Below are 56,481 nucleotides of genomic sequence, written 5' to 3'. Positions count from 1 at the left end.
GCTCTTCCTGCTTCGGCTGCGTCGTTGGAGTGCCTTTTTTCAATTTTTTGATCTGCTCGTACAGCGGTAGATAAACTGGCAGAAAGTTGTTGGCAGGTGTGGTCGTTAATCCTAGGGCACTCCCAGTCCCAGTCGACGCAAACATGAAGAGCGCGGCAAAGCAGCCAAGAACAAGGCGCTTTGTGTTACTTGATCGCATATCTGCCTCCTGCAATTTCCAAGTTGGCATCCTGTTGGGCTATTGAAACAGAACGGTTGCTCAATTGGAGCAACCGGCGCCGAAGTTTAATGTCGCTCTGTCGTCCGTAAGGTAAGCGATTGTTGGACACGCGTAAGGAGACAACGGGCGATCTGGACTGAAGAACCAGACCTCGTAGGCAGACCCGCAGTCTTTGCAAAAAAAGAAGGAATCGTACTGGGCGGCGGTTATGCCGGGCAGCCTCGTCGCCAGGAACAGGTTCTCATCGGCGAGTTCGTCACGATAAAACGAGGTAAAGCACTCCTCCGTTTTCTCCGGGGCGCAGAAGCGCAGCACGCGGTAGATGTGATTTTCCGAATTGAAGTCCTGGATCGCGAGCTCGTCCTGCTTCAGTTCGGACACGAAGACGGATCGCTCCAGGCGCTTGATTTTCTCAAAATCCGCGGCGCTGACCGCTTGGAAACCTTTTTTGGGCTCGATCCAGAAAACCACCTGCGCGCCGACAGCAGACGCTGACAGGAAAACACCGAGCGCCACGAATGCTGCGCACAACGCACCTGCAAACCGATTGACCCGCATGGCACTACTCCCGTGTTCGAACGCTTGCATCTAGGTGCTAACCATTGCTACCCACAATTGTGTTCTTATTTTGTTCCTATCAGAATACGATCGATCGTGGAAGTACCAATAACGATGTCGGCAGGCTTTTTGCCGACGCGGCTGCGCGATACTCCATGGGTTGCATGCAACAATAGGGAATTCGCGGACAGACGGCGATCCCGATAACCGGCTGCGGGCCGGCGATGCAGTACGGCCCTGCCCTATCCCGTTGATTTGTTTCGGCATCCACCGCGTGGCGCAGTTCTTTCTCCGTGTCGTCACGCGCCGGCCAGGGTAAGAAGTTCTTCCTGTACGGCAGCTCTTCCCGCTTCGGTCCTGGCGGGCAGGCTAGATCGCCGCCTGGATAACCCTGCGCAAGATCGTGTGTGATCTTGTGTGCATATAGGGCTTGCCATAGGCCGAGCTGGCGGTCCCGACAACCATGCCAAGGGAAGGCAGAACATAGATCTTGTTGCCGCCGTTGCCGCTCGCGAAGAAACAACCGATACCCTTGCCGTCCATGTCGATCGTCATGCGCCACCACTGGTAGCCGTAGCCCGCGTGGCCTTCATTCGGAATATCGACCCGGTGTTTCGTGGCGGCGCGGACCCATTGTTCCGAGACAATCCTTTTCCCGCCCCACACCCCGTTGTCGAGGTGGAGCTGTCCCAGTTTGAGCTGGTCCCGGCCGCGAAGCGACAGGAACCCCTGGCCGGCGACAATCCCCCGGGGCGATCTCTGCCAGTGGAACTTATCGATTCCCAACGGGCCAAAGAGCCATTCACTGGCGAAGTCGATCAGCGGCCCTTGGGTCGCGGCTTCAAGAAGGCCCGCCAGGAGCATGGTGTTCACCCCCGCATAGACCCACTGCTCGCCCGGTGCCCGGGCCATGGGCAGGTCAAGCCCGCAGCGGATCCAGTCGTCCGATTTCAGCATGTTGTCTTCGCAGCCGGGGGTTGCCGGGTCCGCATCATCGGCATCGAAACCTGACGTCATCATCAGGAGATGCCGGACCGTGATCGCCTCCTTTTGCGGGTCCACGCGGGCGTGGGGCCTGAAATTCGGGAAGTAAGGCAGCATGCGGACGTCCGCATTCGGGATAGCGCCCTGGTCGATCGCGATGCCGATAAGTGTTGCCGTGAAGCTCTTGCCCGCGGACCGGATGTCGTGCAGGCGCGCCGCGTCGTAGCCGTTGAAATAGGCCTCGAAGACCAGCCGGCCGCGCCTGGCGATGAGCAGCGCGTGAAAATCGCCGTGCTGATCATCGTCTATTTCGTCAGCGATGGCCGCGAGCGCTTCGGGGTCGAACCCGGCCTGTTGCGGTCCGGATATCTCCCATCCGTCCTCCCGGTTTGCTGGCGCCATGCCCACTTCGTTCAGGCTTCGATAATCCATGACAGATCGTTGTTCTCCTGCGATATGCGCAGCATAACGCGGTGTTCGGGAGAAACGCCACACGCCCGATAACGCTCAGATCCGCCCCGGTCGGACACTTTGCTGGCCAGCGGGGATAATAAATACTTAAAGTATTGGCTGTTTCATTTGGGATGACTGCCGGTTGCACGCGCCCCGGGCGCGTTGCGGCCGCGAACAGCCAAACGTTAGGTGGTATTGTTGAGGCGACTGATCCGATTTTTTGTATCCCTTCTCGGGTTGCTGGCTTTGGCTGTGCTCTTGTTTTTTGCGATCGGCCATGTCTACAGCCGGCATCTGGCCGACTACGAGTATCAGCTCGTCGCCTGGCCGCTCGAATCGACGTTTCACGAACCGGTGGCTGTTACCACGGAGGTGCCGCGCCGCGCCCGCATTCTCGCCATCGAGGGCGGCGGCCTCGACGGGCTGGCGGATCTCGAGGTGCTCAAGGCGATCGAGCAGCGCTCGGGAAAGCGCATCTACGAGTTGTTCGACTTCATCGCCGGCGCCTCGACCGGCGCGATCATTTCCACGCTCCTGCTGAACCCTGATGCGAGCAGCGGGCAGCCGATGACGGCGGACGAAGCGATAGACGCCTATGAGGAGTTCGCCGGCCAGGTCTTCAGCGGTCCGCGCTACCACACCGTTTTGACCGGTTTTGGCGTGTTCGGCCCGGCGCTCACCAATAGGGGCCGGATCGATACAGCGCAAAGGGTCTTCGGAACTGCGCGTTTCAAGGACCTGCTGCGGCCGGCCATGTTCCCCGCCTATTCGCAAAGGACGAGCGGCCTCAAGGTGTTCCGCAACTGGGATCGCACGGAAGCGAACATGTATCTTTGGCCGCTGATCACCGCCGTGACCAGCGTTCCGACCGTCTTCCCGGCGGTCGTGCTCGCGGGCGACAAGGACGGTGACTACTTTTACGGCGATCCCGGCCTCATTCTGAACGCACCCGGGGACCTTGCATATATCCATGCGCGAAAGCACCTGCCGAAGGTGGAGGAGTTCATCGTCGTCGCGCTCGGAACGACACGCGATTTCTCGATCACCGAGGATATCGGCATAAAGGGGGGAATGCTGCAGTGGTTCACCCCCGCCTACCGGCTTGTCTATCGCGGCGAGACGACGGTCAGTCGCGGTGCGTTGGAAGAACACGATGCCTTCGATTCCAGCATCGACATCAGGCTGACGGTGCTGTCGCCTAAGGTTCCGGCCGATACCAGCGCATTCAACCCTTCTTCCGACAATATCAGCCGCATCCGGCAGGCCGGCAAAGATTTCGTACGCGACAACAAAGATGAAATCGACGATCTCATAGGAAAACTCACCGGCGCCACTCGCAAGGGCGGCCGGATTTAGTCAATACCCCCAAATAATTACCGCAAACGGCATGGCGCCTGGCAATACGCGCAAGTACACGCTGTTGCATTATTGCCGATCTATCGATTATTCGCGCATTGCCCACAAATCATTATGTGCGTGAAAATTGACTCTATCCACGATAAATCGTAGTTGAATTTGTACGAGTTACGCGAATTTTGGGGGCATCTCGTGAAGAAAAGCTATGAAGCACCCGCGGTGGAAAAGCGCGGCAGCCTGGAACGTTTGACGGCAAAGCCGAGCAAACCGATTTTCTCGGGCGTTCCGCTTCCATCTAAGCTCTTCGATGTGGACACGTAATCGCTATGACGCGGATCTATGTAACGCCAAGGCTCGACAGTAAGCGGCAGACAGATGAGGTGCGAACATGAAGAAATCCTATGAGGCACCGAAGATCACAAGGCGCGGTTCCCTGGCCGAGTCCGGTCTCGTGGACAAGAAACCCGTTTTTTCAGGCGTGCCGCTGCCGCCGATCTTCGATCCCGCCGAATAAGTGCCTGAAATCCGCGGACGGCATGCGGGAAGCATAAGGGAATTGGGGCCGACGGCCCGATCGACAGAAGTATAGCGTGGGGGCGCTCCAATGAAGAAACAATACGTCAAGCCTTCGGTACAATCGCGCGGCTCGCTGGTTGAGACCACGGCATCCCGGTTGGACCGGCTGGATCTGCCGATCTCCGGCATCACGCTGACATTGCCCGACGAACCGGATTGATGATCCGGAAAGTACAGCGTGGGGGCACTCCAATGAAGAAACAATACGTCAAGCCTTCGGTTCAATCGCGCGGCTCGCTGGTTGAGACCACGGCATCCCGGTTGGACCGGCTGGACCTGCCGATCTCCGGCATCACGCTGACATTGCCGGAAGAGCCGGGTTAGGGATTGGTTGAGTCTCGCGGACAACATCCATCCAATAGTGGCGGCTCCGGCGCAGACAGCTATCTCGACAAATTCGGAATTTTACGCTCGGAGCCCACGGAGCTGACCGGATAGTCCAACCGCGGCAATTTCAGCCATTTCTTCAGATTCTCGGCATTGTTGAGGTGCTGCTGGCTGCCGTCGCCCCTCGGATTGTAGGCGAAACTCTCCGGCGACCGGTTGGAGGGATTGAGCCTCTTGTCGATGTTTCGCTTGATCCGCTCTTCGCCGATCTTGTAATAGGTGACCAGCAACGCATCCTTCTGGTCGGGCGACAGCCTTTCCCAGGCTTGAAGGGATTTGCGCTTGAGGAGCTTCTGACCCTTCGCAAGAAAAAGACCGGCGATCGCGTAACTTGCCCGCGAGTTCTCGAAGTTCAGCAAATCGTCGACCAGGCCGTTGTAATCGTTCCTGTATTTAAGCAGGCCGAGCGGGTCCATCTTGGTGCCCTCGTAACGCTTCACATAGTCCTGAACCATTGAAATGGCTGCATCCACGCGAATGTTCCCCGGACCGACGTCAATTTTCCGAGGGCTCATGATTTTATAGCCTATGCCGGGCGTTCCTCCGCTTGGCTTCATTTTGCGGCTTTGAAGGTGTTCAAAAGACCAGATATTAGCAAATCCATCTGCAATAGCCTGCTTCCCGACATTGAACTTTTTCCTGGTGTCATACTCATTGGCAACCGCACCGACGATCGCTGTGGGCGAAACGCCCAGTTCCTTGGCAACCGGCACTGCCAGCCCGCCGGTTTTTTCAACGAATTTTCTGGTTGTTTCCGTATATTGGCTGGTTGGTTGGGGCATGGTTCTTCCTTTGGTTTTCGAGTAACAACGGCCGGCAGCGCGCCAAGTTCTTTGACGAGCCAGCAGTTTTCTAAGGTGCGAATTTGCGCCTAGCAGCCGCGGGTCAGCGCCGTTGCATCCGCGCCAGAACGGGCGCTTGACGAACGGATTTCCAGCGGAACGTCATGGTGTCCAACGGCTGCCCTACATAGGGATGTCCAGCCAGATAAAGGAGAAAATCGTGGTGGCGACCGGAAGGAAGGAAAGCCACATGAGCGGGTGGTAATGTCGGACTGCCACAATCGAGAGAACCACCATCAGGCCAATCGGCGGAAAGACAAAGGCCGGCCCCAAAATCAAGGCGAGCGGTGTCCAACCCTCCGAGAGCAACACAAGAGAAGCCGGGGGCGAGGCCCACGTCAAACAAGAGAGGACAATGAAGGCCGGCTTGTGGAATGCCGCGATCGCTCGACTCCACCGTTGTACTCCAGAGATCGCGGTCATGAGTAAACAATGCCCGCATAGATGACCAACGGGGTATGGGTCACAAAAGGCGTAAACGCCAGCCACATCCTGCGGTCGTATTTGAAAATCGACAATACACAGAGAATAAAGAGCGGGATGATCATTGAATAGAGGTACAAAACGCCCGCTGCAAAGAGATTCATGGTCGGAGACACCAACGCGCAGAAAACCAGCGGAAAAAACCAGCCCGCCGTGGCCATGATCGTGTAGATGTTCTTTTCCCTTGAACGCGCCAGTGTGGGCGCGCCATCCATCTTGACTGTCATTGTAGTCCTTCGCCGCCGTTCAAGAAGTTTGACATGAATTCTACCCTGAATTGTGTTCTTATTTTGTTCCGATATCAACGTGACCTATCCACTCGGCGGCGATCACAACGTCCTGCCCTCTTCTCGTGTGGCAAGCGTCTCTGCGACGGCGGCGCGGTAGAGCGCCGAAAGGTCGCCCTCGGCGCCGAGACCGAGCCGGATGATGCGGGCCAGCACACGGCGCATGGCGTTCGCCTCCCGCAGCGCTTCGCCGCTTGCCTCCGCGTCCTGCGAAAAGAAGTAGCCGGTAAAGGCCGAAAGGTCGGCCAGCACGACGGACTGGTCCTGCGGCGTCGCGCCCTTGCCGAAGAAAAGCCGGTGATAGGCGCCCTGCAGTTCGCTCATCGCCGCCGCGTTCCGGCGCTGCCCGCCCGACTTGCCAGTGGACAGCGAATGCATGGTGTTCGTCATTACGGCAGCTCCGTTTCATCCGTCTGTTCGCCGGCAGCACCCTGCAGCATCGCCGCCACGGCCTGTGGATCGAGTGCGCCGTCCGGCCCGGTCGCGCCCAGCGCCTTGCCCCCCTCGGCCGCGGCCTTGGCCGCCTCGCCACCCGCCCTGATGACATCCATGGATCCGAGGATCTGCTGAAGCTGTTCGGCCTTGGCGGCGTCCTGCGCCACCTCCCCGGCCGGCCGGAAGATCGAGCGCGGCGCGCCGTGCACGTCCTGGGCAATGTCGAGCATTTCATCCATATCGAAACGCTGGAGCACTTCCGGCCGGCCCATCTGCGCCATCAGGCCGGCTAGCTCCAGGACTCGCTGCATGCCGACCACCTCGCCGGCCCGGCGCATCTTGTCGAGCGGTCCGGTAAAGGCAACGCCGATATCCTGGCCCTGCAGGCTGGTCGGCGCGGCAAGCGCGGCGCCCGGGCGGAACACGCCCTTGCTTTCCAGGACCGCGAACTCCCGGTCAACCATCCGCGCCAGCCCCTCCTGCAGCGAAAGGCCCGACGGCCCGAGGAGATCGCCTTTTTCCTGCGCGCGGATGGCCGCTTCCGTCGCCGTCATCTGTGGGTTCTGGATGAGGATCTGCCACAGATTAACGTAAAGGCTGTCGCGAAGCTGGTTCTGCTTGGCCTCGATCACGGCGCGGGCGAAATCCGGCCGCTGCTGGGTGATGATCGGGCGGATCAGGAGTTCGCCCGTCTCGCTCAAAAGGCCCGGATTGGGCGCGCCGGGATTAAGATTCGGCGGGTTGGCCGCATCGTCGCGCTGCGCCGTCGGCGGGTTCACCCATTGCTGCGTGGCGATGTATTCCTGTTTCGACAGCATGTTGACCGATTTGATCTCGGCCAGCGCCATCGACACCGGCCCCTCGCAATAGGGACCCTGGTGCTCGCGGTTCCAGTGAAAGACGACATAGGGAAAGCTGCGATAGCCGCCCTCGCCGATCAGGTGCTTCTCGTCCTTCTCGAAATAGGTTGAGGCAAAGCGCATCGGACTTTCATCGCCTCTTGGGTGCGGCATTACGGCGTGCACAAGCGTGACCGGTTTTTCCTGCCGCTTGGGATCCTCCGCCGCCTGGCGCACCTTCTCGGAACATTTGTCGCCCCAACGTTCCACGCACTGGCGCGCGGTGCGGCGGAAGACACGGAAATTGGTGTCCACCACGCCTTCGAAATTCGTCGCCAGGTGGTTTTCCAGCAGCGGCACATGGCGGTATGAGACCGGCGAGGACAGCCCGCGCCCGAAACTCTCTTCCACATACATGACGCTGGTGCCGAAGGCCGCCCTGCCCTTCACGGCCGCCTTGCTTGCCAGCGTGAACCCGGAAACCGGGTTGTAGCGCATGCGGAAGGCGTAGCGGGTCAGGTCGTCGAACCACCGTTTCTCGGTGTCGCCGGGGTCGCCGGCAAAGGGATCGTTGCTCTTCAGCGTGTGCCAGGTGGCGCTGGACGGCATGACCAGGGAAATCTCGCCCGCAGCCAGCCGGTCGATCGCCATCAGCGAGGTGTGGTCGTAGATGTTCGGCGCCTGTTGCGCGCCGTGCGGCCGCGATGCGCCGCCGCCCACCGCCTCCAGCATCTCGTGATAGGCCATATCAGGCGCCACGTAGCGGGCGATGTCGCGCCAATGGCTTTCCCAAGGCCTGCGGGCGTCCTCGAGCTGCGCCAGCCGGTCGAGCAGCTTGTCGATGATGCCGTTCATGTGTTCGACTGCCCGAGCCGCGTCGCACCGGAGACGACGCTGCCGCCAAAACCGCTGTCGCCCAGCGCCGAGGTGAAGATATTGGCGCGCGATCCGCGTGAGCGACGGCGCCGCAGCCGCGCTTCGACGCGCAGGCTCGCATCCTTGTCCCGGGTCACCGGCGGCGGCGCGACCGGCTCGGGGGTTTCAACCTTGGTGCTGAAGCACATGGGATCACCTTTCCTGATTGGTGCCGGATGAGTCGGCAGATGCCCATGCGCGGCCACGGGACACGGGCAGCGCTTGAAGGCAGGTTCGGATTCTGAATCACGGTTTGACCAAGATGGGGGCAGACGAGCGGCCGATCTTGGCTTAGCAGACGCACACTAGGTAATCGCCGCAGATGCGGCCATGCCAATTGGCGGCTGTACCACACCGATGCAGTCGAAGACCTTCCAATTGTCTGGATTTAAAACACGAATTCCGCAATAGGAATTCCGCCATATCTGTCGCCGCTTTGGACGGCAGCCGTCTGCCCCAGATTTTCAGGCCTGATTATTCTCGAACCTTAAGACAGCGGACGCATAGGCATGGGCAAATGCACTCTTGTGCTGGTCCTTCCGGTTGGGACCCTGCTCATTCCTTATTTTGAATCTGTCCGACAAATTGTTGATTTTATTGTTGAGTGCGTCGATATCTGGAACAATACGATCCATACTTTCTCTCCGGATTAGGGGTCAAATATCAAGTATCGGGGTGGGTCTTCTTCAGTGCCTAAAATGCCTATTTCAAACTGCTGATTGAGATCGCGGCACTCCCAGTCATATTCTTCCTTGACGCGTGCAGGAACGTTGTGGGCTGAGTACGCATAGCACTGTCCGTCGCGAAACAGGGCGATGGCCGATTCATCGAACAAGCCGCACCCATGGTCCGTAAATTCTGAACTGCGCGTGCCAAACAGACAGAGGCGCTCGTAGCCGGCAAAGAGAGGATCGTCGCTTCTGATCGCGCCCCTGTCACTGAGTATTTCGATGTGTTCCTCGGCAAAAATGGGGGGCGATAGTCGGCGGTATCCAAATAAATCCACACGGCCAGCGCGGTAAAGAACGTTCCAAAGAATCCCAAAAACAACCACAATTCCAGGTGCTTCATTTCGGTTCCCCTTTGGCGCGCGTCTCGCACAACATGGAACGGCACTTCAACCATAGATTATGTTCTTATTTTGTTCTCGTCGATGCCATCACCTGAGACGATGCATCAGTTCCCCGACATCATCTTTCGTCAAGGCGCCATTGCGTCGCTTGGTCTCTAAGCGCCGACGCGCGAGGCTCGTCGTTCCGCTGCCCGCATCCGGAAGCAGGATGCCCTTTCGCGAGAAGAGCCGGGTGAGCACGTCATGGACCGTATCGCGCGTGAACGTGCCGATCGGTTGAATTGATCAGCGCTGCGCAAGGGGCGCGTAGTTTTCCGGGCGCCTCTTTTGCTAAACATGCATGATTGGAAATTCGGCGGGCGCCATCCTTACCGGTGGCGCTTACTTCCATAGCATTCGACGGTGTAGACCGGCTTTGTCAGGCAGCCAACAACCGGGAAACAAAGCATCTCGCCCAAATTCGAACGCCGCGCGACATGCCGCCAACTCCCATTGAGATTCTCGGCGTAGTAGTCGGAATCGAACAGGAATGAATCGATGATCAGCTTGTCGGTTTCGTCCATGCCGCATTCCTCGGCGATAGGCTTCAGATTGGCCGCGACCAACCGGTCCGGATAACCGTACCCACGAAACTAGGCCAGCAAGATGAAAACAGCGAACACGACAATGACGTCTATGAATATCCTGAGGGCCCACTGTTTCATCTTCATACGCTCCAATGGAAAGCTGTTGAGATTTCCAGGCAATTCGTCATGCAATTTGACAGGTGGACCGCGCCCATACCAGGCTGTTGGAAATGCCTCGATAATTTCCCTGCTGGCGTCTCTCAATGCGGCCTTTACTCTCGTGGCGCATAGCAGTCGGCGGTAAATTGCGGAGGTGTAAGGCAGCCGATCCCCGGGAAGCAGAGCAGCGAGCCCAAGAGGTTCCGTTTCGCGACGAGGCGGAAATCGCCGGTTGTATATTCGACATAGTATTCTGAATCCCAGAGGAAATCTTCCGAAAATATCTTGTCTCCCGGCTTCAGATCGCATTGCTCGGTCATCTGATTCTTCTGGACGGCGATCAAACGCTCAGGCGGCATGAAAGTGCGGTTAAAAACGAACAGCTGCACAAACAGTGCCAACGACAAGGTCAGGCCGAGAAACACTCTAAGGATCCACATCCCCAGTTTTTTACCCATCAAAACGCAGCCTTGTCTGGTCCCCAAATGTTACCTTTGTAGTGCAACCATATAGTGTGTTCCTATTTTGTTCTTGTCAATGCTTATTTCGAAATCGGTGAAGTTGGAAGCCAACGCTGGAAAAATTGTTCCGGCACCTTTCGGCAGGTCCAGGCATAAAGATAGAAGCGCTCGCCGCCCCTGCCCCAATCCTCGAGCGAGCAGCAACGGACGGCGCCGGCGGCGGCCAGCCAGCGGTGCGCGCTTTCGTGGCTTTCGATCGTGCGCACCTCGATGCGTCGGACACCATCACGCTGCCAGCCCGGCACCAATTCGCGAAAGACGAATCGCGTTACCGCCGGGATACAGCGCCCGAACCCCGGCCGGCCAAAGGCCCAGCCGTTCAGCACGCCGTCGCTGATCTCGCTGAAACCGAACGCACCCGACGGCAGGCCGTTGCGGAAAGCCGTCCAGCTCTGCCCGCGCCCGATGCAGAACGCGGCGATGTCCGCGGACTTCGTTCCGGGCGCCACCTGGCAGAAGATCTCCGCGCGGTCGCATTCGCGCATATTGGCGGCGATGAACGACACATCGCGCAATGAGGCCGGTCTGATGTCCACCATCACCAGCCCTCCAGCGGATTATATGGCTTCCCCGCCGCGCGCTGGGCATTCGCTGCCGCATTCATGCGTTCGGGATGGACCGCCTCGGCAAAGGTCAGCGCCAATGCGTCCGCAAGATCGGGCGACAGAAGGCCGCGCTTTTTCATGTCCTCTTTCTTCTCGATCTGGATCCGGTTCAGCGCGTCGAAGGCGTAGTTCGGCGCTTGAAGATCGATCGCCAACTCGTCGTCATCCGGTATCGCGCCGACATCGCGCAGCCAGTCGCGCATCCTTGCCCACATCTCGGCACGCTTGTTGCGGTAGCGCACGGCGTTGCCGGCCCGCGCGCCGCCATTGACGTCGATCACCTTCAGGCCCAGTTGCCGTAGCCGGTCGACGACCCCGCCGCCGACGCCAACGCCGTCAACGAACAGTGCATGCGGTTTCTCGCGCGCCGCAATCTCGCTGACCCGTCCCGCCGTCTGCATCAGGTCAAGCGCCGACCAGCGCCAGATGCGGCTGACCCGGTGTCCCTCCCGCAGGAGAAGCACGGTCCGGTCGTCGCCGAAGCGCGCGACGTCGAGCCCCAAGATGCGCGGCCCCTGCCCTCGCCCGCTTTGCCGCTCTTGCGCGGCGCGCACCGTTTCGCGTGCGATGAACTGCATGTCGGAGACGTTCCGATAGCCGCCCAGCCAGACGTGATCGAACTTTGAATGATCCGTTGTCCGGTCGCGCTCCATGTCGGCGCGCAGGACCTCCGGGAAGAACGGATTGTCGTTGTAGTTGGCGCGCACGACAATCGCGCCGGCCGGTTTCCGCTTTCGCAGGAAACGATCGATCGGATCGGTCGGGCTCTCCGGGTTCCACGAGAACCACAATTCGCTGGCCGGCATGCGGATTGTCGGGATGAGCAGATCGAGGCTCTTTTGCGACACGGTCTGCGCCTCCTCCACCCAGGCGATGTCGAAGCCCTCCAGCGACTTGATGCTCGCCGCGTTGTGGTTCTTCAGCCCGCGGAAGACGAAAAGGCTGTCGTTCGGCCCGCGAATTTGCGTGTCGGTGATGTCGAAATAGCCGGAAAGGCCGAACGCGGAAATCTTGTCCTCGATGAGCTGCTTGACGGAATCCTTGATCGAATTCTGGACCTCGCGCAGGCACACCGCGCGGGTCTGCTGCTTCAGCGCGCGCAGGCAAAGGAGCCCGCCAAAGAAATGCGATTTTCCGCTGCCGCGGCCGCCCCAGGCGCCCTTGTAGCGCGCCGGCGCAACCAGCGGCCGGAACACGTCCGGAAATTTAATGTCCATTTATCCTCGAAAAGGTTGCGTCAGTCGCCGACCGCGCCGGGGTCGCTCGCTTCCTCGGCGGCGACGAACCGGACCGAGAACTCCAGATTGACCGGCTCGCCCTTTCCGCCGGTCAGCTGCATGGGCAGCACTTTTCCAAGCAGCGTCATGAATGCGCTCGGATGGGTTTCCGCCTGCTTCTTGAGATAAGCGATCATGTCGCCGCCACCGGCCTCGACCGCCGCCTGGATGATCGCGTCTCGAATAACAGGAGACCCAGATCCGGTCTGGCCAATCCGCCCCGCTCCATCAACGTACGCCTGCGCTGACTTCTGGTTGGTTGGCCGCCTCGCTCGGCAAACAGTTGCACTCATGGCTTGTTTTTCAACTCCGGAAACAGTTGCTTGTAGCCGACCAACTGACCATTGCCGTCAAAGCACGGTGAACCAAGAACCCTGAGTGGTTCCCATGTTTCCCTCAATACAAAAGGCGGGCCGTCCGCTTTAACGTACAAATCGCTGTTCGCGACGATCATGTCGCGTTTCAAGTTCGGGAATTTGTCGGGATTCAGCACCATTTCCGGATCGTGAGGGCGTGAATACCTGTCACGTTCCTTAATCTCCAGTCCTAGGCAGATTTCCTCAATTTGCCCTTTGTTCAGGGAAAACTCCACACGGTAGGGAAGCAACACCTGTATTGGGAACATGACTGTATGGGTTCCCATCCAGAACGTTATGCGGCAACGGCCGTTCGTGGCTCCGTTCGGTTCGCTCGATACGCTTTTCCCTGCAAGCAATTTTCGGGCAAGGGCTTGATCAATTGCAACGATCTGCTGCTCGGACACATCCCTGTAGCCATATTCAACGCTTCGGAACAGGGTTCCGTCATAGCGCCTGAGTTCCGGCAATGCGGCCTCGTAGACGATATTTTCATCAACGGAACCGCAGGAGGAACCGACAGCCTCAACCGGCCCGGAGGTGATAAAATGGTATTCGCTCGGCGACGCACAACCGTGCAAAATCAATTGGGAAACCAGTGCCCCGGCCATCAATATCACTCTGCTACAGACGACCAATTTAACCTCCATCACAATTACACCACGTTAGGGCAAAAAGATCAGCCGTTACGATTTCGCAGCCGTATCGCTCTGCTCTTGTCCGTCAAATGCGTTTGCCCCGTATTTTGTTGCCGCTATCGCGGGGCCCTAGAGCCGCGGCCGTTCTGAGGGTCTGCGCTGCGGAACCGGAATATCGATACCGCCAGGCTCGCCCAACCGCCTTTGCGATATGTTGAAATCCAATTGTTGAACAAGACCGGACGTCGACTGCGAACCAAAACTCCCAGATTCACCGATTGCGCCAAAGCCCAGCCTTCGGTTGGCCTCTTGCAAGTATCTTTTGGTAGCATCATCATCGAGTGCCCGGATGTGGGGCGAGATCTTTTTCAATCCGGATGCCACTCCATTGTATCGAACGGTGGGGCTATCCGACGTCAGTGATCGTTCAATCGCATCGAATCCCTTAATCAGCGATTGTGTCCGCTGCGCGTAGTCGGCCATCTTCTTGTTGTGGAGCAGGACACGTTCCGCTCCGGGCAGCGAACCTTTCGTCGGAAGACCTTCGCCATCTGCGTTGCGGGAGAAATCAGAACGGAAAAGGTCGCTGCGCTTGAACCCCCACGCTTCCATAAGCGTTGCGGCGACACTATTGCTGTTTTGCGAGAGCAGCCGGTAGTGCAGATCGCGTTTGTCGAGCTCATCTTCCAGCGAATAGACAGTCGCCATCAGAGCTTTCAGTTCCACCTCGGTCAGGTTGTCGTATATGACGCGTTCGTTTTTCTGCGGCCCAAGATCGCCCTTCTTGCCGAATATGTGGATTTTCAGCCGGTCGCTGCTGTCGAGCGGGGAGCCGATAGCCTTCTTTTTACCGTGTTTGTCCGTGGCAAAACCGTTGATTTCCCTAAAAAGATTGCCCTCGTTGTCGTAAATCAGGAAGAATGCATGATTGTATCCGGTCGACAGATTCACGGCGCGGGACTTTCCACGATTTCCGCCGGAAAGCGCGATCGGAAAATAGGCGAGCTTGAGCGTGTAGCGTTTCTCGGACATTCAGCATTCCTCTGTGGACCAGCGGCAAAATCTCTATGTTGCAAGACACAATCGGAGCTATTGTTCCCTTTTTGTTCTTCTACCTATAGGTTATTTCGAACAACATTGCAACTCTTCGATTTCTACTGGATGCACAGACAATTGGCCATGCCATTTGACGACTGCATGCCAAAGGTGCAGCACAGATTCGATGTAAACGATTGATTGCTTTCAGATTTACCTGCTCTCGGCATTCGGATTTCTTGTGCGTAACGGCTACCGCCTCCTGCTTTCCATCAGCCTCCTCGCTTCCGCATCCGGCAGCGCTTCCACCACGTAGGTGAACGTACCCCGCTCCCGCACTTCATTGGCGGCGCGGATGAAGCCGCCGAGCGCGGCCCTGGCGAACGAGCCGCCGACGCTGATGCGCTTCACGCCCGCCTCGGCCAGTTGCGCGACCGACCAGGTCGGCCCCGAGAGGCCCATGACGACATTGACCGGTTTCGTGACGGACCGACAGACAAGACGGATCGCCTCGAGATCCGGCAGGCCGGGCGCATAGAGAACATCGGCCCCCGCCTCCTCATAGGCCTGAAGGCGCCGGATCGTGTCGTCCAGATCTGGGCGGCCGTAAAGGAAGTTCTCCGCCCTTGCCGTCAGCAGGAACGGCAAACCCCTCGCCGCCTCGGCGGCGGCAGCGATGCGCTCGACCGCCTGGGAGAAATCGTATATCGGCACGCCGGGACTTCCGGTCGCGTCCTCGATGGAGCCGCCCATCAGCCCTGTCCCGCTCGCCAGCGCGATCGTCTCGGCGCAGTCCTCCGGACGGTCGCCGAAGCCGCCCTCGAGATCGGCGGACACCGGCAGATGCGTCGCCTCGACGATCTCGCGGGCATTTTCGAGCGCGCTGTCGCGGGTAATCTCAGCCGCCCCGTCGCATCGGCCTTTCGCGAAGGCAAGGCCGGCCGATGTCGTCGCCAGGGCGTCGAAACCAAGCGACTCCAAAATGACCGCCGAACCGGCATTCCACGGATTGGGAATGACGAAGGCACCGTCCCTCTCGTGAAGCCCCTTGAAGGTCTCGAACTTCCTGTGTGTTTCCATCGCACCGCTCCTGTCTCGGCCAATATAGGAACATTTCAAGAACATTTGCAATCGCGGATTCGGTGTTCAGCCTCGAATTGTTGCGGCACAGGTCCCGTCGCAAACGGACACTGGTCATGCCGACGCTGTGTCCCAAAATCACCAGCTTGCCGCAACAGGCCGCGCCGCGCGTCCCGCCGCATTGAGTTTTTGCCGGAAATGGGCAAGCCTCCAGACGACACCCGAAATCGAGCCGGACTGTCTCATGGATTGGTTTGACATCATCACGCAGCTTCGCGACATGATCGGCCGCGCCCTGTGGTTCGATCCGACGGTCTACGACACGGCGATCATGGACGACCGCACCCGGTTCATTTCGACCGGGGTCGTCTTTCTCGCCGGCGTTTCGCTGCTGCTGGGTCAATGCTTTGCGCTGTTTCTGGTTTCCGCGTCGCCGATCGGGTTTGTCCTGGGGCTGGTGTTCAGTGGCGTATCCCTGACCGTTCGCCTGGGGCTGTGGGTGAGCTGTTCGGTCCTCTTTGCCGCCATATTGTTCGGCGTGGTGACGGCGCCGTGGAACTTCATGTCCGTGATCTTCGTCGCGACGGCCCCGCTGGTCTTCGGTTTCCTCGCCGTGTTGCCGAGCATCGGTATCGTCATTTCCTATGTCCTTTACGGATGGACCTGCCTGACGATGATGTACGGCCTCTTCTACGGCGCGCAGGTTCCGTTCCTGCCCGGCGCGGTCTGCATGTTGTCGGGCTGGGTCGCGGTGTCCTTTCTCGAACGCATGTTCTTCACCAAAAGCAGCGCGGCGCAGAGCGGCGGGTTCCTTTTTGCAAGCCGTCAGCTCTCGCGCTTCACCTCCGATCAGGTGCTTGAATTCGTCAAGCAGAGGGTGCGCAGCCGATGACCGATATCCAGCAGCTCCTGTTCGGTGCCTTCCTCATCGCCAGCGTCATGCTGTTCGTGGCCCTCATCACGGCGCCCTTCGAGGCCATGACCTGGTGGTCGCGCTGGACCGCGGGGCCGGATGACGATGTCGGCGATGAAAGCCGCAGCGTCCGCAACGTCATCCCGGACGAAAACAAGCTGGCGCACACCAAGGCCGTGGTCTTTTATGTCACCGGCATCGGCACCATCACCGGCGAGCGGCATCCGAAGCTGGAGCAGCACTTTCTCGACGAGCTGCAACAACGGCTGCCCTACGTGACCGTCATTGCGGATTTCTTTCCCTATTCGCCCGCCGGCATTCCGCTGACCGGCCAGCGCATATTCGCCCGCTTCTGGCGCTATTCCGGGCGCCACCGGGCATTCGTGACACAGAACCTCATCCGCCTGCGCAACATGTTCCAGGTCCTGGTGGCTGCCGACGGGCGCTACGGCCCGATCTACAGCGCCGGCACGTTTCGTATCATACGCGAGAAGCTGCTGGAGAACGGCCACGCCCCGCAATCGCACCAGCCGGTGATCCTGCTAGGCTACAGCGGCGGCGCCGAGATCTCGCTGGGCGCCGCCCCGTTCCTGCACGGCGAGTTCCAGAGCCGCCTGACGCTGCTGTCGCTCGGCGGTGTGCTTTCCTCGCATGCCGGCATCGCGTCGCTCAATCGCATCGTCCACCTGGAAGGAACGGCGGACCGCGTCTCGCGCGTCAGCGGGCTGTTCTTCGTGCACAGGTGGCGGATCTTCGGTTCGTCCTACTGGAACCAGGCGCGCAAGCACGGGCAAATCTCCAAGATCCGGCTGCAGGGTATCGGCCACAACGGCCCGCGCGGCTATCTCGATCCCAAGACACGCGCCACGAAGGACGGCCCGTCCAATCTCGAGCGGACCTTGCGGGCCATCCAGTCCGTGGTGGATGAGGAGATCAGGGCGAGCGGGGCTGACGAAGACCCGCAAGGCGCCTAGCCCGTCGCGGCGGGCTGCGCACCTGTTCCTAGTGCTAATTTGGAGCTGATTGATCGCATAGATGGCTGGACAAGAGGTAATCGTACTTGGCGGAACCGGGTTCCTTGGCAGGCGGGTGGTCCGCAAGCTGCAGGAGCACGGGTATGCCGTCTGTGTCGCAACGCGTTCTCCGGAAAAGCTCTCTCAACTTTCCAGCCACTGGGATCGCCCGGTTCGCCCGGTTCAGATCGACCTGTCGGACCCGGACGTTTTGGACCGGGCTCTCCGCGGCGCACGGGCCGTAGTCAATTGCATCGGGCTTTATGTTGAAACGCGCACCGAGACCTTCCGGGACGTTCATGTGGATGCGGCGCGCAGGATTGCGGAGATCGTGAAGGCGGCCGGAGATTGTCAACTGATCCAGATATCCGGGATCGGCGTTTGCCGGGATTCCCCGTCGGCATATGTCCGCGCCCGGGCCGAGGGAGAAGAGGTGTTGCGCCGCATCTGTCCGGAAGCAACCATCTTGCGTCCGAGTGTCATGTTCAGCCGCGACGGGGCCTTTTTCGGCGATCTCGATGCGATCCTCCGACGGCTTCCTGTCGTGCCGCTGTTCGGCGACGGCAGCACGCGGCTTCAGCCCGTCTATGTCGGCGACGTCGCCGAAGCCATCTGTCGTGTTCTCGATCGGGACGGAGCCACCGGTAAAGTCTATGAACTGGGCGGACCCGAGATCTTTACATACCGCGAGATACTGATGAGGCTTGCCGCACGGGCCGGTCGGCGTCGGCTGTTTCTGTCGGTGCCGTTCATGGCCTGGCGGGCCCTCGCTATCCTGGCAGATCTACTGCCGAATCCACCGCTGACCCCGGGTCAGGTTGCCCTGATGCAGAAGGATAACCTTGTTGGCGATGCGGTAGCGACTTTCGCGGACCTCTCGATTGCGCCGCGCTCGGCCACCGCGATGAACCTGCTCTGATACGAAATGCGGTATGAACATCTTCCTGCGGCCTGCCGGATTGGGCTCGGACCAACCTGCCCAGTGCCGCAGCAATGATGACAGTGAACCGTCATTCGCTCTGTCGGTTCCCGGGATTGGCAAACCAGAAGAGAAAGTTCTGCGGTCGATTGCCGGTGTTTCTAGCGCAGTGAAAGCGGGACCGAGAAGCCGATCGTTGCGTAAAATCCGTCTTCGACACCAGGCTCCAGTTCATGCTGATATCCGGCGGAGACCACCATGTTCACCGAGTCGGTTACAGATATGTCACCGACGAAACCGCCGAAACGGAGTGTCTCCTGGCTGGTGCTCTCATCGAAAAAGGTGAACTCCGGACCGAACCTTAGGACCGGCGTCTTGTAGCCGACTTTGGCATGGACGTATTTCTGATCGAAAGCGGTCGAATAGGCGCCGTAGCTCTGGACGTAAAACGCATCGACCATTTTCGTCTCAAAACCGTACTGTGCGATTGCCCCCACCTCGCCACCATCGGTCACTCCACCCGGCGGCGTCTCATCGTTGTTGACGTAGTTCACACCGCCGGCCACGGTGATGTAATAGCCAGGCGCGTGCCATTGATACCCCACCAGGGCCGAGCTGTAGAACGAATTCGTATCGGAATTCACATCCTCTGTCCGAGAACCGCCGATGTTGCCGGTCAGAGTCCACCCCGTGGCTCCGATGTCCCCGTTCAGCGCGGTGACAAAACCGGCACCCGCACCGTATCCGTTGTTTCCATCGCTTTTGTGGGCGAAATCGGCGCCCCAATAGACAACCGTGTCATTGACCGGGCTCTCGTTGATTTCCACAAATGCCGTTGCATCGGCTGCCAGCGCTGCCGTCGGCAGCAAAAGCGCTATTGCACCCGCCTTAAGCATGATGGTGCGCATGTTGATTTCTGAAAATTCCCTCACGTTTCCCCTTTCCTCTCATCAACCCGTGTTATGCACGATTATGAATTGCTGGGAGTGTCCGGCAGGTCCAGGAGCTCGGGGCTTGGTGCCGGCAAATTTGGCTCGCCGGTTGGTTTTGCACCGTCAGGACTAGGTGTGTCTGTCAATGCGATCTCGTCAGAACCCGGAGCACCCGGTAACAAACCTGTTTCGATTGATCCATCGGTTTTTCCAAAATACAGCCTTAAGCCGCCGACTGCCTGATAGTGATTGCGTAGGCCGTAAGAGTTCTCGCCAAGTGTGGTGAGCCCGACAAGCGCGGCAACCCCCGGCGTTAGAGACCCATCGTCTTCGACAAGAGCAGGCACGCTGGCGCTAGCAGCGGAGATCGTTCCGAGACCAATAAGCGCTGCTATGCCGGAAATTCGAGCGAACATTCCGGTTAAGCCTGTAGATTTATCTTGAGCAGCGCGGTGACCTTCATCAACATGTGTATAGCGGCCCGCTGGCATCTCGGTGTTCACATGCACCGATCTGATTGCTTTCTTCAGATCGGCTGCCGCCCGATCCCTGATCAGTGAACTGACCTGATCGTGCAGGAAGTTCAGGCGGTCATCTTCAGCCGTGCCGGTTTCACCGACTTGGAACCCGGTAGCGAGAACAACAAGGGCCGAGGTCTCGGACCGCCACAGAATGCGGTCAACTGAAGAGCCCAGTTCGGCGCGAATATCCCGCACAAGCTCAAGCAGTTTGGCGACCCTGGTGAATGCTCCTGTCGGGTCAGATACGATGTGGTCGTGCCGGAAACTCCGTGCAAAACTCTCAAGGCTGTCGGGACAATGCAGTTCTTCGCTCGAGTGGAACCTGAACCGGACATCATAATCGCGGAACTGAGCAGCGAAAACGCTCTCGATGAAATCCTGATGTCCATTATTCAGAGCGCCTTCAGCGGCGTGAATTGTCACCACGCCGGTTCCGGCTGCCGCGGGGTTCAAATCCATCCCCGCCAGGAAATACAGCCCGCAACGCTCGTCACCCAGGGTTTCCGATAAGTGGCAAAAGTCCACGGCGCTCTCCCTTGAAGCCATGCCCGATCATGTCACTTCAGATAGGAGAACAATTTCTGCGGCGCCGCATTACCCAATTGGGTGAGTTGTCGGGATTTGTTGTCGGCTGAGGTAAATTTCTTGTTTATTTCAAGCGCCGCCGGCGTTTGAACGAAGGTAGACTTCCCGGCGGATCGCGTTTCGCGGCTCCATTGTGCGACGCATTACACCTTCCCAAAAGGGCCACCAGTCTCTTGTTTTGATCTCCCAAGACCAGTCAAGTGCTCGTTCTCTGTTTTGTCTGGAGATTTGGCGGCAAAGCTGTTTGTCACCGAGCAGCTCGGCGACGGCATCCGCAAAATTCTTTGCCGTTGGCGCCTCGATAATGAATCGCTTCTGCAGGTCTCCGAATACTTCAGGAACAATTCCTACGTTGGAAGACACGACCGGTATGCCACAGGCCATGGCTTCCAACACAGGGTTGGGTGTTCCTTCCATGGACGACGTGCATACGAAAACATCAAGCTGCCTGTAAAAATCAGGCATGTCCTCAAAACGAATGCGATTGATCTGCGGGTCTGCGATTTTTGCATCCGTTGCAATCTCACGCGCACTTAGTTCGTTCATCATCGGCTGAAAGAGCCGGTGGTACCCCTTTACGTCCAAACACTCGCTCTGCTTTCCCCATGCACTGTTGCCCACCCATCCGACAGCGGCACGGTCTTTTGTCCGATCGGGCTCGCGTGGATGAAAATGCTCAACATCGACACCGTCGGAGATGACACGGTCAGGAGCCGGTATGTCCGGTTCGGCCGAATAGATCGATTGCAGCCTGGCCGATGAAACCGTATAGCCGTCAATCATCGCGAAACTTGAGCGACGACTATTGATATCAGCGCTGCTACTGAACAGGTGATCGTAGATGGACGTCGTGAATGCGCAGCTGTTGATAGCCCTGACAGCCGTTTCATATTCAAGACCCATTTGTCTGGCCGCTTTGCCGATGGTTTGCGGATGCAGCAGATAGAATAGGTCTTCACGCCAGAAAACGTGGCAAAGATCGATGCGTTTGAGAAACAGGGCCTCGAAAATCCGGCTCTCATTGCCGATCAGGTCTCGCATATAGAGCTTTGAAATCCTGTTGGGTCCTGCGAACCGGGCGATATTGGTGGCGATATTGTCAAATGCCCAGGACGGTTGATCCGGGCAAAGAAGGACGTGTATCGGCGGATTTTCGTGGTCCTGATCCCCATTCAACGACATGCTGTTTCGCGCAACCCCTCGACTCAAAACACGCAAATCGGCATCATGCCTTCTTCAATCGTGACTAATCAAGTCCGGTTGAAATTTGCCGGTAAATTCGAGAAAAACGCGAAATGCAGCTTTGGCCTTTCCGCAAAACGCGCTCCTCCAGCGGCCCGGCACCCGCTTTGATAACCACATCCAGCCGCTCACAGGAACTGCTCATTATTTGCCATGGCGGTGACCCCTCACAGGCCATCCTGGAGAACATCTGCAGGGCTTTGGATTTCGCCAAGGTTCGGTTTTCGATATTGGACCTTGCGCGGCGGTCCGCCTGGCCTGCGCTTGATAATTTCAGCTCAATCGTCCTGTGCACCGAGAGGATTGGGGAATTGGGGCAAAAAAAAACGCTGGAACTTTCCGCCTTCGTTCGTTCCGGTGGCGGCATGGTCGTTGCGCACAGATGCTGGAATACGCAGTTATCGGAGTTGTTCGGACTGGGAGTGAACGCAACAGAACCGTCAATGCAAGTTTCAACGGGGCTCTCAATTGACGCCGAAGTTTTTGCCGGTTCGGCCGGTCTCAACGTAAGCGATGCGGACTGGTTGATCGAGCACAGTCGTCTGGTGATCGGGCGCGCCGATCTTTCGCCGGACTGTGTCATACTCATCTCGGATTGCGCGGGGAATCCCATACTCTGGCGTAGAGATATCGGTCGCGGCAGGCTTGCCTATTGGAACACCGGTGCCTTGTTCTGGAGGGTATTGCGTGGATTTATTGTTCAGACGGTTCTGGACACCATGGATGTCGGCGTAAGTGCAATAGCCGGCTTCGCAATGTTTCATATTGACGACTTTCCGACTTCGCTGTCGGACGCTCGGCTGGAACCGGTAACCAGTGAGTTTCAGGGTCTCGACTGGAACGGCTTCTTCTTTGGCGTATGGCACAAAGACATGATGGCTTTGCGGGAGAAGCATGATCTCAAATACTCGTGGTACGCCATCATGAACTACGACGATGTCGACAACGGTCGGGAAGCCGATCTTTCCGCGCCGGCATTGCTCGGCGGCCGGCAGATACTGCAGCAGCGATTCACTCGGATTCGGCAATTTGCAGAGGACGATGAGTTTGGTTTTCACGGTTATAATCATGAACCAATGACGGACGATTTCTGGCCGGACAAGGCAACACTCAAGTCCAAGCTGGCCGTCGCCCGATCGCTCTGGAGCGACTGTGTCCCCGTGCCTCTTCCGACATCATGGGTACCGGCAAACAATTGGTATCACGCAGACCACGTTCGCGCGCTCAAGGCGGTGTTTCCCGAAATTTCAGTGGTTTGCGGTCTGTTTTCCACCGGCGACACCGCAAATGGCGGATACAGGGAGTTTGGGCCCGAGCCCTGGATGAACGAGCTGCTGTGTCTGCCGCGCGACACATACGGCTATGTGCTCCGGCCGGATGTCAGAATGATGATGCTGTCTCAGATCGCCGGCATGGGTATTTGGACTCATTTCGTGCATCCGGACGACATTTACGACATCCCGGGCAAGTCGGGTGAATCTAAATATTGCAGAAACCCCGAGACACTTGGCTGGCGGACTTCAAACACCGCAGGTCAGCCCGGGCTCCTCACCCAACTGGACGCTTGGATTGCACAGGTAAGAGACACTTATCCGTGGCTGGAGTTTGTAACGACCTCTCGCGCGGAAGCAAAGTACCGCGCACATATCAACAATCGCGTAGAGGTTCGCATCGCCGAAAAACAGATCGAAATAATGAGCAGTTCAGCGGGTCTTTTTTACGTCAAAACCCGCAAGGAAAAGTCACTCGCAGCCGGCGCTGGTGGCGAAATTGTAAACCAACGGCAAGTCGAAGGCGGTTTGCTTTATGTTGTTCGATGTACTGCCGGTGGCGGTATCTTCCTCATTCATGAGGAGTGAACAGCCCCAGCCTACGCTGCCTATCTGGCCAACCCGCGGTCAAGGCGAACAAGTAACACAGAGAAGAACACACGTCATCTGATCTGTCTCCTGATGATCCCCCAAAGCTCCTCCGGGTGGGAGTTCGACAGGAAATGTCCGCCGTTTTTGATCAGTTCGATCGTTTTCCGCCGGCCAGAACCGGATAGTACGCTCTCGAAATCGGAAACTCGGGTAAGCGGATCATGGGTGCCTTGAATGAAGGTCACCGGGCAATTCAACCTCTCAAGCTCGCTTCGCCAGCTTTGCATGACGAAACTGAAATCCTCTGCTATGCCCGCAATGGAGGATTGATAGCTTTCGGAGAATATCTCGTACATGTTGCGCCCGGAATAACGTCCTTCCAGGGTGCTCAGGTCACCACTGCTTTCTTCAAAGAGCTTTCGAAGAATGTCCCGGCAAGTCTTGTGATTTCGATAGTAATCCCTGTACTCCCAGGTAACTTGCTGAAAAAGTTGCCGCCGCTGTGAAATCCGGTTCATTGCGCCATAGAATCGGCTGGCCCTGGGACTTGACGATTCCTTCGTCTGGGTAAGGTTGGTTGCAACAAGGAAGAGTTGCGGAACCAGATCCGGATGCCGGTTTGCGAACGATGCAGCCAGAACGGCACCCAACGAGTTGCCGATTACCGGAGGAGGCTCGTTGAAGTTCTGGCGTATGAAAGTGGCGATGCTATCGAGAAAATCCACCGCGAAGTCACCCTGACTGTACAGCGAGGGAACCGAGGCCGGTTCGAGATGTCCGCGGCGAATGGGCATTATTATCCGCAAGCCCGCCGCTTCAAGGTGGCGACCCAGATCAATGAGAAAGAGCGGCCACATCATGCCGTGGATGAGAAGGATGGGTCGCCCCGAGAGCGGGCCGCACTCGATGATACGGATCTGCCGGCCATCGGGAAGAAGCTGCACGGTAAGGCGAGCATCATTTGACAAATGACGGGCAACAAAATCCGAGGCGATGCGAACGCGGGCCGTGTCCGTGTCCGTGTCACCGATCGCAACCAGGGGAACCAACTGCCCGAGCACTTTTTTGATCAACTCGGTCTGTCCTGCGCATCCCAACTTGGCGCAGGCGTTCTTTGTATGCGCCCGTTTGGTTTCAACGCTGACCCCGTCCTTGATGGCGGATTGACGATTGGACAGCCCACCAACCAACTGGAAAATGGCTCGTTTCTCCGCTGGTGTCAGATTGGCGCGATGGTTGTAAATTTCCATGATTTGTTCGCAGAGCTCCCGGCCAACCGAGATGCCGCGCAAATTGGTTCGTGCGGGGCTCTTTGCGGCGCTGTCTGTGACCGGAACAAACCACAGGAACCTGTCTTCTTTTGGCAGCGGGATTATGTCGCCGGCCACGGCCCTTTCCCTTGCGGCAAGCGCCACAATCATGGAAATCACAGGGTCGTCTTGTGGTTGCGCTACAATATCCGCGGACCGGCTCAAGAGACCACAGCGACCGCCCCTGATAAAGCGGCCAGCTTGGTCAATATCGGCCCAATGAAGCGGGCAATCACGTTTGACGAACTCGGACTCCAACCCGCCTTCAAAATGCGCCAGCGTGGCCGAAACGGCCCGCTCAGCATCCTTGCGAGAAAGAAGCGAAAAGGCGGCTCGCATCTCCTGACCGATATGGTCGAGTGCGTTCAGCTGAGAACCTGTCACTACCCGACATTCCCCCAATTTGTCCCGCCCGCTGTACCTTCAGCCTTTGTGACCCAAAGGGCCCAGATTACTGGGCCTCAACCTCCTCCAAAACACAGCCGCCGAGCGATCTCGCCGCATCCAAACCACTGCGCTCTCGTTAAGGCGTCTTCACTGGCCCGGTGCAGTTGACCTGCACCGATGATCTTCAATCCAAGACCGTTGTAGTCCGCGATCGCATGACCCCTCCCCCAGGTTGCATCGAACGCTCCAGGTCGCTTGTGGATAGACTAGCAGCAAATTTTTGGGCAAGACTGACAACATGCCCTCATTTTCCGCCAATTGGCGCCCGTTTGCGTTATCCGCCCAGGTTTCGTTCAAGCCAGTCTTAAGTTTCAAAACCGAGTTTTGATCATCATGATCAATCGAAATACGAGCGATCAGATTGCTTAAATATTATTGAAATCAGGAAGATAGAGTCAATCAGTCCTGATCTTTGCATTTCGAAAAATATAGCCGGACAAATCAATGCAACGACCGAAATAAACGCACCAATATCAAGAGGTTGCAAATATAGTCGACGCCGATATTGAAAGTTGTGCACTTTCAATCCGAAAATGCCTCTCATTAATATTTCCCGGCCGCGAATTTCTCTTATGATTGAATCGGGCGGCGCGGGTTTTCGGGAGGGGATAGATGAACACCGATCCAAACGCAGGCGATCCGACCCATGACAAGAAAACTCAGATCCTGAATGCCGCGACGCGATTGCTGACCACCCAGGGACTGCAGGTGGTTTCGTTTGAAAGCATCGCAAATGAAGCGGGTCTGTCCCGCCAATTGGTCCGGTACTACTATTCCGACCTTGATGCCTTGATGGTGGAATTATGCGGCCATCTGCAACAGGTCTATCAGGACGCCCTGGTTGCAGGCATCGTGGAAGTCCGTCAGGTCGAGCGTCTCAAGTTCTTTCTGGATTTTCTCTTTGGTCTGTCCGAGGACCATCCCATGCCCGACAATCTTGAGGCTTATGACGCTTTGTTCGCCTATGCAGTAGGCTCAGCGTCGTTGAAAGAGCGCTTGTGTGAGAAATACAAAACCCTCGGTCAGGTCATTCTTCATGAACTGGCAATTACGCATCCGGAACTCGATGACGCTGCTTGCAAGGAGCTTTCATTTCTTGTTGTCTCCATGATGCATGCGCATTGGAGTTATATCGCGACCCTCGGCTTTTCCCCCGATCATAACCGGCTGGCCCGCCGCGCAATCGACCGCCTGATCGCATCCTACATTAACGAGGCGCCGACGGATCCCTCAATCGAGAAACCCTGGTCCCACGGTGATTGACGTTTGCCATCAAAGCCTCGAGCGCCCGAACGGAATCGCGATTTCGAGGGCGTTTTCTCATGGTGGTTTTGGCGCCGCGGCCAACGCCCGCACGCTCCGGGTCGCTTGTGGATAGACTAACAATTGTTTTTTTGGCAAAACCGACACATGCCCTCATTTTCCGCCAAATCGCGCCCGGTTGTTCTTATCGTCGTTTTTCCGGACGCCAAACTGCTGGACGTCACCGGTCCAATGCAGGTCTTTGCCGATGCAAGACGAGTTGGAGGCGAAGAATACGAGATCGTGCTTGCGTCTGCGAAAGGCGGGGTTCAGCTGACGGATGCAGGAGTTGAACTCGACACGGAACCTTTGGAGCGATGGCGCGACCGAAAAATCCATACCCTACTGATTTCAGGCGGCTTCGGAGCGCAAGCGGCAGCGCAAGATCCGAAGCTTGTAGAAAATACACTCCATCTGGCCGATCAAGCCGCGCGAATAGGCTCTGTTTGCACGGGCGCGTTCGTTCTCGCGGCAGGCGGCCTGCTTGATGGCCGTCGCGCGGTAACGCATTGGTATTCATGCGACGAACTGGCAAATCAGCATCCGGATGTGACAGTAGAACCGGACCGTATGTTCATAAAGGATGGAAATGTATGGACGTCGGCAGGCGTGACCGCGGGCATTGATATGGCTCTTGCCATGGTGGCTGAAGATTCGGGGAGAAAGGTTGCCGTTCGTCTGGCACGAACATTGGTCGTGTATATGGTCCGCTCCGGTGGCCAGTCTCAGTTCAGTTCCGTGCTTCTCAGTCAAATCAATGATGCCGATGGTCGGTTCGATGCTCTTCACACCTGGATCGGGGACAATTTGAACCGGGATTTGCGCGTCGATCGATTGGCTGAGCAAGTAGGAATGAGCGAACGTAATTTCACCAGGGTCTATCGGGCAACTACCGGCCGAACGCCCGCCAAAACCATAGAACTGTTTCGCATAGCGGCAGCGCGCGACCTGCTCGAGGTCACCGAACTTCCCGTTGCGACGATCGCGCAACGAGCCGGCTTTGAGGATGACGAACGTATGCGGCGCGCCATGCAACGTGTCTTCGGAATTTCACCGACGGAATACAGAAAGCGTTTTGGAGTCGAAAAAGACTGAATCTCTGTGTTGGCGTTTAGCAGTAAGCATGCGTCGATTACACGGCTTTGACCTGGTTCCAGAGCAGCATCTTGTGGTTTGCCCGAACGGCTGCTGTGTGCCGCTCGGGTAGAGACTATGCGTGCTGACCCGATGCTCATGCTGGAGAAGTGTCAACCATCTCAATAAGCTGAATGAGGTTCCCACAGGTATCGTCGAAAACCGCCATGCGAACTGGTCCGGCATTCATCGGTTCCTGAACAAACGTCACTCCGTGCTCGCCAAGTCTTTTCCGCTCCGCATCCAGATTCTCCACCTGAAAAGAGTGCGCGGGAATGCCGTCGGAAACCAGTGCATCTTTGTAGGGCTTAACGGCGGGATGCTCGCTGGGCTCAAGCAGCAATTCCGTGCCGTCGGGGTCTTCGCCCGACACGACCGTCAGCCAACGATGTTCACCCATGGGAATATTGTTTTTCACATCGAAACCGAGGACCTCGGTGTAGAATTTCTCTGCTTTGTCTTGGTTATCGACAAAGACGTTGGTCACATAAATCTTCATGATTTTTCTCCGTCTTGTTTGTAGTTCATGAGCCACGATGCAGCGGCGATATGATCCTCGCTGATACTCAGCGAATGGGCTTTCGTGCGCCCTTTCCACGTTGTCTCGATCAATCCAGCCTTCTCCAGGACGGCGAGATGCTGAGAAACGGTCTGACGCGACAATGCAACGCCATCCTCAGCAACCGATGCCGCGCATACCTCGAACAATGACTGGGCCGGTTGCTGGCTCAAACGATCGATGATGCGGCGGCGAGTACTGTCGGAGAGCGCTTTGAATATGAGATCGAGCTGCTCATCTGTCATCGATCACCGATATGCAGTAATTTTACTGCATGTCAAGTTTGATCGAAGAGCGGCCACCAGACCGGGGTTGAACATTGTCAGCATTTACCCCAATGCGGCACTTGTTCAGTTCGCGGCGAACGGCCCGCCAGAGCCGGGAAAAACGAATGATGGACCCGTTGCGGATCCGATCAGCGATATGCGAGGCTGGAATTCAGGAGGTGAATGTGGCGACAACACTCTTTCCGGAAACAGGACCGCTTCGATCCGGATATCTTCCGGAACAGGACGGTCATTCGGTGCACTGGGAGACCTTCGGCAACGCGTCCTGTCCGGCAATCCTTCTGCTTCACGGCGGACCGGGCGATGGCATTTCGCCCCGCATGCCACGCCTGTTCGACCCGGATCGCTGGCACATTGTGGCAATGGACCAAAGAGGTGCGGGCCGTTCCAGGCCCCATGCAGGCGAATCCCTTGAAGCGCTCGACGCCAACACCGTGGCGCATCTATTGAACGATATCGAACGGCTGCGAACCCTGCTCGGCGTTGACGGGTGGCACGTCTATGGATCGTCGTGGGGTGCGACACTGGCACAAGCCTATGCCCATGCGCACGCGGCACGGGTCAGCGGCCTGCTTCTGGCGGCCGTCACGTCAACCAGCAAATTCGAAATAGACCTTTTGTATGGCGGTGCCGGGGAATTTCTGCCTGAAGCTTTTGAGGAATTTCGGAAAGGGGCGCCGGAAGGCGAACCGGGGCTGGGTATGGTCGCCGCCTATTACGAAAGGCTGGTTTCGGGCGACCCGTCAAGCCAGATAGCCGCGGCTCTGGCGTGGTGCCGTTGGGAAGCGGCTGTCCTCACGGTCGACCCTCGTGCCGAGACGCCCGGACTGTTTGCCGATCAGCGCTTCAGCCTCGGCTTTGCAAGAGTGGTCACCCACTACTTTCGAAACCTAGCAGGGCTCAATCCTCCTCTTTTGGAACGGGCCGAGGCCTTGAAAGACATTCCGGCAGTTCTGATCAACAGCCGGCTCGACCTCTCCACGCCGCTTTCGACAGCGTGGAAACTCCACCGGGCGATGCCCTCCTCCAAGCTGATCGTCATTCCCGGCGCACTGCATGGCACGTTGTATGGCCCGCTTTCCGAAGCCGTGATCGATGCCGGGAACAGGTTCGCTTCCGGCAATGCCAAGCGGACGAAATCCTGCTGAAGGGCAAGCGCCCGGGTTAGCCAGATGCCGTCACAATTCCAGAACGCATCACTTTTGATAGAGCGTCCCTTGCATTTTGGGTTGCAACTCCCGCAACCCTTCCGCCAGGAAGTCCACAAACCTTCGAACGCGGACTGTGCGGCGCAAATCCGTGTGAAGCAAAATCCAAAGAGTGCGACTCAATTCCATCTCGGTACCAGGAACCTGACACAGATCGGGGTACAGGTGCTCGTAGACAACGGGGAGCTTTGACATGCCGCACCCCTGTCTGACCAGGCTCAAATGCATGTAACCTTCATCGGAAGCATGGCGGACAGCAGCCAACGGAAATGGCGACTGGCGAAGCAATTCGGTATTTTCGCCCGGCCCGGTCCAACCAAGCCAGTAAAGCCCGGCCCCACCGGACTCAGCCTTTGATACAGCGTTCTCCAGATAACTTTTGCTGGCGTAGGTACCGATCGCGATAGGATACAGCTTGCGGGCAACCACATCGTCAGTCACCTCAAACGCGACCCGCAGCGAAACATCCGTTTCGGCCCGGTTGATGTCTTCTTTTTTGTCAGTCAAACGGAACTCGATGTCGATCTCCGGATAGGCTTCAAAAAAGCGCGCCAGAATTGGTGCGACGATGTCGAAAGCCATCATCGGGGAAAGCGAAAACCGGATCGTTCCGGCTTCGGTTCTGTCGAGCCCCTCAACCCGCCGCCGGGCCCCTAGGAAAACCCGCTCGGCTTCTTCAGCCATTGGCAATAGCGCCTCGCCGGCCGCGGTCAGTTTAAATCCGCGCCGGGAGCGGGTGAAAAGCTGGACGCCATAGCTCGCTTCCAGAACCTGGATATTTCGGTTCACGGTGACATGGTTGGCATTCATTATTGCTGCGCCTGCGCGCAAGCTTCCGCCACGCGCCACGGCCAGAAAGAATGGCATCATCTCCCAGTCGCTTGATCGCATCGGGTAACCTTGGTGTTTCAAATATGGAACGCCGTGTTTAGTCGTGCGCAGTTTATGTTTCAACTAGTAAACATAAATTCTGGAAAACACAAACGAAGGAGATAGAAATGAACCGCAGATCGTTTCTTAAGAATGCCGTCTCGGTTGCCGCAATGGCAGCAATTGTCTCAACCGCGTCAGCCGCTACGGTTACCGTGCCCGAAAAATCCTTTATGACGGTGAAGGGCCAAAAAATTGCCTATGTCGATGTTGGCGAAGGCCGGCCGGTCGTTTTCCTGCATGGCAATCCGGCATCTTCCTTCCTATGGCGAAACATCATTCCTTATGTTTCCGCCGGCCACCGCGCCATTGCGCCGGATTTGATCGGCATGGGCGACAGTGACAAACCGGCATTGACCGACACGTACACCGAAACTGCGGAATACATGTTTGCGTTTCTCGATGCGCTTGATCTTCGCGATGCCGTGCTGGTCATCCACGATTGGGGTTCTGGTCTTGGTTGGCACTATGCGCGCACGCGTCCGGAACGGATATCGGCCATTGCTTTCATGGAAGCCATGACACCGCCCTTCATTCCGTACGAAAGCTACGAGTCCCTAGGATCGTTCGCGGAGTTCGTCCGCAACGTCAACACCGCCGGCGTCGGCGAAGAAATGATCATGAACCAGAATATCCTTCTGGACCAGTTTATGCGCCATGGCAGCCCGAACGGGTCACTCCCGGACGAGGTCATTGCCGAGTACAACCGCTATTACCCCACGCCGGAAAGCCGCAAGATCCTGCTGGATTGGCCACGCGAAATTCCCATCGCGGGCGAACCTGCGGACGTTTACGAGGTGGCAGTGGCCAACAACGACTGGTTGCTGGCGAGCGAACTTCCAAAGCTGATGTTCCACGTTGATCCCGGGGCGATCATTCCGATGGCGCAAGCTGAACATTTGCGGAAAACATTGAAGAATCTTGAAACGGTGTTCCTTGGGCAAGGCGGGCATTTCGTTCAGGAAGACTATCCCGATGAGATCGGCAAGGCACTGTCCGAGTGGCTTGCGCGGGTTTGACGGCAAACCGGCGCACCCCGTCGACTGCCAATCCACCCACACTGGCAAAAGTTGGTGAAAGGAAACAGCGTGAACCGACTGAAAGATATAGCAGCCACCGGCGGAAACAGCGGCACGAGGCACAGCCATGATCGATAGCCCAGCCGTTTGGGAGACCAAACCCTACAAGATTTACAGATCAACACTTGGAAGAACGGAACCATGCTTAAATCAATGATGGCGGCTGTCATAAATCAATGGGGCAGTGCGGAAACATTCGAGATTGTACAACGTCCCATACCGGAACTTGAGGCGGATGACGTACTGGTCAAAGTGGCATACGCGGGAGTCAATCCCGCCGATTGGAAAATGCGAGCAGGTTACCTTGAGTCGGCATTGCCCAACGGAGCGTTTCCACTGGTTCTCGGGCTTGACGCTTCGGGGATCGTAGTGGCGACAGGTGAAAACGTTGTTGAATTTTCAGAGGGTGACAGGGTCGTTTCCGGAACCAATCAATTTACTGCGGGAAAACCTGGTTCCTACGCACAATATCTCGTCGTCAACAAGAAGCGTGTTGCGTTGGTTCCGCCGGAAATGACTTTGGAATCTGCGGCCACGATACCCGTTGCAGGCATCACGGCTTGGCAGGCACTGTTTGCCGCCGACAAGGGCGCGCTAGAAAAGGGAGAGAACCGAAAAATACTGATTAACGGTGCTTCCGGTGGTGTGGGCAGCTTTGCGGTTCAACTGGCCAAGTGGGCTGGCGCGGACGTGGCCACGACCTGCAGTGGTGCCAATTTGGAGTATGTCAGATCCTTGGGAGCCGATTTTCCAATTGACTACAAAACCCAAAATATCAGCGACGAAATCGCCAAATGGGCACCCAATGGCGTTGATTTGATAGTCGACGCGATCAGCGCCGGCTCTCTCACTGATCCCGTAGCCCTGCTAAAGCAGGGTGGAAAGCTTGTCAGTATCGCAACGTTGACGGATGACGGTGACATCGAAGCGAGTATTGCTGAAGCGAAGGAACGCGGCGCTGCCAAAATCTTGGCTTACGTCGATGACTCACGTTTTGGCGAGGAACTGCAAAAATTGGTTGATATTGTAGACGCCGGTGGAATGCGGCTTCCCCCCACTGAGCCCTTCGAATTGAACGACGTCGCCCGAGCACACGAAAAACTGGAGGGAGGACATGTGAGGGGTAAATTGGTCCTGCGCGTATCGGCTGAACCGCATTAATTTCATCCGGCGATAATGCGTATTCCTGAAACTCCCGAATCCCCCGGCGGTATTCGCGTGAATGTCTCAAACGTCCGCACCGCAGTCGTCTGTGCAGTTCGCGGCGAAAGCCGCTCCCCCTCCCCTGCCTTTGATAGCAGCATGGCGATGGCTGCATGGCGCCACCGCGGCTGTGCCGTTCGTGTAAGTTAATGGCCTTTGGCCGCTTCGAACCCGGTGGCGCTTTGCCCACCGGGTCGCTAACGCGCGGCTTCAATGATTGCAAATGGAGATAATTCCATTTAACCGAGACGGGTTCCGGACCTGAATTCCTTTCGGAGAACCGATTTCGTGCACAAAGCCGCATGACCTGGCTGCGAGTGACCATCCTGATCGGCGCGGGCGCCGCCGTTGCGATGCTGGTCGGCAAGGTGCCGGCGGCGTTGCCGGACCTGCAGGCCGAGCTCAGGCTGAGCCTGGTGCAGTCGGGCTGGGTCATTGCCATTTTCAATCTGGTGGCCGCTGCGACAGCGGTGTTTCTCGGAACCGTGTCGGACCAGTTCGGACGCCTCCGGGTCGCCATCTTTGGTATGGTTCTTGCGGCGCTCTCGGGAATTGCGGGCGGGTTCGTCGACAGCGGCACGGCGCTGCTGGCGACACGGGTGTTCGAGGGTCTCGGCTTTTTGCTGACCACCACCTCAATGCCCGGTCTCATCCTGCACGCCGTCTCCGAACGGCACATGAAGACGTCGTTTGCGCTATGGGGCATGTACATGCCGGTCGGTTCCGGTTTCATGCTGGCGCTGTCGGGGCTGATCCTGGCGCATTTCGACTGGCGGGTCCTGTGGTGGCTGACCTCGGTCCTGATCCTTGTCGCGGCGCTTCCGGTCTACCGGGTGGGGCGCGGCCTTGGAGAGGGTGCGCGGCGACCGGAGGCAAAACCGCGCTTGTGGCAAAGCCTGGGGCATGCTCTCGGCCGGGGTCCGGTCCTGCTCGGCACCGTCTTCGCCTTCTATGCCGGTCAATACCTCATCGTCGCCGGATTCCTGCCGCTGATCCTCATCGAACTGAACGGTTTCACGCCGTCGGGCGCGGCGGTGGTCGGGGCATTTGCGGTCTTCTGCAACGCCGCCGGAAACTTGCTCTCCGGCTGGCTGCACGATCGTGGTGTCCGCTCCACGACACTGATCCTCGTTGGCTGTGCGGCCATGGCAATCGGCGGGTCGATCGTGCTGCTGGACGGTATTTCAGGCCTCTTGCGAACCGTTGCCGCCGGCGGATTGTTCATTTGTACGGGATTGATCCCGAGTTCACTGTTCGCACTGATTCCCGACCATGCGCCGGATCGCACCGTCATTGCGACGGTCAGCGGCATTGTCATGCAGGGCGCGGCCATCGGCCAGCTGGTCGGACCGCCAATCGGAGCTGCTCTCGTCGCCTGGAGCGGCGCGTGGCATGGCGCCATTCCGGTGGTGCTGGTGTGTGCGGCGATCTGCGCGGGCTGTGCGCTGCTGCTGCGCCGGACCGGACCGCGCGCGCACCCCGGCTGACCCGGGTACCGACCACATCACTCAAGACCTGCTCAAAGCGAACGCTACACGTTGTCCATTTTTCACAGAGCTTGGTTGCTGGTGTAGACTGGTCACTGGTGCAACTTTGGTTGGAAGAAGGCCGTGCAGCAGGACCTGACTTTTCATTCGGCAACGAAACTGGCCGGAATGATCTCCCGGCGCGAAATTTCGTGTTTCGAACTGACGCGCGCCTATTGCGATCGAATTAGCGAAATCAACACCAAGCTGAACGCAGCGGCAACTTTGAGGCTCGATGCGGCGCTTGACGATGCCAGAGCCGCTGATGACGCATTGGCTCGCGGAAAAATACGAGGGCCACTGCATGGCATTCCGATCACCATCAAGGACTCTCTCGAAACTGAGGGTCTGGTCACAACCGCCGGCACAAGAGGCTTGATTGCCAATATACCGGACAAAGACGCAACGGTTGTTGCCCGGTTGAAATCGGCTGGCGCCATTCTTCTGGGAAAGTCCAACACGCCCGAAATCACCTTGAAATTTGTCACGGACAATCATGTGTTCGGGCGCACAAACAATCCGTACGATGTTGCGCGCAGCCCCGCCGGAAGCAGCGGTGGGGCGGCGGCCCTTGTTGCGGCCGGTGGCGCGACATTTGACATCGGAACCGACTACGGAGGGAGCATTCGCATGCCCGCACACTTCTGCGGCATCGCCGGGCTCAAGCCGACAAGCGGGCGCGTGCCTCGGACTGGTCATATTCCCTTTTTGGAAACCGGTGCTTCTGAAGCTTTCATTGCGGTTGGTCCAATGACCCGCAAAGTCGAAGACCTGGGACTTATCCTGAAGCTGATATCCGGGGCTGATGGACGTGACCCGATGGTTGTTCCCGCACCACTCGGCAATCCGGACGAAGTGGCGCTCGAAAAATTGCGCGTAGCTCACTACACCGACAACGGTATTACAGCGCCCACAACAGAAACGGCAGCAACACTGAATGCAGCGGCTTCGTCCCTGAAAGATATGGTGGCGTCCGTCATCGAAGACCGCCCGCCCGGTATTGAGACATCGCCCGATCTTTGGATGCGTCTGGTGCTAGCCGACGGCGGGCGTGGCATCGTTGAGCTATTGGCCAGGCTCGGCACGGAAGAAATGCATCCTCTGCTTGAGTGGACGCAGGGACGTGAAGCGATGTCGACCAAGCAATATTTCGACACGTTGACCGAGTGGAACAGACTTCGAAGTGACTGCCTGGCATTCCTCGAACGCTATGACGTCGTCCTCAGCCCGGTTTGCGCGACGCCCGCTACACTTCACGATGACACATCGCCGCTCGACTATTCATACTTCTACAATCTGCTGGGTTGGCCCGTTGCGGTCGTGCGTTGCGGCACTTCACCCGAAGGGCTTCCGATAGGCGTTCAGGTCGCGGCCAAACCCTGGCGTGAGGACCTGGTGCTCGCCGTGGCAAAGCAGTTGGAAGACAGATTCGGTGGCTGGCAGCAGCCACCGCTTTAAAGCATGCAAATTAAAACCGGGCTTCGCAATAAATAATGACTATATGTCCGCATTGTCCGCGCCGCGGTCGTTTGCGCAGCTGGCGGCAAACGCGCGGCGAACGGTTGCTCAGAGCCTTGAACAGACCTTCGGCTACTTCCGGCATTGATCCAAAGCGGCTTAGGGGCAAAGCACATAGCCAGTCAGTAACTGGCGGCAATCCAGATATTCAGGGCTGCTGCTCGCCAGAACTGGACACATCGTGGCATACGCCTCAAACGCCCTAGCCTACCTGCGGCAACCATATGGCGATCGGCGGGAACATGATAAGAAGCGCGACCAGGAACAGCGAGCAGATGATGAAGGGAATCGCCGAGAGATAGATCTCGCGCATCGTCGTGTCGGGGGGTGCCACGCCCTTCATGACGAAAAGGAGCAGCCCGAAAGGAGGTGTGGTGAAACTGATCTCCAGCGCAAGCAGCATGATCAGGCCGAACCAGATCGGGTCGAAGCCGAGGCTGATGGCCAGCGGGAAGAAAATCGGCACGGTCAGCAGCATCATCGAGATCTGCTCCATGAACATACCGAGGATCAGCAGCACACCAAACATGATGAGCAGCATGAAGATTGGGTCAAAATCGAAGCCGGTTGCCCAATTGATCAGCCCGCGCGAGGCGCCGGAGAAGGCCAGAAGCTGGCTGAAGGTCGCCGACCCGAAGACGATCAGATAGGCCATCAGTGTCACCCTCAAAGCACCGCGAATAGAGGCCTTGATCGCCTGCCAGGTCAGGCAGCGATAGATGAGTGCCAGGATCAGGACACCGAGCGCGCCGAAGGCGGCGGCCTCCGATGGGGTGACGATACCGTTGATCATCATCACGACGATCACCACCATCAGCCCGATCATCGGAACAACGTCGGTCGTCAGGAGTTTGATCTTCTCGGCAATGGAATGCGGCGGCACTTCGTAGGCCGGTGCGGCGCTCGGATCGAGCCGGGTCTGCAGAAAGATGGTGCCGATATAGAGCGCGGCCAGGATCAGGCCGGGAATGATGCCGGCGATAAGCAGCGCGCCGACGTCGATTTGCGCCAGTGTGGCCAGCAGCACCGCCAGCGCAGAGGGCGGGATGATGATGGCGAGACCCCCGGTGCCGAGGATCGGGCCAATCGACATGTAGCGCTTATATCCGCGATTCGACATTTCCGGGACCATCAGCGAACCGAGCAGCGCGGTCGAGCCCATGGAGGAGCCCGACAGGGTGGAGAACCCGGTGCCGCCGAGCACGGTCACATAGCTCAACCGGCCAGGCAGCCTGCCAAGCAGCTTGTCGATTGCGGAGAACATGCGCCCGCCCAGGCCGGTGTGGAAGAAGATCTCGCCCATCAGCAGGAAGAGCGGGATAGGTACCAGAGCAAACTTCGTCAGTGCGCCCCAGCCATTGTTCAGGAGTGCGACGATGCCGCGCTCGCCGCCCATGAAGATCCAGGCGCCGATAATGTTGGCCGCCAGGAACGCCAGCGCCACGGGCATCCCCATGGCCATCAGGAACATGATGCTGCCGATCAGCAGCGCGAGGGCCTCGTACCACTCCATTATTCGTGAATCCCCGCCTCGCCGGAATGCATCAGGTTGGGGCCGAAGACGAAACGGGCAAACTCCACCGCCATCAGCGAGAACGCGATGGGGAACGTGATCGTCAACAGCCAGCGCGGATAAAAGTACGCCCGCACGTCATAATCGCTGCGTTCAATGTTGGTCAGGAACAGTTCCAGCCCGTACCAGGCAAGGATAAGCGAAACCAGGACGCATGCGGCGGCGACCGTCCGGCTGACAATCCGGCGCAGATACGGCGGCAGTGCAGCGGTCACCAGTTCGATGTGCACGTGCCCCTTCTCGCGCACGAGCCAAGGTGCCCCCAGCATCGTCATGTAGAGAAGGCCATATTCAGCGGATGTGAAAAGCCAGGCCCATGGCTGGATCCCGAAGTTTCGCATCGCCACCGACAGCACGACGGACACCATCAGCCAGACCAGCGTTGCCGCTGCGATCAAAGCCATGGAGTAAAGCAGCGCGTCGTAGGCGCGGATCAGAATGCGCATGGTCGAACCGGAGATTGAAGAACCCCGGGACATCACTGCCCCGGGGATAAGGTTGGTGTAGCTTACTTGTCAGCGTCTGGATCGTAGAACAGCTCGATCAGGCGATCATAGTTTGCAGTGCCCATGGCATGTTCGGCCATCAAACCCTTCATCCGCTCCCAGTTCTTTTCGCGGGCGGCGAGCAGGTAATTGGCCTTGGCCTCGCCCTCTAGCGACACGACATTCATGCCTTGCGCGTCGAGTGCGGCGAAGTCCTCGTCACGCTTGGCACGCAACGCGTTCACGCTGTCGATCTCGTGCTGGATCGCCACGTCCTGAACGATCTTCTGGGCCTCTGGGCTCAATGCGTTCCAGCGGTCGAGATTGACGATCACGCCGAGGTCGGTTGAGAAAAAGCAGGGCTCGATCCGGTAATTCAGGAACTCGTTCCATTTCAGGTCGATCAGCCCGATTTGCGTCCAGCCGGTGGCATCAACGACACCGCGCTGAAGGGCGGCGTAGACCTCACCGGTCGGCAGGTCGATCACCTGCGCGCCGAGATGATTGGTGAAGAAGGCGTTGTAGACGGCATTGCCGCGCAGCTTGAGGCCATCGACTTCGAGGTTGCCATCGGCATCGAAGCTCGGCTCGTTCCGGGTCCAAAGGTTGTAGCAGACACCGCTGTCGAACCAGCCGAGGTATTTCAGGCCCATCTTCTCCTGATGGATCTCGTCGATCAAATCGATCCCGCCGTTCTTGCGGGTTTCAATCGCCGTGAGGTTGGAGGCAACGAGGGCGTCCTTCTCGGGCAGCGCGCCGCCATAGAAGGACCCCGGCGTGTAAACCAAATCGACAATCCCGTCGCGCACAGCGTCAGGCTGCTGGAACATGCCGATCGCTTCGGGTCCGCCGCGAACCTCGATCTGGACAACACCCTTGCCTGCTTCGTTCACCTTGTCGACAAACGACAGGAAGCTTTTCGTGTAGATCAGGGTTTCGGGAAAGGCATGAACGGCCGTGATGACCTCTTCGGCCTGGGCCACGGCCCCGATCGTCATGGAACCGGCGATGATACCGGCGGCGATTTGCATTTTCATGGGTTAATTCCTCCTATCCCAAGTGCCAGTGCCCTGGCTTTCGCTTTTGCGGGCGATGCGCCCGATAGTCATCCGGCGGCTTTCCCCGCTGGAAATGCCCACGGCTGCGCCTTGGCGCGCCGGGCCCGGTATCGTGCGATTGCCGGGTGATGGTGTCCGGTCAGGTCGATATCGTCCCAACCATTGATCAGTTTCTGGCGCCAGGCGGTGTCCAGTGTGAAGGCAAGCTTTCGTGACCCGATCTCGATCTCGCCGTGCTCCAGCTCAACCGTCACATGGGCCGCGTCGCCTCTGAGTTCGTCGATCAGAGCATCGATTTCGGCCTCATCGACCCGCGCCGGCAACAGCCCGTTGTTCACGGCGTTCGACGCAAAAATGTCGCCGAAACTGGGCGCAATCACGGTGCGAATGCCAAAGTCGACGAGCGCATAGACGGCGGCTTCTCGCGAGGAGCCACCGCCGAAATTGCGTCGTGCCACGAGAACGCTGGCGTCAGGGACACGATTGAGCGGGAAGTCGGGAACCGGCTGCTCAGCACTGTTGTAACGCAGGTCGTAAAGCAGATACCGGCCGTAGCCCTCGGCGCGCGGTGTAGTCATGAAACGGGCCGTGAGCAGCTGATCGGTATCGACACTCTCAAGATCGAGCGCGACGGCCTTGCCGGTGTGTCGGGTCCAGCCGCTCATGCCGCGGCCTCGCTGCCGAGCATCGGGCGCACGTCGGTCAGGCGGCCGGTGACAGCGGCTGCCGCGACCATGGCGGGCGACATGAGATGCGTGCGGGCGCCGCGGCCCTGCCGGCCGCGGAAATTGCGATTGGTCGTCGAGGCGCAACGCTTGCCCGGTTCGACACGATCGCCGTTCATGGCCACGCACATCGAGCAGCCCGGCCCGACCCAGTCGAGGCCCGCTTCAGTGAAGATTTTGTCGAGACCTTCGGCCTCGGCCTGTGCCTGGACAAGACGTGAGCCGGGCGAGACAAGGCCGGGCACCTTTGCCCGGCGTCCCGACAGGACGGCCGCCGCCGCACGCAGGTCCTCGATCCGGGCGTTGGTGCAGGAGCCTATGAATACCTGATCGATCTCGACGTCAACCAGCGCACGGCCCGGAACCAATCCCATATAGTCAAGCGCTGTGCGGACACGGTCCGCTTTGGGCCCGGAAAGGCGCGACGGGTCCGGCACGGTGCCGGTGACGGGTAATGCGTCCTCCGGCGATGTGCCCCAGGTCACGATCGGGGCGATATCGGAAGCCTGAAGCGTGACCTCCGTGTCGAAGGCCGCGTCGGTGTCCGAGGCAAGCGCCTGCCATTCGCCGACAGCGCGATCGAGGTCTTCGTCACTGGGCGCGAAGGGGCGGCCGCTGACATAGTCAAAAGTCGTCTTGTCGGGCGCGATCATACCGAAGCGCCCGCCGCCCTCGATCGACAGATTGCAGAGCGTCATCCGCCCTTCCATCGTCAGGCCGCGCACCGTGTCGCCGGCATATTCGATGGCATGCCCTTGCGCACCATGCGCCCCGAGCTTTGCGATCCAGGCCAACGCGAGGTCCTTGGCGCCGACGCCCGGTGCAAGGCGGCCGGTAACGGTGATCCGCATGCTCTTCGGCCTCTTTTGCCAGACCGTTTGGGTTGCCAGAACATGAGCAACCTCTGTGGCGCCGATCCCGAAGGCAAGGGCGCCGAAAGCGCCATGGGTCGAGGTATGGCTGTCGCCGCAGTTGATGAGCAGACCCGGCAAGGTCAGGCCCTGCTCGGGCCCGATGACGTGCACGATACCCTGCCGCGCGTCGTTCAGGCCAAAACAGGTGATGCCGTGATCGCGCGTGTTCTTCTCGAGCGTTTCGATCATCCGGGCGATCTCCGGGCTCGCGGCCGGTCCGCGCGTCGGCGCGTAGTGGTCGACGACGCCGAAGGTAAGGCCCGGCTCGGCCACCGAGCCTCCACGCCCGGCAAGCTTGGCAAAGGCATGGTGAGAGCCTTCGTGCACGAAATGGCGATCGACCCACATCAGCGACGCGCCGTCGTCGCGGCGATGGATTTCGTGGGCGTCCCAGAGCTTGTCGAGCAGGGTTTTCATTCGTCCTGCGCTCCGATCACCGGTTCCCAGTGGCGGGCCTCGCCGGCGCCGACGCGGTTCAGCGTCATCTCCAGGCGAAACAGGTCCGGCCGGTATAGTGCCGACAGGTGCTCGACGCCCCGGCCATCGGAATCGCGCACCACCCGGCGCAAGGCCAGGAGGGCCGACCCGACCGAAATGCCAAGCGCATCTGCCACATCAGGCGTCGCGAGCGTTGCCGTCACGGACTGGTGTGCACCCTCGACCTTTACCCCGCTGCGTTCGAGCAGACGAAAGAGCGGTTGCGTCGCCAGGTCCGCCTCATCGTAACTGCGCGCGATGTCCTCCGGGACGTGGGTGGTCAGGTGGGAAAACGCCTGCCCGTCCGACAGGCGCACGCGCACGGCGGTCTGGACCTTGCCGTCCTCTGGCAGGCCGAGTGATCTGGCAACTGCCGAAGGTGCCCGGTCGTATGAAAACGACAGCAGTCGTGCGGTTGTTCGCTTGTCGAACTCGACCAACTGCGGGATCAGTGTGGCGAAGTTGGCTGCGATTTTGGAATCCGACCCGCTGCGTGGAACGACCACGGAGCCGGCGCCGGTTCGCTTCTCGATCCAGCCGTCGGCAGCCAGCGCATCGAGTGCGCGCCGGATGGTAACGCGGCTTACGCCATAGTTGTCGGCGAGGCGATTCTCGCCGGGCAGAAGCGAGCCCTCCGCAAACCGATCATTGGAAATGTCATCGCGCAACAACAGGTACACGCGGCGGGCCTTGCCGCCTTCGGGTAGCGCCGTCTGCGTGTGAATGGTCACCGCTGCACGTCTCCTGTCAAGTGCCCCGAACCTAGAGTCGACACCTGTGGTCAAGCCTACCTGATATTTCTTCGGTAGGGATTTTGATCTTTTCATATCCCAAAACCTGTTATATGAAAAGCACAGATTTTGGGAGAAAGAGAATGCCGATCGTCGAGGCGCATATACTCGAGGGCTATGCGCCGGAGGAGAAAACCCGCCTGACTGCGGCCCTGACAGATGCCGTCCGGCTTGTCGTTCCCGCGCCGGACGTGGCGATCACCGTCATGCTCCATGAATACCCCGGGGAGGCCTATGCCCGCGGTGGCGTACACAGGGCGCCGGCGCCGGCACTGCCGAAACCGGACCGGTTGGTCCTCGATTATCTGGAGGCCATGGAAGCGCGGGAGCTTGAACGCGCCGAGGCCATGCTTGGCGACGGTTTCGAGATGGTGTTCCCCGGAACTGCGCCTATGACCGCTCTCACGGAACTCACTAACTGGTCTAGATCCCGGTACCGCTTTGTGAAAAAGACCTACGAAGCGGTCGAGGCTTTTCACAGCGGCGGAGCCGCGATCGTCTATGCCCGCGGAACCCTCGCAGGAGAGTGGCTGGACGGTGCGGCCTTCGACGGAATTCGGTTCATCGACAGGTTTGAAGTGGTCGGCGGCAAGATCGCCCGTCAGGACGTCTGGAATGATATTGCCGAGGTGCGTGCGCAATGACCGAAGCGATCGACTCGATTACCCTCGCCGTCCTGGCGGGCCGAATGGAGCAAATCGCCGACGAAATGGACGCGACCCTGTTTCGGGCCGCGTTCAACCCGATCATCGCCGAGGCACACGACGCCTCGCATGGGCTCTACCACTCCGCTACGGGCGACACGCTGGTTCAGGGCAAGTCCGGCCTTCCGATTTTTGTTGGCGTGATGTCATTTGCCGTCAAGGCTGTGATCGACAAGGCGGCTGATGCCGGGGACCTCACCGATGGCGATATCTACATCTTCAACGACGCGCATCTTGGCGGGACGCATCTGTCCGATATGCGGCTGGTGCGACCGTACTTTCGAGATGGCGTACTGTTCTGTTATCTCGCGAGTGTCGGCCACTGGCACGATGTCGGCGGCGCGGTGCCCGGCAACTATAACCCTTCGGCGACAGAAGCCTTTCAGGAGGCGTTCGTTTTGCCGCCCGTCAAGCTGGCGCGCGGGGGCGTGGTCCAGCAGGACATCATCGACATCTTGATGCGCAACACCCGGCTGCCGCAGTCAGCCATGGGCGATCTGAATGGCCAGCTCGGGGCTCTCGATCTTGGGGTGAAGCGCCTTGACGAACTGCTGGACGAATATGGTGCCGGCACAGTCAGAGCCGCCCTCGATGCCCTGGGCGACCGGGCCGAGACACTGATGAGGACCGAGCTGACTGGTTTGCCCGACGGCCGCTGGGAGGCCGAGGACTATCTGGATAATGACGGGATCACCGACACGGCGCTGCCGATTCGGGTCGCGCTGGAAATAGACGGCGACCGGATGGTCCTGGACTTCGAGGGCACGGCACCGGTAACCGCCGGCCCGGTGAACATCGCGCTGCCAACCGCTGTCGCAACGGCCTATGTTGCGATCAAGCACATCTTTCCGGACCTGCCCGCCAATGCCGGCGTCATGCGGCCCATTGACGTTCGCGTTCCGGACGGTTCGCTTCTGTCGGCGGAATTCCCGGCCCCCGTTGGCGGTTACACCGAGACGATTTTGCGGATGATCGACGTGATCTTCTCTGCCGCGGCGCAAGCGGCCCCTGATCGTGCCGTGGCCAACGCCTACGGGACCATCAATGCCTTGTCGATCGCGGGCAAACGCGCCAACGGCCAGCCCTGGGTGATGTTCAGCTTCTACGGTGGTGGCCATGGCGGCAGCATCGAAACCAACGGGTTGAATCATGGCAATGCCCCGATCTCGACGGCCACGATCCCGCCGATGGAGATTCTCGAGGCGGCCTATCCGGTGATGTTCCGGCAATGGGCACTGAGACCAGACAGCGCCGGAGCGGGCCGGCATCGCGGCGGATTGGGCGCTGTCTACGAGATTGAATTGCTCGAAGAGAAGGCCGAGGCATTCTTGTTTGGGGAGCGTGGGCGGTTCCCCCCGCAGGGAGTCGCCGGCGGTGAGACCGCTGCGATGAATGAATTCCGCTACGAGCAGGCTGACGGCTGGCACCAGCCGTTGCTTGCATCGAAGATGCTTGGCATCAAGCTGGTTCGAGGCCAGGCCGTCCGCCTGGAGACGCCGGGTGGCGGGGGCTATGGCCATGCGGCCGACCGTTCGCCCGAAGCGATCGCACGGGATGTGGCGCTCGGCTATCTGTCTCCGGAAGCCGCGACACAGACCTATGGACCCGAATGGCAAGAGGCGGCGCAATGACGCGGATGATCGGCGTTGATGTTGGTGGGACGTTCACGGACGTCTTCGTGCTCGACGAAGCCACGGGAACCGCCGAGGTTGCCAAGGTGCCCACCACGCGTCCGGATCAGTCCGGCGGATTTCTCGCCGGGATCTCGCGCCAGGTGGATGCGCTTTCGACGGTCGGCACCGTCATACACGGGACCACGGCCGGCACCAATGCACTCTTGGAGCGTAAGGGGGCAAAGATCGGGATCATTACGACGGAAGGTCTGCGCGATGTACTGGAGATGCGCCGCCGGGATCGGCCGCGTACGTGGGGCCTGCGCGGGGATTTCGATCCTGTCGTACCGCGCGATCTGCGGCTCGAAGTGCCCGAACGCACCTTGGCAGACGGCACGATCCGCACGCCGGTCGATCTGGATGCGGTGCGGGCGGCAGCCGCGGAGCTTCTGGACAAGAATTGTCTTGCCGTTGCGATCCTTTTTGCAAACGCCTATGCGAATCCGGAAAACGAGGAGAAGGCCGTTGCGCTCGTGCGCGATCTTTGGCCCAATACCCACGTCAGCGCGTCGGCTGAGATCCTGCCCGAGATCCGGGAGTTCGAGCGGTTCTCCACCACTGCGCTCAATGCCTATCTCCAGCCCGAACTGTCCGGCTATATCAACCGGCTCGATGCGGCGCTGAACGATTCGGGCTTTGGCGGCGAATTCTTGATCGTCCAGTCGAACGGCGGTGTCATGGGCACTGACACTGCATGCCGCTTGCCGGTGCGCACCGCGCTGTCGGGCCCGGCAGCCGGGGTTATCGCGGCCGGGCACATCGCGCAATCGGTGGGCTTCGACAATGTGATCACCGGAGACATGGGCGGCACCAGTTTCGATGTCGCGCTGATCGCCGACGGGCAGTCCATGCTGTCGCCGCAGACCTCGATCGATTTCGGCATGGTTGTCCGCACCCCGATGATCGAGATCACGACGATCGGCGCAGGCGGTGGATCGATTGCTTGGGTGGACAAGGGCGGCCTTTTGAACATTGGCCCGGAAAGTGCGGGCTCAGTGCCAGGCCCTGTTGCCTATGGGCAGGGCAACACGCGGCCGACAGTTACCGACGCCAATGTCGTTCTCGGGCGGATCGATCCGGACAGCCCGATCGGTGGCACGCTCGACCGGCTTGACGTAGAAGCGGCTGCGAAGTCGATCGACGTCCATGTCGGCGGCAAACTGGGCCTGACAACGACCGAGGCTGCAGAGGCGATCCTGCGGGTCGCCAACTCGCGCATGGCCGGGGCTATCCGGCTGGTAAGCATCGAACGCGGCTTCGACCCCAAGCGGTTCGCATTCATGCCGTTTGGCGGTGGCGGCGCGCTGCACACTGGCGCGATGCTTAAAGAGGTGGGCATCGGCCGCGCAATCGTGCCGAGATATCCGGGTGTGACCAGCGCGATGGGCTGCGTGATCGCCGACATGCGGCAGGATTTTGTGCAGACGATCAATGCGATGACCGGCGGCCTCGACGTTGCGGACCTGCGCGAGGTCATGCAGCGTCATGTCGACGACGGGCTTGCCATGCTGGACGCGGCACAATCCCGGTTCGACGCCAGAGACACGGTGTTCGAGCTCGACATGGCCTATGTCGGTCAGACGCACACCGTGGCTGTGCCATTCCCCGTGGCGGTGAAAGATGGCCGGGTTCAGGCGACCACGATTTCGGAGATCGAGGCTGCCTTCGACGCCGCTTATCAAGCGACCTACGGCCGGCTGCTCAAGAATGGTGCGCGACGTGTGATGAACCTGCGAACGGCGGTCATCGGCCGACGGCCAAAATTCGACCTGACCGCCCTGGTCCCTCTGAGCGGGAGTGTCGAGCAGGCGCGATTGGGTACGCGCAAGGTTCACTTCGACAATGCCTGGCACGACACCGCGATTTATAACCGCCTCGCCCTGCCGGTCGGTGCAGAGATTCCCGGACCGGCCATACTGGTCCAGCCAGACACAACCGTCCTGATCGACCCCGGCCTGACAGGACGGGTCGATCGCTACGGTAACACGATTGTCGAGCCGGACGAGGACTGAGATGACCCAGACGATTGACCCACAGCGCACCGCGCTCCTGACCATCGATCTTCAGAATGATTTTCTGCACCCTGAAGGTGCCTATGGCCGGGCAGGACAAACCTCCGAAGCGATCTCGGCCCTGCCGGCGCGAATCCGGCCATTTGTCGACGCGCTGCACGCAAAGGGCGGCACCTATATCAGTGCCCAATTCACGCTCGTTCCCGGCCCTGGCGGCGAACCGTTGATCGCGCCGCATCTCAAAAAACTGCGGCCGTTCCTTGGCAAGGGTGACTTCGCGCCGGGCGCCTTTGGACATGCACTCGTCGAGGAACTGGCCCCGGCCAACTACACGATCGAGAAGGTGGCCTACTCCGCCTTCTACCAGACACGACTGGAACACATTCTGCGTGCGCTTGGCATCGACACGCTGATCGTAGGCGGCATTGTCACAAATGGCGGCGTCGCCAGTACGGTGCGCGATGCGCATCTTCGCGACATCCACACCGTGCTCATGTCGGACGGGTGCGCTGCGTTCAAACCAGAGGTGCACGAAGCGACGCTGGTGTCACTCGGTTCGATCACGACTATCAGGTCCTGCACCGACATGTTGGAAGAATTGGCATGAATCTGATGTCACGGCTGCAAGAGCCGAATATTCTGATTGCCCCAGGTGTCTACGACGCGTTGACCGCGGCGCTTGCCACAGAGGCCGGCTTCGAAGCGCTCTACCTCTCCGGGGCCGCGGTGGCCTACACCCGTCTGGGACGCCCGGATATCGGGCTGACGTCCGTCAGCGAAGTGGCAGAAACGATGGCGCTGATCCGCGACCGGGTGGAGCTGCCCGTGATCATCGACGCCGACACCGGATTTGGAAATGCGCTGAACGCACAACGCACGATGCGTCTTTTTGAGCGCGCCGGGGCGAACGCGCTGCAGCTTGAGGACCAGACCTTCCCGAAGCGATGCGGGCATCTTTCCGACAAGTCGCTGATCCCCGCAGGGGAAATGGCCGGCAAGATCGCGGCCATGGCGGATGCGCGCCAATCGGACGAGACGCTGATCATCGCCCGGACCGACGCGATCGCCGTTGAGGGTCTTGAGGCGGCGATGTCCCGTGCCGAGACCTATGTTGCCGCGGGTGCCGACATCCTGTTTGTCGAGGCCCCGCGGTCCGGCGACGAGTTGCGCCGGGTTGCCGATCAGTTCGGCGCGCGCATGCCGCTGCTGGCCAACATGGTCGAGGGCGGCGCAACCCCCCTGCAAAGCGCCGCCGATCTGGAGGCTCTGGGCTACGACATCGTCATCTTTCCCGGCGGCATCGTCCGGGCGCTGGCCCGGACTGCGGTCGAATATTACGCCAGTCTGCGCACCCATGGATCGAATCGGCCGTTTGCCGACCGGATGTTCGACTTCGGTGGATTGAACGACCGGATCGGGACAGACGAGATGCTCAGATTGGGCAAGCGCTACGAGTCCGGTTGAGGCATGCGAGTACACCCAACGCCAGAATCCCCATTCGATCTGGACGTGCCCGTTCTGATTGTCGGCGCGGGCGCCAGCGGAATGGTGGCGGCACTGGCGGCTGCCGATGCCGGCGGTGAAGTCCTGGTCGTCGAAACCGACCCCATGCCATCAGGCTCTACAGCCCTTTCAGCGGGGCTGATCCCCGCAGCCGGCACCCGATTCCAGCGCGATGCCGGCATCAGCGACGATGCTACACTGTTTGCCGGCGATATTCAGGCCAAGGCCAAGGGCGAAAACTCGCAGGCCCTGGTCGACCTGCTTGCCCGGAACGCCGGACCCACGATCGAGTGGTTGGCCGACCGCTTCGACCTGCCGTTCTCGGTCGTGACGAACTTCGACTATCCCGGCCACTCCCGGCGCCGGATGCATGGCCTGCCGAGCCGTTCCGGACGCGAACTCGTCGACCGCCTGCGTGCCAGCTGCGAGGCCCAGGGCATCGACATCATCTGCAATCGGCGGGCGGAGACGTTGTTTCGGGACGGCAACCGGATTACCGGCGTCGAAGTGGAGAGCCCCGAAGGCCCGGAGCGCATTGGATGCGAGACCCTCGTTCTCGCCTGCAACGGTTTTGGCGGCAATCGCGAAATGGTGGCCCGTTTCCTGCCTGAAATCGAAGGAGCGCTCTGGTTTGGTCACGACGGAAACAGGGGTGACGCAGTGGTCTGGGGCGAGGCGCTCGGTGCCGACTGCCAGCATCTTCGCGCCTACCAGGGGCACGGCAACGTCGCGACGCCGCATAGCATTCTGATCACATGGGCCGTGATCACCGAGGGTGGTGTTCAGGTCGACGTCCACGGGCGCCGGTTCTGGGACGAAAGCCAAGGCTACTCGGAGGCGGCACGGGCGGTTCTGGCCCAGCCGGGCGGCGTGGCGTGGACGATCTTCGACGCCCGCATTGCGGCTGTCGCGCGACAGTTTCAGGATTTCAAGGACGCCGAGGCTGCCGGCGCGATCCGGACGTCGGACACGTTGGATGAACTGTCCACAATCTGCGGGCTGCCCGCCGGCGCTTTGGCGGAGACGCTGGGTGCGATCCCGCAGGCTGGAGCCGACAGCATTGGCCGTGTGTTTGGCGGCCCGCCGCTCGCGCCGCCCTATTGCGCGGTGAAGGTCACGGGCGCGCTCTTTCACACCCAGGGCGGGCTGAGCATCTCTTCCGACGCGCGTGTGATCCGGAAGTCCGGGGACGTGTTTCCCAATCTGTTTGCGGCCGGCGGCGCGGCGGTCGGCGTGTCCGGGAGCGGTGACAGCGGATATCTTTCCGGCAACGGCCTGCTCGCCGCGGTGGTCCTGGGGCTGATTGCCGGGCGCAGTGCCGCGCAGCAGACAACTAGGGAGCAACTTGATGCTTGATGGAGCCTCAGGCGTGCCATCAGTCGCGAATGGCGAATACACGTTGAGGAAAAATGCGTGGATATTCGACAGAGCCGGCATCGGAGCCCACGTTCACATTGAGTTTTCAATGGCAGCCATGTCCGCACCGCGGTCGTTTGTGCAGCTCGCGGCTAAAGTCCGCCTCCCATGCCTTCAATTGCAGGCGATAGCTGGCTAACGCTGCCGTTCGACCCGGTAAACTCAATTGCCCCTGGTCGCTTCAAGCCCGGTGGCAATTGGCCCGCGGGGATCGCTTACACCCGGATTCGATGCCTGGAATTTGGATCTGCGAAGGATCAGTTCACATACCGCCATATTCAGCAGAAAGCTCAAATGGACGACCATGGATATCCGTACTCAAGCGGCATCCCCGAGAGTTTGCGAATGGCGCTGAGAAAGAGGAACGTTATTCCGATATGCGCGAAGGCGTAACTGCGGGCCATCCAGCGCCGATGGCTCGCCACGTCGGAATTGCGAATGGCGATCACGCCGAGGATCGTGAATGTCGCCCAAAGCACCGCTCCAAGTTGGCGGATGAATTCCGTGCCGAACACCAACAGGCGCGGCGAGAGCCAAAGCGACGCTCCGGCGGAGATGGTGCTGGTGTTTGCGGCGGTCTGCGCTGGCTGTGCGCTGCTACTGCGCCGGACCGGGCCGCGCGCGCACCCCGGCCAACCCGGGTACCGACCACATCACTCAAGACCTCCGAGCAGCCTGCAATACGCGAATGCAAGATTGGCGAGGACCGCTTTGAGCGGTGGATTCAACGGATCACTGCAAATCGGCTAATATGGAATCCACCAGCCTCAACTCGGGCATGTCATCGCCCTCGGTAAATCTCCGACGAACGCCGGATAGCAGATCATAAGCCCCTGGCCGATCGCCGCCTTGCACCCGGATCAGCGCCAGGTCGCGTGATGCCCGCAACTCCAGCGAAAGGGCGTTCTGGCTCTTTGCTACCTCCAGAGCGCGCAGCAGGTCATGTTCGACCGCATCCGTTATCCTTGCGTTGCGGTTGAGGGAAACGGCGGCCCGCAGTCGATGAAGTTCTGCCTCGAAGGGGACGTCATTGCGGAGCTCCTGCGATGAAAACGCCTTTTGAATGAAGTGGTCCGCCTCGTCGTGCTGACCGATTTTCGAATACATCTGTGCTGCCAGGCCGAAGTGGAAGGGCTCCAGCCGGACGGCGCCAATTCGTGCGCTGAATTCAAGGCCGGCCGCAAGATCATCGAAGCCTTCATTTTGATTGCCCTGGAAGCGCGCCCAGCCACGATAAATCCGTCCCCAGGCATTCCACAGCTCGAGGGATTTTTCTTCAGCAAGGACCAGAACGTCTTTGGCGGCCCTGGCCACGCGGTCTGTATCGCCGAGCCAAATGTTCGTCAGGCACACACCAAAACACTGGGAAAGTCCAATGGTATTGGGGTGATCGCGCTCCAGCGCCCAGGTCAAAGATTGCTCGGCAGCCGCCTTTGCCTGAACGGGAAAGCCGAGATACCAGAGATTCCATGCCTTGTAGTTCGTGGCCGCGACCCGCGGATCATGCCCATAGCGTAGCGCCAGATCCCGATCCTCTTCTTCATTATAGATTTCCAGGGCCTTCCCAACCAGATCGAGGGAATTGCGGTATTGGGCCATATGGAAATTCTCGAGAGCCAGCATGCGGTAGGACACACATTTTGCACCGCGATCAATATCGACATTTGTCGCCGCAGCCATCCGGTCAGCCAGCTCGTAGGATGGAACATTGCAGATGTATCTGGCGGCCCACAGCCCAAAAATCGACCGGACAAGGCGTTCCGGATCATCAATGCGGTCGGCAAGGAGCAAAGCGGACTCGAATGCCTCGACGGTCGCCGGCGCCTGATAGCCGAGGTTGGCGATCAGCGCCTGCCCCACTTCCACCTGCAATTCCAGTTCGCGGCGCTTCCATTTGATGTCATCCCCTTGATTGCGGCACAAGGCGATCGCCGACTGATAGCTGGCGATCGCTTCCTTGTAGGCGGGTCGCTTCATCGACTGCGCGGCCGCAAGGGCCCAGTGTTCGATTGCCGACTCCATCAGCCCTGCGGCTTCTGCATGGCGCGCAACCACTTCCTGAGTTGCGTCATCCTGCCGTTCCAGGACATTCACCAGCCGGGTGTGGATCGCCTGCCGGCGCTTTTTCAGCATGCTTTCATAGGCCGCGTCCCGAACCAGCGCATGCTTGAAGATATAGCCGCCCGAGGACGCGGTTCCGCGACGGAAGACAAGCTGTGCCGCCACCAGTTCCTGAAGCGCTTCATCCAGCTCTACGTCGGTGCCGTCGACTATTTGCTGCAGCAAAACAAGATCGAATTCTCGTCCGATACAGGCTGCGGTCTGGGCAACTTCCTTGACATCCGGAAACCTGTCCAGCCGCGACATCAGCGAGTCATGCAATGAGGCTGGAATGGCAGTCTCGCCCGTCTCCAGAACCGCTTTGGTCAGTTCCTCCACATACAACGGGACACCATCCGTTCGGGCCAGTATCTCATTAACGCTTTCAACAGGCAGATTTCCGCCGCCCAGGCGTGCGACGATTTCGTGTAATCCGGATCGCCCAAGCCGGTTGAGCGTCAGACGCGTGACATAGGGGTGAGCCGCAAGTTCGGGCTGATTGTCCGGGCGGCTGGTCATCAGCATCATCACCGATGTCTCCGCAATGGTATCCAGACAGAGTTCGAGCAGCTCAAGCGTCGTCGGATCGATCCAATGAACATCTTCCATAACGAAGAGAACCGGCCGTATCCGCGATTGTTTCGTCAACAACCCCAGGAGCATCTCGAGCGTTCTGGAACGTCTGATCTGGGGCGGCAGTTCGAGGAATGGGAGGTCCTCCGACTCCTGCACCCCGATCAACTCCGCCACCAGAGCAAGATCATCGGCGCTGCCGTTCGACGAATTCAGGAAATTACGCAGCTTCTGCTTCTGATCGCTCTGTGAATCGGTAGGCAGCATGCTCGCGGCAAACCGCAATTGCTGGATCGCCGGCCAAAGAGCGCTGCCTGTATGAAGCGGCGAACACTGGTAATGGATGCGCGTGTAGGCCCGATCGGACAGACCATCGATCAAACCGCGAACGATGCGCGATTTGCCGATTCCGGCTTCCCCGACCAGTAGAACACCCTGCCCCTCCCCGCCTTCAACCTTCGCCCATCGCTCCAGCAACAAAGCCAGTTCCTGATCGCGCCCGACCATTGGCAGAATTTCGGCGCTTCGGGCCTCAAACCTGCTCTCAATCGCTCGTTCACCGGTAACCCTGAAGGCATCAACGGGCTGGGGGATGCCTTTCAGCGACACTTCCCCCATGGGTTCATAATCGAAAAGGCCGCCGGCCAAAGCCTGTGTGTTGTGCGAAACCACAACGGAATTCGGCGGCGCAAGTTCCTGCAGTCGCGCCGCCAGGTTCGGCGTTTCGCCCGTGACCGCCGCCTCCTGAGCGGCGCCTTCGCCGATGATATCGCCGACGACAACGGGGCCGGTCGCCACGCCAATCCGAACTTTCAATGAGCCATTCTGCAGACCGGGTGCCGAGATTGTACCGACGTTTCGTGCAAGCCCGAGTCCGGCGCTAAGCGCCCGTTCCGCATCATTCTCGTGCCCGCGCGGCCAGCCGAAATAAGCCAGAACGCCGTCTCCCATGAATTTGGCCACATAGCCGTCATATCGGGTGATGACACCAGCACACATGTCCTGGTAGGCGCGCATCGTTTCGCGGTATTCTTCAGGATCCAGACGTGTTGAAAGCTCAGTCGATCCGACCAGATCGCAAAACATGACGGTGAGTTGACGCCGCTCGGCCACGGTCGGACGATCCGGTGCCTCGGGGTCGCTCTCGGCAACTTCAGCAGGAGCGGCGGGTTGACTGGCGTCGGACCGCAACGCTTTGAGAATGCGGCGCCGGGGACCAAGAGGCAATCCGATCTCGATCAGATCCTCATCGCTCAGTTCCGCAAGATCCGAAAGTTCGACTTCGCTTTCAGCGAAGTTTGCAACATATTTCCCGAGCCCCAGAGCTTCAAGCCAGTCGCCGATGTCGGTCATTTGCTTCCTTGTCCGTGGCGCGACTATAGGCGCGGCAGTCGGCGTTATTCAAGCGAATAGGCGATTTGTATGGAGGCTTCGATCGTTTAGCCATTGTTGCCAAATCCACTGTGGGAGACGCCGTCAACGATGTCGGATGCATGATGTTTCTTGTACCCGAAACCATTTCCCACCCGTGATCATTCTACATGCGGGATGGCACTAATTCCGGCTTCCACTCAGTGTTCGCAAAGCAGAGAATCTGCTGGATGTATGCGGCGTTGATTTTTCATGCGGGTACGAGCCCCTTCGGTGCCAACGGTTTCGGCGCTGCGATGGCTGTATTTCGCCAACGCGGCCGTGCCGCTCGAGTAAGTTAACTGCCTCTGGTCGCTTCAAGCCCGGTGGTGTTGAGCCCGCGAGGATCGCTTACACCCGGCTTCGATGCCTGGAATTTGGATCTGCGAAGGATCAGTTCACATACCGCCAAATTCAGCAGAAAGCTCAAATGGACGACCATGGGATATCCGTACTCAAGCGGCATCCCCGAGAGTTTGCGAATGGCGCTGAGAAAGAGGAATGTAATTCCCATATACGCGAAGGCATAACTTCGGGCCATCCATCGCCGATGGCTCGCCACGTCGGAATTGCGAATGGCGATCACGCCGAGGATGGTGAATGTCGCCCAAAGCACCGCTCCAAGTTGGCGGATGAATTCCGTGCCGAACACCGACAGGCGCGGCGAGAGCCAAAGCGACGCTCCGGCAGAGATCATGACGAGTACGACGTAAAGACGGCCGAGCCAGCGATGCAGGTTGGGATGCGCCGACCGCAACGGCTTGTAGATTTGCAGGGTCCCGAGCGCCAGCGCGGTCGTTCCCGTATAGATGTGAATGAAAAAGATGCCGGCGCGATCGGCGTTGTTGCGAAGCCGGTGCGTCAGCGCCCTGTCGGTTGCCGATGCGCCGTCGAGATAGGCCTCGAACGGCGCCGCTGAGAGCACGAAAATCCCGACCACGACAAACGCGGCGCCGAAGAGGAACATCCAGTTTAATGTACGGATCCAGCGTCGTTCGGATGCAATCGTCGGAACGAATTTTGCGAGAATTCCACCCGCAGTCATTTCCCCACCCCCAGGGATTGCAGTTTACGGAAACGGGTAAAATTCGTCAATCAGGCCCCGCCGGGCCGGCACTCTCCTATACGGCCGCAACCGGCGATCACTTGCCGGTCACGACGGCAGGCTCTGCGTAGGCTCAACTGTCCTTGGTGTGCTCGTGATTGGCGTTCCGTCTCTTGGCATGAACGGCGTCTGGATCAACCGCAGCGAATATCGGCTCCGGACCCGAAGCGGACGTCCGGAAGCACGTCACCGATTGTTGCCGGAGCCAATCGGATAGCTCCCTTCCCGTCCTCATCGCTATCGCCTGCGCGCCCAGCGCAGCAATGAGAGTAACGCGATCCCTATCCATAAAAGCTCGATCAAAATCGCGCCCGCGTTCGGGCGGTACCAAAGCGAAACCAGTATCATCAGCGCGCCTCCCAGATTGATCAGATGAAACGCGGGACGTTCCGCACTGACCCATACGCGCGAAACGGCGAGATAGGCGCCGGCGATTACAAACGAACCGACGATGCCGACCCAATCGATGAATGTGAGTTCGAAAAGCATGGGAGTGAGACTATGCAAAAGCCGAAGATGGGGAAAGTGTCCAGCCGGTGCCCCGGCGAGAAAGCGTCGCGCCGATGCGAATTGTGGTCATGAGCCCCGAGGCGGCATGGCGCTCTCGTCGCCACGGAACTGAAAGCGTCCTTGGCAGGGGTCGCAAATGAGTCGAAGCCGTTGTTCGGCCACCATTGATCAGAGCATCCGCTCCAACGCGGCAGGTGGTCATGGCCGAATGGCTATTGTATATCGGTGATAAAGTTGCGGTCGAAAAGCATCGTCCCTGAGGTCACATATGGAACGTCGCTTGGCAGCGGTCCTTGCAGCCGACGTTGTGGGTTATACGCGCATGATTGGCGCCGATGAGGCCGGCGCGCTCGCCGCCTTGCGCGCATTTCGCACAGAGGTGTTCGGACCGACGGTCGCCGGGCATCACGGCAAAATCGTCAAATCGATGGGTGATGGGTGGCTGGTGGTATTCAGCTCCGTCGTCGAGGCGGTGAATTGCGCCGTGCAAGTGCAGGACCGTCTGACCGGGCATCCACTCATCGCACTGCGAATCGGGGTGCATATAGGCGATGTGGTTCATGAGGATGAGGACATATTCGGCGACGGCGTTAACGTCGCCGCGAGGCTGGAGGCTTTGGCCGAGCCCGGTGGTATCGCCGTCTCGGACCCGGCCTATTCGGGCCTGGACGGCACCCTCACCCCATCCTTTGTCGATGCTGGCGAGCAAACGTTAAAGAACGTAGCCAAGCCGATGCGTGTGTGGACAAAGGCGACGGCGCCGTCGGAGGCTTCGAACGTCCCGATGCGCGGCCGCTCCACCGGCTATCCGCATCTCGCGATTCTGCCTGTCGCAACTTCAGACGAACGGACAGATGTCCGCGAACTGGCGGAAGGTCTGACGGGCGATCTGGACGCGACTCTGGCTGCTGTGCGCTGGCTGGTCGTTGCGGTAAGTGAGCGGCAGCAAGCACGAGGCTACGTACTGAAAAGCGCGCTGCGAAGCCGTGGCGACCGCCTGCGGCTGGAAGCTCGATTGTTCGAGCCGGGCGGCACGCAGATCTGGGCCGGCAAGTTCGATGGGGATCTGGCGAATAGTTTCGACTGGCAGGACGGCACGGCCGAGGCGGTGGCGTTTGAGGTCATCACCAGGTTGCTGGACGCCGAGAGAGATCGCATGTCGCGCATCCGACTGGAAGACCGGACGGCGGAGGAATGTCTGGTCCAGGGTTTCATGCAACTTCGGCTGGGCGATTCACAGTCGTTTGCGGACTCGCTGTCCAGCTATGTGCAGGCGATCGAAAAGGACGCGGATCTGGCGGACGCTTATGGTGAGGCG

The 56,481-nt window shown here is 59.2% G+C and carries 56 protein-coding genes (2 of these 56 only partly in view); 22 read left to right on the top strand and 34 right to left on the bottom strand.

Annotated elements, in window-relative coordinates; genetic code table 11:
• The 3 genes from E4M07_RS15140 to E4M07_RS15130 all read right to left on the bottom strand — a co-directional run.
• On the bottom strand, positions 1 to 199 hold the start of the coding sequence (locus E4M07_RS15140) for a hypothetical protein (protein ID WP_136659169.1). Its footprint begins 311 nt before the window's first position; only the first 199 of its 510 coding nucleotides appear in the window; it begins with the start codon at positions 197 to 199; its stop codon lies beyond the left edge, outside the window.
• A gap of 60 nt (positions 200 to 259) precedes the next feature.
• Entirely contained in the window at positions 260 to 778 is a 519-nt protein-coding gene (locus E4M07_RS15135) for a hypothetical protein (protein ID WP_136659168.1), read from the bottom strand.
• Between the two features lie 369 nt (positions 779 to 1,147).
• Entirely contained in the window at positions 1,148 to 2,194 is a 1,047-nt protein-coding gene (locus E4M07_RS15130; protein ID WP_136659167.1) for a serine hydrolase, read from the bottom strand.
• 273 nt (positions 2,195 to 2,467) lie between these two features.
• On the opposite strand from E4M07_RS15130, the gene E4M07_RS15125 reads away from it, so the two are divergent.
• From E4M07_RS15125 to E4M07_RS29860, 4 genes are all read left to right on the top strand, one after another.
• Positions 2,468 to 3,571, top strand: coding sequence for a patatin-like phospholipase family protein (locus E4M07_RS15125; protein WP_169054229.1), 1,104 nt, complete (start codon positions 2,468 to 2,470; stop codon positions 3,569 to 3,571).
• A 388-nt stretch (positions 3,572 to 3,959) separates the two neighbouring features.
• Positions 3,960 to 4,085, top strand: a complete 126-nt coding sequence (locus E4M07_RS29870) for a hypothetical protein (RefSeq protein ID WP_281404984.1) — start codon at positions 3,960 to 3,962, stop codon at positions 4,083 to 4,085.
• A gap of 90 nt (positions 4,086 to 4,175) precedes the next feature.
• On the top strand, positions 4,176 to 4,307 hold the full coding sequence (locus E4M07_RS29865) for a hypothetical protein (protein WP_281404983.1): 132 nt from the start codon (positions 4,176 to 4,178) through the stop codon (positions 4,305 to 4,307).
• 32 nt (positions 4,308 to 4,339) lie between these two features.
• Positions 4,340 to 4,471 carry a hypothetical protein gene (locus E4M07_RS29860; protein ID WP_281404982.1) on the top strand — a complete coding sequence of 44 codons (132 nt, stop codon included), beginning with the start codon at positions 4,340 to 4,342 and terminating at the stop codon, positions 4,469 to 4,471.
• A gap of 59 nt (positions 4,472 to 4,530) precedes the next feature.
• Here the strand turns inward: E4M07_RS29860 and E4M07_RS15120 are convergent, their stop codons facing one another.
• From E4M07_RS15120 to E4M07_RS15060, 14 genes are all read right to left on the bottom strand, one after another.
• On the bottom strand, positions 4,531 to 5,247 hold the full coding sequence (locus tag E4M07_RS15120) for a hypothetical protein (protein WP_136659165.1): 717 nt from the start codon (positions 5,245 to 5,247) through the stop codon (positions 4,531 to 4,533).
• A gap of 548 nt (positions 5,248 to 5,795) precedes the next feature.
• Positions 5,796 to 6,086, bottom strand: coding sequence for a hypothetical protein (locus E4M07_RS15115; RefSeq protein ID WP_136659164.1), 291 nt, complete (start codon positions 6,084 to 6,086; stop codon positions 5,796 to 5,798).
• Positions 6,087 to 6,188: 102 nt separating this feature from the next.
• Entirely contained in the window at positions 6,189 to 6,536 is a 348-nt protein-coding gene (locus E4M07_RS15110; RefSeq protein ID WP_136659163.1) for a hypothetical protein, read from the bottom strand.
• Positions 6,536 to 8,275 carry a portal protein gene (locus E4M07_RS15105; protein WP_136659162.1) on the bottom strand — a complete coding sequence of 580 codons (1,740 nt, stop codon included), beginning with the start codon at positions 8,273 to 8,275 and terminating at the stop codon, positions 6,536 to 6,538. Before E4M07_RS15105 ends, E4M07_RS15110 begins: the two co-directional genes overlap by 1 nt.
• Entirely contained in the window at positions 8,272 to 8,484 is a 213-nt protein-coding gene (locus tag E4M07_RS15100; protein WP_136659161.1) for a hypothetical protein, read from the bottom strand. Before E4M07_RS15100 ends, E4M07_RS15105 begins: the two co-directional genes overlap by 4 nt.
• 500 nt (positions 8,485 to 8,984) lie before the next feature.
• Complete coding sequence (locus E4M07_RS15095) at positions 8,985 to 9,389, bottom strand: hypothetical protein (RefSeq protein ID WP_136659160.1); 405 nt, start codon at positions 9,387 to 9,389, stop codon at positions 8,985 to 8,987.
• A gap of 386 nt (positions 9,390 to 9,775) precedes the next feature.
• Complete coding sequence (locus tag E4M07_RS15090) at positions 9,776 to 9,970, bottom strand: hypothetical protein (RefSeq protein ID WP_136659159.1); 195 nt, start codon at positions 9,968 to 9,970, stop codon at positions 9,776 to 9,778.
• Positions 9,971 to 10,245: 275 nt separating this feature from the next.
• The gene (locus tag E4M07_RS15085; protein WP_136659158.1) at positions 10,246 to 10,590 is read right to left on the bottom strand and encodes a hypothetical protein; all 345 of its coding nucleotides are present in this window, start codon (positions 10,588 to 10,590) and stop codon (positions 10,246 to 10,248) included.
• 83 nt (positions 10,591 to 10,673) lie between these two features.
• Positions 10,674 to 11,192: a hypothetical protein gene (locus E4M07_RS15080; protein ID WP_136659157.1), complete on the bottom strand. Its 519-nt coding sequence runs from the start codon at positions 11,190 to 11,192 to the stop codon at positions 10,674 to 10,676.
• Positions 11,192 to 12,475 (bottom strand): PBSX family phage terminase large subunit, encoded by a 1,284-nt coding sequence (locus tag E4M07_RS15075; protein ID WP_136659156.1) that lies wholly within the window; start codon positions 12,473 to 12,475, stop codon positions 11,192 to 11,194. Before E4M07_RS15075 ends, E4M07_RS15080 begins: the two co-directional genes overlap by 1 nt.
• Before the next feature lie 20 nt (positions 12,476 to 12,495).
• Positions 12,496 to 12,672, bottom strand: coding sequence for a hypothetical protein (locus tag E4M07_RS29105; protein ID WP_169054228.1), 177 nt, complete (start codon positions 12,670 to 12,672; stop codon positions 12,496 to 12,498).
• Positions 12,673 to 12,824: 152 nt separating this feature from the next.
• Entirely contained in the window at positions 12,825 to 13,502 is a 678-nt protein-coding gene (locus tag E4M07_RS15070) for a hypothetical protein (RefSeq protein WP_136659155.1), read from the bottom strand.
• A gap of 156 nt (positions 13,503 to 13,658) precedes the next feature.
• A complete protein-coding gene (locus tag E4M07_RS15065; RefSeq protein ID WP_136659154.1) occupies positions 13,659 to 14,561 on the bottom strand; it encodes a hypothetical protein in 903 nt (300 codons plus the stop codon).
• Positions 14,562 to 14,816: 255 nt separating this feature from the next.
• Positions 14,817 to 15,644, bottom strand: coding sequence for an isocitrate lyase/phosphoenolpyruvate mutase family protein (locus E4M07_RS15060; RefSeq protein WP_136659153.1), 828 nt, complete (start codon positions 15,642 to 15,644; stop codon positions 14,817 to 14,819).
• 244 nt (positions 15,645 to 15,888) lie between these two features.
• Between E4M07_RS15060 and E4M07_RS15055 the strand changes: the two genes are divergently transcribed.
• The 3 genes from E4M07_RS15055 (at position 15,889) to E4M07_RS15045 (ending at position 18,489) form a co-directional block, all read left to right on the top strand.
• Entirely contained in the window at positions 15,889 to 16,536 is a 648-nt protein-coding gene (locus tag E4M07_RS15055) for a hypothetical protein (RefSeq protein WP_136659152.1), read from the top strand.
• The gene (locus tag E4M07_RS15050) at positions 16,533 to 17,531 is read left to right on the top strand and encodes a hypothetical protein (RefSeq protein WP_136659151.1); all 999 of its coding nucleotides are present in this window, start codon (positions 16,533 to 16,535) and stop codon (positions 17,529 to 17,531) included. The genes E4M07_RS15055 and E4M07_RS15050 overlap by 4 nt, the downstream gene beginning before the upstream one ends.
• Positions 17,532 to 17,592: 61 nt before the next feature.
• A complete protein-coding gene (locus E4M07_RS15045; RefSeq protein ID WP_136659150.1) occupies positions 17,593 to 18,489 on the top strand; it encodes a complex I NDUFA9 subunit family protein in 897 nt (298 codons plus the stop codon).
• Positions 18,490 to 18,650: 161 nt separating this feature from the next.
• On the opposite strand, the gene bcsS is transcribed toward E4M07_RS15045, so the two are convergent.
• From bcsS to E4M07_RS15030, 3 genes are all read right to left on the bottom strand, one after another.
• Positions 18,651 to 19,421: a cellulose biosynthesis protein BcsS gene (gene bcsS, locus E4M07_RS15040; protein WP_136659149.1), complete on the bottom strand. Its 771-nt coding sequence runs from the start codon at positions 19,419 to 19,421 to the stop codon at positions 18,651 to 18,653.
• A 38-nt stretch (positions 19,422 to 19,459) separates the two neighbouring features.
• Positions 19,460 to 20,467 carry a hypothetical protein gene (locus E4M07_RS15035; protein WP_136659148.1) on the bottom strand — a complete coding sequence of 336 codons (1,008 nt, stop codon included), beginning with the start codon at positions 20,465 to 20,467 and terminating at the stop codon, positions 19,460 to 19,462.
• A gap of 129 nt (positions 20,468 to 20,596) precedes the next feature.
• Complete coding sequence (locus E4M07_RS15030) at positions 20,597 to 21,709, bottom strand: glycosyltransferase family 4 protein (protein ID WP_136659147.1); 1,113 nt, start codon at positions 21,707 to 21,709, stop codon at positions 20,597 to 20,599.
• A 113-nt stretch (positions 21,710 to 21,822) separates the two neighbouring features.
• Between E4M07_RS15030 and E4M07_RS15025 the strand changes: the two genes are divergently transcribed.
• Positions 21,823 to 23,628: a DUF2194 domain-containing protein gene (locus E4M07_RS15025; RefSeq protein WP_136659146.1), complete on the top strand. Its 1,806-nt coding sequence runs from the start codon at positions 21,823 to 21,825 to the stop codon at positions 23,626 to 23,628.
• A gap of 74 nt (positions 23,629 to 23,702) precedes the next feature.
• Here the strand turns inward: E4M07_RS15025 and E4M07_RS15020 are convergent, their stop codons facing one another.
• A complete protein-coding gene (locus E4M07_RS15020; protein WP_136659145.1) occupies positions 23,703 to 25,325 on the bottom strand; it encodes an alpha/beta fold hydrolase in 1,623 nt (540 codons plus the stop codon).
• 675 nt (positions 25,326 to 26,000) lie between these two features.
• Here E4M07_RS15020 and E4M07_RS15015 point away from each other — a divergent pair.
• Positions 26,001 to 26,651, top strand: coding sequence for a TetR/AcrR family transcriptional regulator (locus E4M07_RS15015; RefSeq protein WP_136659144.1), 651 nt, complete (start codon positions 26,001 to 26,003; stop codon positions 26,649 to 26,651).
• 147 nt (positions 26,652 to 26,798) lie between these two features.
• Positions 26,799 to 27,785 carry a GlxA family transcriptional regulator gene (locus E4M07_RS15010; protein WP_136659143.1) on the top strand — a complete coding sequence of 329 codons (987 nt, stop codon included), beginning with the start codon at positions 26,799 to 26,801 and terminating at the stop codon, positions 27,783 to 27,785.
• Between the two features lie 136 nt (positions 27,786 to 27,921).
• On the opposite strand, the gene E4M07_RS15005 is transcribed toward E4M07_RS15010, so the two are convergent.
• Positions 27,922 to 28,323 carry a VOC family protein gene (locus tag E4M07_RS15005; RefSeq protein ID WP_136659142.1) on the bottom strand — a complete coding sequence of 134 codons (402 nt, stop codon included), beginning with the start codon at positions 28,321 to 28,323 and terminating at the stop codon, positions 27,922 to 27,924.
• On the bottom strand, positions 28,320 to 28,628 hold the full coding sequence (locus E4M07_RS15000) for a winged helix-turn-helix domain-containing protein (RefSeq protein WP_136659141.1): 309 nt from the start codon (positions 28,626 to 28,628) through the stop codon (positions 28,320 to 28,322). The genes E4M07_RS15005 and E4M07_RS15000 overlap by 4 nt, the downstream gene beginning before the upstream one ends.
• Positions 28,629 to 28,834: 206 nt before the next feature.
• On the opposite strand from E4M07_RS15000, the gene E4M07_RS14995 reads away from it, so the two are divergent.
• On the top strand, positions 28,835 to 29,818 hold the full coding sequence (locus E4M07_RS14995; RefSeq protein WP_169054227.1) for an alpha/beta fold hydrolase: 984 nt from the start codon (positions 28,835 to 28,837) through the stop codon (positions 29,816 to 29,818).
• A 48-nt stretch (positions 29,819 to 29,866) separates the two neighbouring features.
• Here E4M07_RS14995 and E4M07_RS14990 read toward each other — a convergent pair whose 3' ends face one another.
• Complete coding sequence (locus tag E4M07_RS14990; RefSeq protein WP_206057263.1) at positions 29,867 to 30,832, bottom strand: LysR family transcriptional regulator; 966 nt, start codon at positions 30,830 to 30,832, stop codon at positions 29,867 to 29,869.
• A gap of 44 nt (positions 30,833 to 30,876) precedes the next feature.
• Between E4M07_RS14990 and E4M07_RS14985 the strand changes: the two genes are divergently transcribed.
• The 4 genes from E4M07_RS14985 to E4M07_RS14970 all read left to right on the top strand — a co-directional run bounded on the left by E4M07_RS14985 (position 30,877) and on the right by E4M07_RS14970 (position 36,074).
• Complete coding sequence (locus E4M07_RS14985) at positions 30,877 to 31,827, top strand: haloalkane dehalogenase (protein ID WP_136659139.1); 951 nt, start codon at positions 30,877 to 30,879, stop codon at positions 31,825 to 31,827.
• Positions 31,828 to 32,028: 201 nt separating this feature from the next.
• Positions 32,029 to 33,048 (top strand): NADP-dependent oxidoreductase, encoded by a 1,020-nt coding sequence (locus E4M07_RS14980; RefSeq protein ID WP_136659138.1) that lies wholly within the window; start codon positions 32,029 to 32,031, stop codon positions 33,046 to 33,048.
• A gap of 344 nt (positions 33,049 to 33,392) precedes the next feature.
• A complete protein-coding gene (locus E4M07_RS14975) occupies positions 33,393 to 34,577 on the top strand; it encodes an MFS transporter (protein WP_136659137.1) in 1,185 nt (394 codons plus the stop codon).
• A gap of 123 nt (positions 34,578 to 34,700) precedes the next feature.
• A complete protein-coding gene (locus E4M07_RS14970; RefSeq protein WP_136659136.1) occupies positions 34,701 to 36,074 on the top strand; it encodes an amidase in 1,374 nt (457 codons plus the stop codon).
• Between the two features lie 262 nt (positions 36,075 to 36,336).
• Here E4M07_RS14970 and E4M07_RS14965 read toward each other — a convergent pair whose 3' ends face one another.
• From E4M07_RS14965 to E4M07_RS14940, 6 genes are all read right to left on the bottom strand, one after another.
• Positions 36,337 to 37,647, bottom strand: a complete 1,311-nt coding sequence (locus tag E4M07_RS14965; protein WP_136659135.1) for a TRAP transporter large permease — start codon at positions 37,645 to 37,647, stop codon at positions 36,337 to 36,339.
• A complete protein-coding gene (locus tag E4M07_RS14960; RefSeq protein WP_136659134.1) occupies positions 37,647 to 38,153 on the bottom strand; it encodes a TRAP transporter small permease in 507 nt (168 codons plus the stop codon). Before E4M07_RS14960 ends, E4M07_RS14965 begins: the two co-directional genes overlap by 1 nt.
• Positions 38,154 to 38,215: 62 nt before the next feature.
• Complete coding sequence (gene dctP / locus E4M07_RS14955; protein ID WP_136659133.1) at positions 38,216 to 39,229, bottom strand: TRAP transporter substrate-binding protein DctP; 1,014 nt, start codon at positions 39,227 to 39,229, stop codon at positions 38,216 to 38,218.
• Between the two features lie 68 nt (positions 39,230 to 39,297).
• Positions 39,298 to 39,915 (bottom strand): 3-isopropylmalate dehydratase small subunit, encoded by a 618-nt coding sequence (gene leuD, locus E4M07_RS14950; RefSeq protein ID WP_136659132.1) that lies wholly within the window; start codon positions 39,913 to 39,915, stop codon positions 39,298 to 39,300.
• Positions 39,912 to 41,306 (bottom strand): 3-isopropylmalate dehydratase large subunit, encoded by a 1,395-nt coding sequence (gene leuC, locus E4M07_RS14945; protein ID WP_136659131.1) that lies wholly within the window; start codon positions 41,304 to 41,306, stop codon positions 39,912 to 39,914. Before leuC ends, leuD begins: the two co-directional genes overlap by 4 nt.
• Positions 41,303 to 42,097 carry a GntR family transcriptional regulator gene (locus E4M07_RS14940; RefSeq protein WP_136659130.1) on the bottom strand — a complete coding sequence of 265 codons (795 nt, stop codon included), beginning with the start codon at positions 42,095 to 42,097 and terminating at the stop codon, positions 41,303 to 41,305. The genes leuC and E4M07_RS14940 overlap by 4 nt, the downstream gene beginning before the upstream one ends.
• A 143-nt stretch (positions 42,098 to 42,240) precedes the next feature.
• Between E4M07_RS14940 and E4M07_RS14935 the strand changes: the two genes are divergently transcribed.
• The 6 genes from E4M07_RS14935 to E4M07_RS14910 are packed head-to-tail and all read left to right on the top strand — an operon-like array spanning position 42,241 to position 49,405.
• Positions 42,241 to 42,801, top strand: coding sequence for a tautomerase family protein (locus E4M07_RS14935; RefSeq protein ID WP_136659129.1), 561 nt, complete (start codon positions 42,241 to 42,243; stop codon positions 42,799 to 42,801).
• A complete protein-coding gene (locus tag E4M07_RS14930) occupies positions 42,798 to 44,492 on the top strand; it encodes a hydantoinase B/oxoprolinase family protein (RefSeq protein WP_136659128.1) in 1,695 nt (564 codons plus the stop codon). Before E4M07_RS14935 ends, E4M07_RS14930 begins: the two co-directional genes overlap by 4 nt.
• Entirely contained in the window at positions 44,471 to 46,546 is a 2,076-nt protein-coding gene (locus tag E4M07_RS14925; protein WP_206057261.1) for a hydantoinase/oxoprolinase family protein, read from the top strand. Before E4M07_RS14930 ends, E4M07_RS14925 begins: the two co-directional genes overlap by 22 nt.
• A 1-nt stretch (position 46,547) precedes the next feature.
• On the top strand, positions 46,548 to 47,153 hold the full coding sequence (locus tag E4M07_RS14920) for a cysteine hydrolase (RefSeq protein WP_206057260.1): 606 nt from the start codon (positions 46,548 to 46,550) through the stop codon (positions 47,151 to 47,153).
• The gene (locus E4M07_RS14915; RefSeq protein ID WP_136659126.1) at positions 47,150 to 48,010 is read left to right on the top strand and encodes an isocitrate lyase/phosphoenolpyruvate mutase family protein; all 861 of its coding nucleotides are present in this window, start codon (positions 47,150 to 47,152) and stop codon (positions 48,008 to 48,010) included. Before E4M07_RS14920 ends, E4M07_RS14915 begins: the two co-directional genes overlap by 4 nt.
• A 3-nt stretch (positions 48,011 to 48,013) precedes the next feature.
• A complete protein-coding gene (locus E4M07_RS14910) occupies positions 48,014 to 49,405 on the top strand; it encodes an FAD-dependent oxidoreductase (RefSeq protein ID WP_136659125.1) in 1,392 nt (463 codons plus the stop codon).
• A gap of 350 nt (positions 49,406 to 49,755) precedes the next feature.
• Here E4M07_RS14910 and E4M07_RS14905 read toward each other — a convergent pair whose 3' ends face one another.
• The 4 genes from E4M07_RS14905 to E4M07_RS14890 form a co-directional block, all read right to left on the bottom strand.
• Positions 49,756 to 50,022, bottom strand: a complete 267-nt coding sequence (locus E4M07_RS14905; protein ID WP_136659124.1) for a DUF2306 domain-containing protein — start codon at positions 50,020 to 50,022, stop codon at positions 49,756 to 49,758.
• A 175-nt stretch (positions 50,023 to 50,197) separates the two neighbouring features.
• Complete coding sequence (locus E4M07_RS14900; protein ID WP_136659123.1) at positions 50,198 to 53,491, bottom strand: adenylate/guanylate cyclase domain-containing protein; 3,294 nt, start codon at positions 53,489 to 53,491, stop codon at positions 50,198 to 50,200.
• Between the two features lie 355 nt (positions 53,492 to 53,846).
• Positions 53,847 to 54,593: a DUF2306 domain-containing protein gene (locus E4M07_RS14895; protein ID WP_136659122.1), complete on the bottom strand. Its 747-nt coding sequence runs from the start codon at positions 54,591 to 54,593 to the stop codon at positions 53,847 to 53,849.
• 297 nt (positions 54,594 to 54,890) lie between these two features.
• Positions 54,891 to 55,142 (bottom strand): hypothetical protein, encoded by a 252-nt coding sequence (locus tag E4M07_RS14890; RefSeq protein WP_136659121.1) that lies wholly within the window; start codon positions 55,140 to 55,142, stop codon positions 54,891 to 54,893.
• Between the two features lie 289 nt (positions 55,143 to 55,431).
• Here E4M07_RS14890 and E4M07_RS14885 point away from each other — a divergent pair, with 289 nt between their 5' ends.
• Positions 55,432 to 56,481, top strand: the 5' portion of a protein-coding gene (locus E4M07_RS14885) for an adenylate/guanylate cyclase domain-containing protein (protein WP_136659120.1). Its footprint extends 627 nt past the window's final position; the window shows 1,050 of its 1,677 coding nt (coding positions 1–1,050); the start codon lies at positions 55,432 to 55,434; the stop codon falls past the right edge of the window.

The organism is Nitratireductor sp. XY-223 (genome assembly GCF_004959855.1).
GTDB lineage: Bacteria > Pseudomonadota > Alphaproteobacteria > Rhizobiales > Rhizobiaceae > Hoeflea_A.
The sequence above is the reverse complement of the archived record's forward strand: the minus strand, read 5'-3'. Positions and strand labels throughout refer to the sequence as shown.

Bases quoted from the DNA above. Each gene is read 5' to 3' on its own strand.
- E4M07_RS15135 (WP_136659168.1), bottom strand. From the start codon at position 778: ATGCGGGTCAATCGGTTTGCAGGTGCGTTGTGCGCAGCATTCGTGGCG.
- E4M07_RS15130 (WP_136659167.1), bottom strand. From the start codon at position 2,194: ATGGATTATCGAAGCCTGAACGAAGTGGGCATGGCGCCAGCAAACCGG.
- E4M07_RS29870 (WP_281404984.1), top strand. From the start codon at position 3,960: ATGAAGAAATCCTATGAGGCACCGAAGATCACAAGGCGCGGTTCCCTG.
- E4M07_RS29865 (WP_281404983.1), top strand. From the start codon at position 4,176: ATGAAGAAACAATACGTCAAGCCTTCGGTACAATCGCGCGGCTCGCTG.
- E4M07_RS29860 (WP_281404982.1), top strand. From the start codon at position 4,340: ATGAAGAAACAATACGTCAAGCCTTCGGTTCAATCGCGCGGCTCGCTG.
- E4M07_RS15115 (WP_136659164.1), bottom strand. From the start codon at position 6,086: ATGACAGTCAAGATGGATGGCGCGCCCACACTGGCGCGTTCAAGGGAA.
- E4M07_RS15110 (WP_136659163.1), bottom strand. From the start codon at position 6,536: ATGACGAACACCATGCATTCGCTGTCCACTGGCAAGTCGGGCGGGCAG.
- E4M07_RS15105 (WP_136659162.1), bottom strand. From the start codon at position 8,275: ATGAACGGCATCATCGACAAGCTGCTCGACCGGCTGGCGCAGCTCGAG.
- E4M07_RS15100 (WP_136659161.1), bottom strand. From the start codon at position 8,484: ATGTGCTTCAGCACCAAGGTTGAAACCCCCGAGCCGGTCGCGCCGCCG.
- E4M07_RS15090 (WP_136659159.1), bottom strand. From the start codon at position 9,970: ATGGACGAAACCGACAAGCTGATCATCGATTCATTCCTGTTCGATTCC.
- E4M07_RS15085 (WP_136659158.1), bottom strand. From the start codon at position 10,590: ATGGGTAAAAAACTGGGGATGTGGATCCTTAGAGTGTTTCTCGGCCTG.
- E4M07_RS15080 (WP_136659157.1), bottom strand. From the start codon at position 11,192: ATGGTGGACATCAGACCGGCCTCATTGCGCGATGTGTCGTTCATCGCC.
- E4M07_RS15075 (WP_136659156.1), bottom strand. From the start codon at position 12,475: ATGGACATTAAATTTCCGGACGTGTTCCGGCCGCTGGTTGCGCCGGCG.
- E4M07_RS29105 (WP_169054228.1), bottom strand. From the start codon at position 12,672: ATGATCGCTTATCTCAAGAAGCAGGCGGAAACCCATCCGAGCGCATTC.
- E4M07_RS15070 (WP_136659155.1), bottom strand. From the start codon at position 13,502: ATGGCCGGGGCACTGGTTTCCCAATTGATTTTGCACGGTTGTGCGTCG.
- E4M07_RS15065 (WP_136659154.1), bottom strand. From the start codon at position 14,561: ATGTCCGAGAAACGCTACACGCTCAAGCTCGCCTATTTTCCGATCGCG.
- E4M07_RS15060 (WP_136659153.1), bottom strand. From the start codon at position 15,644: ATGGAAACACACAGGAAGTTCGAGACCTTCAAGGGGCTTCACGAGAGG.
- E4M07_RS15055 (WP_136659152.1), top strand. From the start codon at position 15,889: ATGGATTGGTTTGACATCATCACGCAGCTTCGCGACATGATCGGCCGC.
- E4M07_RS15050 (WP_136659151.1), top strand. From the start codon at position 16,533: ATGACCGATATCCAGCAGCTCCTGTTCGGTGCCTTCCTCATCGCCAGC.
- E4M07_RS15045 (WP_136659150.1), top strand. From the start codon at position 17,593: ATGGCTGGACAAGAGGTAATCGTACTTGGCGGAACCGGGTTCCTTGGC.
- E4M07_RS15030 (WP_136659147.1), bottom strand. From the start codon at position 21,709: ATGTCGTTGAATGGGGATCAGGACCACGAAAATCCGCCGATACACGTC.
- E4M07_RS15025 (WP_136659146.1), top strand. From the start codon at position 21,823: ATGCAGCTTTGGCCTTTCCGCAAAACGCGCTCCTCCAGCGGCCCGGCA.
- E4M07_RS15015 (WP_136659144.1), top strand. From the start codon at position 26,001: ATGAACACCGATCCAAACGCAGGCGATCCGACCCATGACAAGAAAACT.
- E4M07_RS15010 (WP_136659143.1), top strand. From the start codon at position 26,799: ATGCCCTCATTTTCCGCCAAATCGCGCCCGGTTGTTCTTATCGTCGTT.
- E4M07_RS15005 (WP_136659142.1), bottom strand. From the start codon at position 28,323: ATGAAGATTTATGTGACCAACGTCTTTGTCGATAACCAAGACAAAGCA.
- E4M07_RS15000 (WP_136659141.1), bottom strand. From the start codon at position 28,628: ATGACAGATGAGCAGCTCGATCTCATATTCAAAGCGCTCTCCGACAGT.
- E4M07_RS14985 (WP_136659139.1), top strand. From the start codon at position 30,877: ATGAACCGCAGATCGTTTCTTAAGAATGCCGTCTCGGTTGCCGCAATG.
- E4M07_RS14980 (WP_136659138.1), top strand. From the start codon at position 32,029: ATGCTTAAATCAATGATGGCGGCTGTCATAAATCAATGGGGCAGTGCG.
- E4M07_RS14975 (WP_136659137.1), top strand. From the start codon at position 33,393: ATGACCTGGCTGCGAGTGACCATCCTGATCGGCGCGGGCGCCGCCGTT.
- E4M07_RS14965 (WP_136659135.1), bottom strand. From the start codon at position 37,647: ATGGAGTGGTACGAGGCCCTCGCGCTGCTGATCGGCAGCATCATGTTC.
- E4M07_RS14960 (WP_136659134.1), bottom strand. From the start codon at position 38,153: ATGCGCATTCTGATCCGCGCCTACGACGCGCTGCTTTACTCCATGGCT.
- dctP (WP_136659133.1), bottom strand. From the start codon at position 39,229: ATGAAAATGCAAATCGCCGCCGGTATCATCGCCGGTTCCATGACGATC.
- leuD (WP_136659132.1), bottom strand. From the start codon at position 39,915: ATGAGCGGCTGGACCCGACACACCGGCAAGGCCGTCGCGCTCGATCTT.
- leuC (WP_136659131.1), bottom strand. From the start codon at position 41,306: ATGAAAACCCTGCTCGACAAGCTCTGGGACGCCCACGAAATCCATCGC.
- E4M07_RS14935 (WP_136659129.1), top strand. From the start codon at position 42,241: ATGCCGATCGTCGAGGCGCATATACTCGAGGGCTATGCGCCGGAGGAG.
- E4M07_RS14930 (WP_136659128.1), top strand. From the start codon at position 42,798: ATGACCGAAGCGATCGACTCGATTACCCTCGCCGTCCTGGCGGGCCGA.
- E4M07_RS14925 (WP_206057261.1), top strand. From the start codon at position 44,471: ATGGCAAGAGGCGGCGCAATGACGCGGATGATCGGCGTTGATGTTGGT.
- E4M07_RS14920 (WP_206057260.1), top strand. From the start codon at position 46,548: ATGACCCAGACGATTGACCCACAGCGCACCGCGCTCCTGACCATCGAT.
- E4M07_RS14915 (WP_136659126.1), top strand. From the start codon at position 47,150: ATGAATCTGATGTCACGGCTGCAAGAGCCGAATATTCTGATTGCCCCA.
- E4M07_RS14910 (WP_136659125.1), top strand. From the start codon at position 48,014: ATGCGAGTACACCCAACGCCAGAATCCCCATTCGATCTGGACGTGCCC.
- E4M07_RS14900 (WP_136659123.1), bottom strand. From the start codon at position 53,491: ATGACCGACATCGGCGACTGGCTTGAAGCTCTGGGGCTCGGGAAATAT.
- E4M07_RS14895 (WP_136659122.1), bottom strand. From the start codon at position 54,593: ATGACTGCGGGTGGAATTCTCGCAAAATTCGTTCCGACGATTGCATCC.
- E4M07_RS14890 (WP_136659121.1), bottom strand. From the start codon at position 55,142: ATGCTTTTCGAACTCACATTCATCGATTGGGTCGGCATCGTCGGTTCG.